Origin of the sequence: Streptomyces sp. NPDC098789, assembly GCF_044759975.1 — a bacterium.
Taxonomy (GTDB): Bacteria; Actinomycetota; Actinomycetes; order Streptomycetales; family Streptomycetaceae; genus Streptomyces.
Window position 1 is genome coordinate 1 of record NZ_JBIWAJ010000008.1, and the last position, 42,181, is coordinate 42,181.

A 42,181-nucleotide genomic window follows, 5' to 3' on the forward strand; every position below is an offset into this window, starting at 1 on the left:
GGACCAAGGAGGCAGGCGCCACACGAGCTGGCTACGCCGCTGAGCTCTCCCGCCGACAAGCATTCCGCAAGTCCCAATAGCCGCACTTACCGATACGCGCGCCGTCAGCAGCGGGAGGGCGCGCCGGTCGTCGAGCCCGGTCAGGGCGACCAGGATGTGATCGATGAGGGAGGGCGAGTAGGCATCGGCCGCCCGGTGGTGACGCAGGAAGGCCGCGAGCCGGTCGGCGTGCCCGTCGAGCACGCCCGGCCCGGCCTCCGAGAGCAGGTTCCCGGCCGCGGCGGCGACCATGATCTGGTCCTCCAACGCGAAGACGACCTGGTCCCACAGCTCCTGCGGCGGCCGGCGCCGCCTCGTCAGGACCACGGCGATCTTCTGCATCCGCCTCCACCGCAGGTCCGCGGTCACCGCGAGCCGCCCCGGCCCGGGCCCTTGCCCCTGCAAGATCCTTCTCCACCCCATGGGGGGCACTCTAGGGCGTGACGCCGTCGGGGATCTTGGCGATGACGGTCGGTGCCCTCGACGTCTCAGTCTCCAAGATCCCCGACCTCGCCACCCGCGATCAGCTCCGGGTCTCCTCGCGGCGTCCAATGGCGGCCGCATCGGGTACGAGGAGCAGCTTGCCGGTGGTACGCCGAGCCTCCAGGTCGCTGTGGGCCTGGGCGGCGTCGGACAATGCGTAGCGGCCCGTTACGGTGACCTCAAGTGCCTTGGAGCGCACCCACTCGAACACATCGGCGGCCCGTCGGAGCAGTTCGGACCGATCGGCGATGAAGTCCCCGAGGCTGGGCCGGATCAGGGTCAGCGAACCGCCGTGGGCGAGCCGAATCGGATCGAACGGAGGCACGGCACCACTTGCCGCGCCGAAGAGCACGAGATGGCCGCGGGTTCGCAGGCTGGCGAGGCTCGCATCGAAGGTGTGCGCGCCGACGCCGTCGAAGACGACCGGCAGTCCCTGACCGCCGCTGAGCCGCCTCACCTCGGCCGCGAGATCGTCGACTGCGGAGGAAAGGATCACCTCGGCGGCCCCGGCACGCTTCGCCAGCTCGGCCTTCGCGGTGGTCGACGTGGTGCCGATCACCCTGCCGCCGAGATGGGTGATGAGCTGGGTCAGAAGCAGCCCCATGCCACCAGCAGCCGCATGCACGAGCACCGTGTCGCCCCCCTGAACCGGGTAGGCGTCCTTGACGAGATAGTGCGCGGTCATGCCTTGGAGGAGCACGGCGGCGGCTGTCTCGAAGTCGATGTCGTCGGGCAGCGGCACCAGCCGGGAGGAGTCCACCACGGCCCGCTCGGCATACGTGCCGGGAATCTCCACCCAACCGACCCGGTCCCCGACCGCGACGTCAGCGACGCCGGGTCCGACTTCGACGACCGTGCCGGCGCCCTCAGCGCCCGGGGTGAAGGGCAGCGGGAGGCTGTACCGGCCTTCGCGGTGGTAGACGTCGAGGAAGTTGACCCCGGATGCGGCGACCTCCACCAGCGCCTCGCCCGGACCCGGCCGCGGCTGGTCCACCTCGGCCTCCCGCAGCACCTCGGGACCGCCCACTTCGTACACCTGAATCGCTCGCATGACGCTCCAAAATCGGTTCTTCCCCGACCAACCCCGTTGATGGCGATCCGATTCCCGGCAAGCGGACCGGCCCGCCGCCCCCGCCGGAGTGCGGCAGCAGGTTCCGAGGCCAGGACGTGGGTTGAGTCGGTGCGCTGCCGGCCGCGCTCCCGGACCAGGCCGACGGCCCGGATCTTCTCCAGCACGAGGTCGAGGAGCTTGTCGACCCGGCCCTCCACGGCCAGGCGCTCGCGGAAGTCGGCCAGGACACTGTGGCGGAAGCCGGAATCCTCCAGCTTCCGTGCCCATCGCATGCTTGAAGTCGATGCGGTGGCGCACTGACTCGGCCGCCTGCCGGTCGGACAGCTCCAGCAGGACATCCCCGACAGCGTCACGCCCTAGGTCAGCCCGGTGGCCCTGCCCAGGGGGAGGTCAGGGGGAGCGGTCAGGGGATCCGGGAAGAGACGATCTAGCGGCCGCGCGGCTTGCCGCGCTTGGCGCCGCCCTTGCCGCCGCCCTTCGCACCGCCGCCGGAGGCGCCGCGCGGGTTCTTGCCGGCGGTCGGCTTGCCGCCGCCGGGCTTGCGGCGGGCCGCCGCGGGGTCGGGGCGCTTGGCCTTCTTCGGCTGCGGCGGGGTCGGCGTGCGCCCCCGCGAGCTGTTGACCGTGCGCCCGCGCACGATCCCGATGAACTCCTCCACCAGTTCGGGTGCCTCGTCCGCCTCCGGCCACGACAGGGCGACGCGCGACTCCGGCGCCCCCGTCAGCGTGCGGTAGGTGAGGTCCTTGCGGTGGTGCAGGCGCGCGAGCGACTGCGGCACGACGAGCACGCCGATCCCCGCCGCCACCAGCTCGATCGCGTCCTCCGTCGTCTCGGGGCGGGCGATCGCGGGCTTGCCCGGCAGCTGCTCCCAGTCGAGGGTGTCGTCGAGGGGGTGCAGCACGATCTCCTCGGCCAGATCGCCCGTGGCGACCTCTTCGACCGCCGCGATCAGGTGGTCCTTGGGGATCACGACCACGGTGGTCTCGGTGTAGAGGGGGATCGCGCTGAGGTCCGTACGGTCGATCGGCAGCCGCACGAAGCCCGCGTCGGCGCCGCCGTCGCGGAGCAGGGCGGGCGCCTCGCCGGGGGTCACCTGGACCAGCGTCAGCGGGACGTCGGGCAGCCGCTCGTTCCAGATCCGCACCCACTTGGTGGGCGTCACTCCCGGGACGTACGCGAGCCGGAACGAAGGGGGTGTTTCCGAGCCTGTCACCCGGCCAGGTTACCGGTCGTGGTCGGAGGTAGCGCACACGCTCGATACCCTTGACCCATGACGTCGCACCAGAACGCCCAGACCATGAAGCCCGCGACCGCGGCGAAGAAGCTGGGTGTGTACCTCGAGGCCACACCCGCCGAGTTCCAGGAGGGTGTCGTCTCGCGGGCCGAGCTGAGTGCCCTCCAGGCCGAGCCGCCCCAGTGGCTCCAGGACCTGCGCCTCAACGGTCCGCACCCGCGCCCCGTCGTCGCGTCCAAGCTCGGCGTCTCCATCGCCGGTCTCGCGCGCGGGGGCGTCACGGACGCCCTGACCACCGAGCAGATCGAGGCCATCAAGGCCGAGCTGCCCGAGTGGCTCCAGAAGGAGCGCACCACGCAGGCCGATGTCCGCAAGGAGACGGTCCGCATCAAGGAGCGCAACGCGGAGCGCGCCGCGAAGGCCGCCGACCAGAACTCCTGATCTCAGGGATTTCACCACCGGTGCCCCGGACCCGCGGCCCTGCCGCCGGGTCCGGGGCACCCGTGCGTGGTGGTGCGGGTCCGGCGAGCCCGCGACACCGCGACGCGGGGGCGTCGGTGTCAGCGCGGCTGGTTGAAGCGGAGCATGTTGCCCGCCGGGTCGCGGAAGGCGCAGTCGCGGACGCCGTACGGCTGGTCGGTCGGCTCCTGGAGCACCTCGGCGCCCGCCGCCCGGATCCGCTCGAAGGTCGCGTCGACGTCGTCGGTCGTGAAGATCACGCCGCGGAGCATGCCCTTGGCCAGCAGTTCCGCCATGGCCTGCCGGTCGGCCGGCGAGGCGTCGGGGTCGGCGAGCGGCGGTTCGAGGACGACCTCCACGTCGGGCTGCTCGGGGGAGCCGACGGTGACCCAGCGCATCCCCTCGAAGCCGACGTCGTTGCGCACCTCCAGGCCGAGGGCGTCGCGGTAGAAGGCGAGTGCCTTGTCGTGGTCGTCGACCGCGATGAAGCACTGCGAGAGCTTGATGGTCATGACTGCGACGCTACGACGTGCGGCCGGATTCCGCCCCCGCGTCCGGCGCCGGTCGCGGTGGCCCGCTCCGGGAGGGGCGCGTGAGGATCTTGGCCACGCAGGCGGGGATCGCGGCGCCCTCGTCGTGGTTGCGGGCCCGGTAGGCGCTGGGGCTCTCGCCGACCAGTTCGGTGAAGCGGGAGCTGAAGGACCCCAGCGAGGTACAGCCGACCGCGAAGCAGACCTCGGTCACGCTGAGGTCGCCCCGGCGCAGCAGCGCCTTGGCCCGCTCGACGCGGCGGGTCATCAGATGGCCGTACGGCGTCTCGCCGAAGGCCGCGCGGAAGCTGCGCGAGAAGTGCCCGGGGGACATCAGCGCGATGGCCGCGAGCGCGGGTACGTCCAGGGGCTCGGCGTAGTCGCGGTCCATCGCGTCCCGGGCGCGGCGCAGCCGTACGAGGTCCTCGATCGTCACGGGCCCAGCATCGCACGGGTGTCCGTCGCCACGGGGCCGATGTCCCCTTCGAGCAGCGTCTGCTCGATCGGGGGCCGGTCCCACAGGGCCAGGATCTCGTTGGCGACGTCCACGACGGGCAGGTGCTCCTCGTCCCGCACGGTGACGGCCGCGGCCTTCAGGGTGCGCGGGACGGCTCCGGCGTCCAGCAGGAGGCGCCATTCCCGTACGCCGACCGCCAGGAACTCCAGCGCGGGCAGGCCCGTGACCTCCAGCGGGTCCGCCAGGGTGCCGGGCGCCGCCGTGAGCGTGCGCAGGCGCGGCAGTCCGAGGACCGGGGCGAGGGCGAACGGCGCGCCGCCGCCGTCCGGGACCTCGATGGTCAGGACCTCCAGGGCGGGGTGCGCGGCCTCCTCGACGCTGCCGAGGCCGCCGGAGCGGACCTTCGCCGTGATCCCGGGCAGCTGCGCGGCGCGGCCGCTCGGCTCCTCCCGTAGCCGGCCCAGCACGAAGTCGGTGAGGGAATCGGCCACCAGCTCGGCGCCGAGGCTCTGCTCGTGACCGACCAGGATGACCTGCCCGTAGTGGCCGCCCGGGCCGGGCGTGAGGTCGATCGCGTACTCGTCGCCGCCGTTGCTCCCGAAGCCGATCCAGCCCGGCGAACCGGCCAGGGGCTGCACCGCGGCGTCGGGTCCGGCGCCGATCGCCCGCCCGGCGCCGATGTCCCAGCCGCCGTGGCGCTCCGCCGCGTCGACGGCCCGCAGGTCCGCCGGGCCGCTCAGCTCGCAGCCGACCGCTTCGCCCGCGAGGTCGGCGCCCTCGAAGTCGTCGAACCAGTCCACCCGGGCCACCCGGTAGAGCGCCTTCAGCTCCTCGGACAGGGTGACGCCCAACCGTGCCTCGGCGGCGTCGATCTCCTCCCGCGTCGCGCCCACGGCGTCGGGCAACCGCTCGCGCAGCGTCCGCTCCAGCAGCGCCGGATCAGCCGAGGGCGCCGGAACCGCCCCGGACGCCGGGTCGGGACGGCGCAGCCAGGGAGCGGGGAGGGAGCCCTCGACCAGGACGAGGACGCCCAGGTCGGCGTAGCCGACGGGCGCTTGCACGACGGGGCTCGGCCAGACCACGGCGAGCGAGGTCCGCCCGTCCGGCCGGACCTCCGCGCGGAAGGCGACCTCCTGGACGCGGCCGCGCGCCAGCGCCCGCTGGAGGTCCTCCACCGCGCTCCGCGCCGTCGCCGACATCCCGCCGCGGTGGGCCAGGCTGCATCCGTGCTGCCCGATGCGTCCCGCCACCCGGGCCACCTGCCCGCGCGGGCGCCGCTCGTCCCCGGTCAGCATGAGCCGCAGTACGGGCTCCCAGGTCACGAACGCGGACACTGACGACAAGGGGGGTCTGTGATCCATCATGACCAGACCGTACGCAGGGGTCGGTGGGTCATCGGGGGCGGGGCAGTGATCGAAGTCGGGCAGCAGGGCGCTTTCAGCGTGAACAGCGTGGGAGTGGAGCGTCGGCCGTTCCCCGCGCCCCACTGGATCGGAGCCCCGGGCGGGGCCGTCGACCCCACCGGCACCGAGCGGCTGATCGCCATCGACCTGGCCGCCCTGCCCGCCCCCTGGCGCCTGGGCGAACCCTTTCCAGGGCGGGTCGACTTCACCGCGACCCTCGATGTACGCCGGGGCACCTGGCGGCTGCGGTGAAAATCGCTGTCCGATCATCGGAGCGCGGTGATAGACATCCGGCGTGGAAAAGAATCTTGAATTCCCGGCCCTGTTGCGACTGATCGACGAACGGTCGACCGCCTTCCGGGCCGCGGTCGCCGCCGCGCCCAGCCTCGACGTGCGGGTACCGACCTGTCCCGAGTGGACGCTGTTCGATCTGGTGCAGCACCTGGGCGGGGGAGACCGCTTCTGGGCCGCCATCGTCGGCGCGGGGCCCGCCGACGGTCCGCCGGCCGAGGCCGTGGCCGCGCGCGCCGCTCTGGAGCTGCCGCGGGAGCGCGAGGCCCTGCTGGCCTGGCTGGCGGCGGGGACGCAGCTTCTGTTGAGCGCCCTGCGCGAGGCGGGACCTGACGCCGGCTGCTGGGCGTGGTGGAGCGGCCTGCAGACGCCGCGGAGCTCGGGCGGAGTCGCCCGGCACCGGGTCCAGGAGAGCGCGGTGCACACCTACGACGCCCAGCTCGCCGCGGGCGCCCCGCGGCCGCTGCCGACCGAGCTCGCCCTCGACGGCGTCGAGGAGTTCCTGTTCACCTGCGTCGCGTCGCCCAGCGCCTGGCCGCACGAGCCCACGACCTTCGACTTCCACGCCGCCGAGGGCCGCTCCTGGCGCCTCACGGTCGACGGCGAGGGCGCACGCTCCGTCCGCATCCCGGCGCCCACCGCGGCGACCGGCGAGGACCCGGACGCGGCCGGCGCCGCCGTCCACGGCACGGCCGGCGAGTTGATCCTCTACTTCTACGAACGCGTCCCGGCCCGCTCCCTGCGCATCGACGGGGACGCGGGACTGCTCGACCTGCTCCGTGCCTGGGAGCCGGAGATATAGGCCCAGGCGACGTGGTGGTGGGGCTCCGGGGGATCCGGAGCCCCTTTCGCGCGTGCCCCTCCGCGCCCGTACGGGGAGGCGGGGGACGACCGGGGCTTTGCATAAACGTGCATTGAAACGTATAGTCATGCCATCGACGAGGAGGGTCCGATGGTGGTTCGTGTTGCGGTGGCCGGAGCGAGCGGGTACGCGGGCGGGGAACTGCTGCGCCTGCTCCTGGCCCACCCCGAGGTCGAGATCGGCGCGCTGACCGGCAACTCCAACGCCGGAGCGCTCCTGGGCTCGCTCCAGCCGCACCTCGTACCTCTGGCCGGGCGCACCCTGGAGGCGACCACCCCCGAGGTGCTCGCCGGCCGCGACGCCGCGCACGACGTGGTCTTCCTCGCCCTGCCGCACGGCCAGTCGGCCGCCGTCGCCGCCCAGCTCGGCGAGGACGTCCTCGTCGTCGACATGGGCGCCGACCACCGGCTGCGGTCCGCCGCCGATTGGGACGCATTCTACGGGGCTCCGCACGCCGGTACCTGGCCGTACGGCCTCCCCGAACTGCCGGGCGGCCGCGCCGCACTGGCGGGGTCCCGGCGCGTCGCGGTTCCGGGTTGCTACCCGACCGCCGTCTCCCTGGCCCTCTTCCCGGCCTACCAGGACGGACTCGCCGAGCCCGAGGCCGTGATCGTCGCCGCCACCGGCACCTCCGGCGCGGGCAAGGCCCTCAAGCCCCACCTGCTGGGCTCCGAGGTGATGGGTTCCATGAGCCCCTACGGCGTGGGCGGCGGCCACCGGCACACCCCCGAGATGGTCCAGAACCTCTCGGCCGTCGCCGGGACCCGCGTCTCGGTGTCCTTCACCCCGACCCTCGCCCCGATGGCCCGGGGCATCCTGGCCACCTGTTCGGCCAAGGCCGTGGCCGGAACCACCGCCGAATCGGTGCGCGCCGCCTACGAGAAGGCCTACGCCGACGAGCCGTTCGTCCACCTCCTCCCCGAGGGGCAGTGGCCCGCGACGGCATCCGTCCACGGTTCCAACGCCGTTCAGGTCCAGGTCGCGTACGACGCGTCCGCGAGGCGGATCATCGCGATCAGCGCCATCGACAACCTGACCAAGGGCACCGCCGGTGGCGCGGTGCAGAGCATGAACATCGCCCTCGGGCTCCACGAGAGCCTGGGTCTTTCCACGATCGGAGTCGCACCGTGAGCGTCACGGCAGCACAGGGGTTCAGCGCGGCGGGCATCGCCGCCGGGATCAAGGCGAACGGCAACCCGGACCTGGCCCTCGTGGTCAACCACGGCCCGCGCCTGACCGCGGCGGGCGTCTTCACCTCCAACCGCGTCAAGGCCGCCCCCGTCCACTGGTCCGAGCAGGTCCTGCGCGGCGGCACCGTCAGCGCCGTGGTCCTCAACTCCGGCGGCGCCAACGCCTGCACCGGCCCCCGGGGCTTCCAGGACACGCACGCCACCGCCGAGAAGGTCGCCACCGTCCTCGGCGGCGGGCACAACGCCGGCGAGATCGCGGTGGCCTCCACCGGGCTGATCGGCGTGCTCCTGCCCATGGACAAGCTGCTGCCCGGCATCGAGAGCGCCGCCGACGCCCTCACCGCCGACGGTGGTGAGGCCGCGGCCGTCGCCATCAAGACCACCGACACCGTCCACAAGACCGCCACCGTCAGCCACGCCGCGGGCTGGACCGTCGGCGGCATGGCCAAGGGCGCGGGCATGCTCGCCCCGGGCCTGGCCACCATGCTCGTCGTCCTCACCACCGACGCCGACCTGGACAGCGCCACCCTCGACAAGGCACTGCGGGACGCGACCCGCACCACCTTCGACCGGGTCGACTCCGACGGCTGCATGTCCACCAACGACACCGTGCTGCTGCTCGCCTCCGGCGCCTCCGGCGTGGACCCGGCCTACGACGAGTTCGCCGAGGCCGTACGGACCGTCTGCGACGACCTGGCCCGCCAGCTCATCGGCGACGCCGAGGGCGCCAGCAAGGACATCCGGATCGAGGTCGTGAACGCGGCCAGCGAGGACGACGCCGTCGAGGTGGGCCGGTCCATCGCCCGGAACAACCTGCTCAAGTGCGCCATCCACGGCGAGGACCCGAACTGGGGCCGGGTGCTCTCCGCGATCGGCACCACCAAGGCCGCCTTCGACCCGGACCGGCTGAACGTCGCCATCAACGGGATCTGGGTCTGCAAGAACGGCTGCGTCGGCGAGGACCGCGACCTGGTCTCGATGAAGGGCCGCGAGGTCCGGATCACCGCCGACCTGGCCACCGGCAGCGAGTCGGCGGTCATCTGGGCCAACGACCTGACCGCCGACTACGTCCACGAGAACAGCGCGTACTCCTCATGAGCGCCGGTGCCGGAAGTGCCCGCAAGCACACCGCCCTGCCCAAGGCCGAGATCCTCATCGAGGCACTGCCCTGGCTGACCCGCCACAACGGCAAGATCGTCGTCATCAAGTTCGGCGGCAACGCCATGGTCGACGAGGACCTCAAGGCCGCCTTCGCCCAGGACGTGGTCTTCCTGCGCCAGGCCGGCCTGCGGCCGGTCGTCGTGCACGGCGGCGGCCCGCAGATCAACGCCCAGCTCGACCGGCACGGCCTGGTCAGCGAGTTCAAGGCGGGCCTGCGCGTCACCACCCCGGAGGCGATGGACGTCGTCCGGATGGTGCTCGCCGGACAGGTCCAGCGCCAGCTCGTCGGCCTGCTCAACCAGCACGGACCGCTCGCCGTCGGCATGACCGGCGAGGACGCCCACACCATCACCGCCGTCCAGCACCGGCCCGAGATCGACGGCGAGAGCGTCGACATCGGCCGGGTCGGCGAGATCACGGCCATCGACACCGGTGCGATCGAGGCACTGCTGGCGGACGGCCGGATCCCGGTCATCTCCTCCATCGCGCGCAGCGCCGACGACGACCACGTCTACAACGTCAACGCCGACACCGCGGCCGCGGCGCTCGCGGCCGCCCTCGGCGCCGAGACCCTGATGGTCCTCACCGACGTCGAGGGCCTGTACGCGGACTGGCCCAGCAGCGACGAGGTCATCAGCCGGCTCACCGTCAGCGAGTTGGAGAAGTTGCTCCCCGAGCTGTCGAGCGGCATGGTGCCCAAGATGGAGGGCTGCCTGCACGCCGTCCGCGGCGGGGTCGGCACCGCCCGCGTGATCGACGGGCGGGTCCAGCACTCGATCCTGCTGGAGATCTTCACCGACGAGGGCATCGGCACCATGGTCGTGCCCGACGCAGAGGGAGGGGAATCCGCGTGAGCGGGAACAGTTCGAACGAGGAGTACGGAGCGCGCTGGAAGGCGGCGCTCACCGACAACTACGGCACCCCCGCGCTCGCGCTCGTGCGCGGCGCCGGGGCCCAGGTCTGGGACGCGGACGGCAAGCAGTACACCGACTTCGTCGGCGGCATCGCGGTCAACGCCCTGGGCCACGCCCACCCGGCGATCGTCGGGGCGGTCTCCGCGCAGATCGCCTCGCTCGGCCACGTCTCCAACCTCTACGCCTCCGAGCCGGTCATCGCGCTCGGCGAACGGCTGCTCCAGCTCTTCGGCCGTCCCGGCAAGGTCTTCTTCTGCAACTCCGGCGCCGAAGCGGTCGAGGCGGCCTTCAAGGTCGGCCGGCTGACCGGACGCACGCACATGGTCGCCACCACCGGCGGTTTCCACGGCCGCACCATGGGCGCCCTCGCCCTGACCGGCCAGCCCGCCAAGCAGACCCCCTTCCTGCCGCTGCCCGGCGAGGTCACCCACGTCCCCTACGGCGACGTGGAGGCCCTGCGGGCCGCCGTCACCGAGGACACCGCCCTCGTCCTGATCGAGCCGATCCAGGGCGAGAACGGCGTGGTCGTGCCGCCGGCCGGGTACCTGACCGCCGCCCGCGAGATCACCCGCGCCACCGGCACGCTGCTCGCCCTCGACGAGGTGCAGACCGGCATCGGCCGCTGCGGGCAGTGGTTCGAGCACCAGGCGCACGACGGGGTCGAACCCGACCTCGTCACGCTCGCGAAGGGGCTCGGCGGCGGTCTGCCGATCGGCGCCCTCGCCGCCTTCGGCCCGGCCGCCGACCTGCTCCGGCCCGGCCAGCACGGCACCACCTTCGGCGGGAACCCGGTCGCCTGCGCCGCCGGGCTCGCCGTCATCGACACCATCGCCGCCGACGGACTCCTGGGCCGGATCAAGGAGCGGAGCGAGCAACTGCGCTCCGGAATCGAGGGCGCCGGCGACGGCGGGCGCCACCCGTTGGTATCCCATGTCCGCGGCGCCGGCCTCCTGCTGGGTATCGTGCTGACCGAGCCCCTCGCACCGAAGGTGCAGAAGGCGGCTCAGGATGCCGGCTTCCTGGTCAACGCGCCCGCCCCCGACGTCGTACGGCTGATGCCGCCGTTCGTCCTCACCGAGGCGGAGGCGGACGCGTTCCTCCGGGCCCTGCCCGGCATCCTCGACGCGGCCCACGGGGACGGATCCGGAGAATGAGACGACGATGAGTCAGGCGCAGGAACACGAGGCGAGCGGCCAGTCCGTTCCGCAGACCCGAACCGCCCGCCACCGCCGGATCGTGGACATCCTCAACCGGCAGCCGGTCCGCTCCCAGAGCCAGCTGGCGAAGCTGCTCGCCGACGACGGGCTGAGCGTCACCCAGGCGACGCTCTCCCGGGACCTCGACGAGCTGGGCGCGGTGAAGATCCGCAACACCAACGGCGAGTTGATCTACGCGGTACCGAGCGAGGGCGGCTTCCGCACCCCGCAGGCCCCGCTGGGCGAGTCGGCGAAGGAGGAGCGCATGCGGCGCCTCTCCGGTGAACTGCTGATCTCGGCGGAGGCCTCCGCGAACCTCGTGGTCCTGCGCACCCCGCCCGGCGCCGCCCAGTTCCTCGCCTCGGCGATCGACCAGGCCGAACTCCAGGCGATCCTCGGCACGATCGCGGGTGACGACACCCTGATGCTGATCAGCCGTGATCCCGCGGGCGGTCAGGCACTGGCCGATCACCTCCTGCGTCTGGCGCAGAAGGAGGGCTGAGGGCGACCCTGGGGGGATGAGCCAACACCCCCTCTGGGCAGCGGTGTTCGAGGCCGCTGCCGTCGCCCTTGCCTGTTACGCCGTGCTCGGAGCGCGCTGGCGCCTGCGGGACCGGTCCGACCGGTCCGCGGCCGCGCTACTGGCCACCGCGCCGCCCGATCCGTACCACGCGGTGGCCGTCGCTGGGCGGGCCGAGGACGTCCACCGTCCGGCGGTCGCCCGGCTGCTGCTCGACGGCTCCGTGGAGGTGGACGGGACGGGCCGGTTGATCGTCGCCGCCGGGGGGCCGCAGCACGGGCCGGCGGCGGACCCGGCGCCGGCGCACCCGCTGCCCGCCGCCGTCCTGGCCGCGCTCGTCCGCCGCTCCCGCCCCACCAGCACGGCGGAGCTGTCCGGGGACCGGGAGCTGCGCGCGGCCCGCGGGGCCTTCCTGGCCGCCGAGGACGCGAAGTACCCGCACCTGGCCGAGGTCCGGGACCACGACCGGCTCGCCGACCTCGCGATCCTGCTCATCATGGCGCTGGTCGCCTGGTACAGCTTCCAACTGGTCGTGCTCTCGCGGCCGGACACGCTGCGCGGGATCGTGCTGATGGGCACCTTCGTCCTCGCGGTGGCGGTCGGGGCCTGCGGCGCGCTGCTCGCCGCCATGGCCATGGTGCGGGTGTGGCCGAAGCGGCGCGATCCCTTCCGTACGTACTGCGCCGCGCTGCCCCCGCACCCGGACCTCCTTGCCCTGGACCCGGAGCTGCTGGCCCGCGTGGACCACCGGGAGCCGCGCCCGGTGGAGTACGACACCTGGGTGGACAGCGGCGGCGCTTTCTGACGCCCGGCCGGGGTGCGTCCGTACCGGGGGCGTCAGTACCGGGTCACGTCCAGCGGCCCCGACTCCGTGCCCACCGCGATGTGCGGCCGGCGTTCGGGCCGGGCCCAGCGCAGGATCGCGCGCATGGACTCCTCGGGCACCGACACGCATCCCGCCGTCGCGCCCTTGCCGTTGACGTGCAGGAAGATGCCCGCGCCGCGCCCGTGCACCGGCCGGTCGTAGTTGAAGCCGATGACCAGGGCGTGGGCGTACTGCTTCGCGTAGCCGACCAGGTGCTCCGCCTCGCCGGGCGCGCAGTCGGCGGGCAGGGGTTCCACCCACCGGTTGTAGTGGAAGGAGGCGTTGTCCTGACACCACCAGGAGCCCTCGCGGACGGGCCGGTAGGTGTACGCCGTCCCCACGGGCGCCGGCCGGATCCCGAAGGCGTACGGCAGGTCGTACAGCCCGGTGGGCGTGGTGTCGGTGCCCTGGACCCGGGTGGCGCCCTCGGCGAGGCCCCGCGCGCCGAACCGGGCGGGCGCCCGGCCCATCGGCACCCAGCGCCCGGACCGGCGCTCCCACCAGGTCAGGCGGCCGGTGGTCGCACCGGCCGAGGGGGCGACGGCGGTGATCAGCTGGCTGCCGCCACCGGTGTCGGCGAGCCGGTCGGGCAGCGTGGATCCCCACGGCGGTCCCGACGCGGCGAGCAGGGAGGTGACGAACAGTGAGCCGAGGGCGAGGGCGGTTCGCAGCACACGTCAGACGGTACGCGGCGGGAGCGGCAACGGCAGTGCGGGCAGGCCGTCGATGCTCGTCGCGATGAATTCCTTCTTCTCGCAGTACTGCGAGAACTCCTCGTCCGTCTTGCGGCCGAAGTACTCCGCGTGGAGGGTGCGCTCGCCCTGGTACTCCATGAAGGGGACGGCGTAGCCGCACACGTCGGTGATCCGCTTGGTCCGTACGAGGATGACCGCGCGGGCCGAGGGCCCGTCGGCCGCGCCGAACAGGGCGATCAGCTCGCCCCACCGGGGGTCGTCGCGGAAGACCGCCTCGCCCTCGCCGTGCACGCGGACGATGTTGGGCGGCCCGGAGAAGGCGCACCACATGAGGGTGATCCGGCCGTTCTCGCGGACGTGGGCGATGGTCTCGGCGCCGCTGCCGCCGAAGTCCAGGTAGGCGAGGGTGTGTTCGTCGATGACGACGAGGGTGCCCGCGCGGCCCTTGGGGGAGAGGTTGACATGGCCGTCGCCCGCCAGTGGCGCGGTCGCGGTGAAGAACATCGGCTGGGCCTCGATGAAGGCGCGCAGCCGTCCGTCTATGTGTTCGTGCAGCTTTCCCATGGGGTCAGTATCCCGTCCCGTCGATCATCGGCCCGAGGCAGTCCGAGGCGTGAACGCATCAGGTGCATGACGTGCTCGCTGAAGAGCCCGGAGCAGCGCTCCAGCAGGGCGCCCACCTCCGGATCGCCGGCGGGCAGGGCCGGCGGGGCGTACGGCGACCACATGGCCCGGACGTGCTGCTCGGCCCGCCGGCGCAGGCTCGGGTGGAGGTCGTCCAACAGGAGCACGTCGGCCCGCAGCCCGGCCACGCCGCCCCGCGCGTGCAACAGCCGGTGAGCTGCCCGCCGCTGCGCGAAGGGCCGAGCGGGGGAGAGCAACTCGACGAGCGGGGCCTCGGGCAGCCGGTCGGCGCTCGGCAGCAGCGCGAGGGCCGCCTCGCGCACGACGGCCCCCGCCGGATCCGTCAGCAGCGGGAACAGGAGGGCGGTGTCCGTCGCGTCGAGCAGCCGCAGCCCGGCCACCGCGCCGGCCCGCACGGCCGGTCGGGGGTGCGTCAGCAGCCCGCGCAGCAGCGGCGCGTCCGCACGCGACCCGCATTCGGCGAGCCCGAGCACGGCGCCGCCGCTCACGGTGTGGGGTTCGGCGCACAGTTCCAGGTAGCGGGTCCGGGGGTCGCCGCCGTCCTGGCCGACCAACCAGCGGGCGCAGGCCCGTACGACGCCCGTGCGGTCGGCGAGGTGGGCCGCGGCCTCGGACGCGCGGCCCGCGCGGCGCAGGGCGGTGACCCCGGCGGCCCGCACCTGGCCCGAGCGCGAGCCGAGCAGCAGGTCGACCACGGCGCCGGCGTCCGGTCCCGGCGCCCCCGCGGCCAGCGCGGCGAGCGCCCCGTCGGTCCACAGCCGGCACAGCGCCGGGTCGCCCTCGCGCGCGGCCCGCCCGGCCAGCTCCCGCGCGTCCGGACGCCCGGAGGTCAGCAGCAGCCGCCCGGCGAAGCGGCGCGCGGCCGGGTCGCGCCCGCCCAGCAGCGCCTCCAGCACCGCGGCGGGGGCTTCGTCCAGGGCCGCCTGGAACAGGTCGCGGGCCCACTCGCCCCGCCCGCGCGCCCCGAGCCGCAGCACCAGCGGGGTGAGCTCGACCAGCGTCCGGGCCGGGGAGTCGGCCAGGGCCCCCGCGAGCAGCGCGCGGGCGCGGGTCCGTACCGGCCCGACCCAGTCCGCGCAGCGGATCACCACGAGCGGCAGCGGCGAGGGACCCCGCCAGGTCCCCCGCGCGAGCTGTCGCACCGCCTCCTCGCGCACCCGGCCCTCGGGGTGGCACAGCGCGGTGTGCGGCCGGGAGCGCAGCAGCGCGGGCAGCGCGTCGTCCCGGTGATGGAGGCCCCGCACCCCCTCGTCGAGCGCGATCCAGGCGGCCGGGTCGGCGGGGTCGAGCACCTCCGTGAGCGCCGCGCCCCGCGCGAGGAGCTCGGCGGCCTCGCAGCCGTCCCGGTACGTCCAGCGGCGGCGCGCGGGTCCGGACCGCGGCGCGGGCGGGGAAGCGTGGTGCGGCGCGCTCTGCGCGGGGTCCTTCATGCCCCGAGCCTAGGCGGGACGACCCCGCTGAGCAGCGGGTTTCACGGCTCGTTGACGAAACATACGGAGTAGTGCATAGTTATGCCTGTCGTCAGATGCACCCTGTAAGGAGAAACCCGTGACCGAGCGCGTCGTACTCGCCTACTCGGGCGGCCTGGACACCTCCGTCGCCATCGGCTGGATCGCCGAGGAGACGGGCGCCGAGGTCATCGCCGTCGCCGTGGACGTCGGCCAGGGCGGCGAGGACCTGGACGTCATCCGCAAGCGCGCGCTCGCCTGCGGCGCCGTCGAGGCCGAGGTCGCGGACGCCAAGGACGAGTTCGCCAACGAGTACTGCCTCCCGGCGATCAAGGCCAACGCCCTCTACATGGACCGCTACCCGCTGGTCTCCGCCCTCTCGCGGCCGACCATCGTCAAGCACCTCGTCGCCGCCGCCCAGAAGCACAACGCGACGATCGTGGCCCACGGCTGCACCGGCAAGGGCAACGACCAGGTCCGCTTCGAGGCCGGCATCGCCGCCCTCGGCCCCGACCTCAAGTGCATCGCCCCGGTCCGTGACTACGCGATGACCCGTGACAAGGCGATCGCCTTCGCCGAGAAGGCCGACCTCCCGATCGCGACCACCAAGAAGTCCCCGTACTCCATCGACCAGAACGTCTTCGGGCGCGCCGTCGAGACGGGCTTCCTGGAGGACATCTGGAACGCGCCGATCGAGGACATCTACGAGTACACCTCGAACCCGGCGATCCCGCGTGAGGCCGACGAGGTCGTCATCTCCTTCAAGGAGGGCGTCCCGGTCGCCATCGACGGCAAGCCCGTCTCGGTGCTCCAGGCCATCCAGCAGCTCAACGAGCGGGCCGGCGCCCAGGGCATCGGCCGGATCGACATCGTCGAGGACCGCCTCGTCGGCATCAAGTCCCGCGAGGTCTACGAGGCCCCGGGTGCGATCGCGCTGATCACCGCCCACCAGGAGCTGGAGAACGTCACCGTCGAGCGCGAGCTGGCCCGCTACAAGCGGCAGGTCGAGCAGCGCTGGGGCGAGATGGTCTACGACGGCCTGTGGTTCTCCCCGCTCAAGCGCGCCCTGGACGGCTTCATCAACGAGGCCAACCAGCACGTCACCGGTGACATCCGGATGACCCTGCACGCGGGCCGCGCCGTGGTCACCGGCCGCAAGTCCGAGGAGTCGCTGTACGACTTCAACCTCGCGACCTACGACTCGGGCGACACCTTCGACCAGTCCAAGGCCCAGGGCTTCATCGAGATCTTCGGTCTGTCCTCGAAGATCGCCGCGCGCCGCGACCTCGCCTGAGGCCCGCTCGTTACGCGTAGCGCACGCGCAGTGCTTTGACGGCCTCCCCGGTACCTCCGCGACGGGGAGGCCGTCGTACACCCACCTCTTGAGGAGCAGTAGCTGTGAGCAGCAACAACGGTGACGTCCGGCTCTGGGGCGGCCGGTTCGCCGACGGGCCCGCCGAGGCCCTGGCGAAGCTGTCCGCGTCGGTCCACTTCGACTGGCGCCTCGCGCCCTACGACATCGCCGGTTCGCGCGCCCACGCCCGCGTCCTGCACAAGGCGGGCCTGCTCACGGCCGACGAACTCCAGCGCATGTCGGACGGGCTGGACCGGCTCGCGGCCGACGTCGAGTCCGGCGCCCTCGTGGGCACCATCGCCGACGAGGACGTGCACACCGCGCTGGAGCGCGGCCTGCTGGAGCTGCTCGGCCCCGACCTCGGCGGCAAGCTGCGGGCGGGCCGCTCGCGCAACGACCAGGTCGCCACGCTCTTCCGGATGTACCTGCGCGACCACGCCCGGATCATCGGCTCCCTGATCGCGGACCTCCAGGACGCCCTCGTCGGTCTCGCCGAGACGCACGCCGACGTGGCGATGCCCGGCCGGACCCACCTCCAGCACGCCCAGCCGGTGCTCTTCGCCCACCACGTGCTGGCGCACGTCCAGTCCCTCTCCCGGGACGCGGAGCGGCTGCGGCAGTGGGACACCCGGACCGCGGTCTCCCCGTACGGCTCGGGCGCCCTCGCCGGTTCCTCGCTCGGCCTGGACCCGGAGCAGGTGGCCGCCGACCTCGGCTTCGAGCGGGGTTCGGTCGGCAACTCGATCGACGGGACGGCCTCGCGGGACTTCGTCGCGGAGTTCGCCTTCATCACGGCGATGATCGGGATCAACCTGTCCCGGATCGCCGAGGAGATCATCATCTGGAACACGAAGGAGTTCTCCTTCGTCACCCTGCACGACGCCTTCTCCACCGGCTCCTCGATCATGCCGCAGAAGAAGAACCCGGACATCGCGGAGCTGGCGCGGGGCAAGTCGGGCCGGATGATCGGCAACCTGACCGGTCTCATGGCCACCCTGAAGGCGCTTCCCCTGGCCTACAACCGGGACCTCCAGGAGGACAAGGAGCCGGTCTTCGACTCCTGCGACACCCTTGAGGTCCTGCTGCCCGCCTTCACCGGCATGATGGCGACGCTCACCGTCCACCGGGCGCGGATGGAAGAGCTGGCCCCGGCCGGCTTCTCGCTCGCCACCGACATCGCCGAGTGGCTGGTCCGCCAGGGCGTGCCCTTCCGGGTCGCGCACGAGGTCGCGGGCGAGTGCGTCAAGGAGTGCGAGGGCCTCGGCATCGAGCTGGACGAGCTGAGCGACGAGCAGTTCGCGAAGATCTCCGAGCACCTCACCCCCGAGGTCCGCACGGTCCTCAACGTGCCCGGCGCCCTGGCCTCCCGCAGCGGCCGCGGCGGCACCGCGCCGAGCGCCGTCGCCGTCCAGCTGAACGAACTGAAGGCGGACCTGGTCATCCAGCACGCCTGGGCGAACCACAAGAACTGACCACAAGAACTGACCACAAGAACTGACCGCAAGGACCGACGCGCACCCGTCCCGAGGGGGCGGCCGGGGCACCCGCCCCGGCCGCCCCCTCGGGCGTTCCCGGTCTACGCCGCCCAGGCGGCCAGCCGGTCGAAGTCGTCCTGGGCCAGCCCGATCCGTTCGTCGATCCGCAGCAGCAGGGACCGCGCCGGATGGCGCTGGTCGACGTACTCCCGGTCCGTCGGCGTGATGTCGTCGTCGACCCACGCGAAGGGCCGGTCCCCGGCGTACTCCAGGACGTACTGGGTCTTCCAGAAGGTCCCGCTCGGCGCTCTCCCGTGCATCTGCGGCCAGTCGATGAAGGGCAGCCTCGGCAGCCCGAGGTGCGGGCCTATCCAGTCGTTGGCCTCGTCCTTCCAGGTCGTCGCCCAGACCAGCTCGTACGCGCCCGCCAGCGCCCGCAGCCGCGCGCCGTGCCCCGGGTGCAGCCAGACCCGCAGGGGCTTGGCGCGCTCCGTCAGCGACCAGCCGGTGGGGCGCATGCGGTGGGTGGTGTACCCCTCGGGGCGGCGCTGGGGCTTGGCCGCGTAGGGGTTCAGCGGGCCGTCGACGTCGATCAACAACAGGGGCTTCTTCGTCATCGAGACAGGATTCCTTCCGTGCCCCGCGCGGGGCACTCGAATATTGTGTGAGACATCAACGTCTCATTCGGGTTATGCTTGTCTCATGGCCATGGATCGTGACCAGGTGCTGCGCGCTGCGGCGGCCCTGCTCTCCCGCAAATCGACCGCGACGATGGACGAGGTCGCCCGCGCGGCCGGCATCGGCCGCGCGACCCTGCACCGGCACTTCGCCGGGCGCGACGCCCTCGTACGGGCCCTCGAAGAGCTCGGCATCCGCCAGTTCGAGATCGCCTTCGACGCGGCGCGCCTCGACGAGGGCAGTGCCGTCGACGCCCTCGGCCGCCTCGTCGCCGAGGCCGAGCCGAACGCGCTGCTGCTGGCCTTCCTCGTCACCGAGAACCAGCTCTTCGAGGGCGACCAGGTCAACGAGGGGTGGTCCCGGCTCGACGCCCGGGTCTCCGCGCTCTTCCGGCGCGGACAGCAGGAGGGCGACATCAGGATCGACCTGAGCCCCGCCTGGCTCACCGAGGCCCTGTACGGGCTGATCGGCACCTGCGCCTGGGCCGTCATGGACGGCCGGGTCGCGGCCAAGGACTTTCAGTACATGATCACCGAGTTGCTGCTCGGTGGCGCACGACGGAGTGTGGAGAAATGAGCAGAACCGAAGAGCTGAGCAGACGGCACGGGACGGAGGACGGCAGGAGCCCCGGGCGCTGGATCGCGCTCTCGGTCCTCGTGCTGGCCGTCCTGCTGGTCGCGGTCGACGCCACCGTACTCGGTCTCGCCACCCCCTCCCTGAGCGAAGACCTCAAGCCGTCCGGCACCCAGCTGCTGTGGATCGGCGACGTCTATTCCTTCGTCATCGCCGGTCTGCTCGTCTCCATGGGCTCCCTCGGCGACCGCATCGGCCGCAAGAAACTGCTGCTGGTGGGCGCCACCGCCTTCGGCCTCGTCTCGGTCCTGAACGCCTACGCGACCAGCCCCGAGATGATGATCGTGGCCCGCGCGCTGCTCGGCGTCGCCGGCGCGACGCTGATGCCGTCCACCCTCGCGCTGATCCGCAACATCTTCCACGACCCCAAGGAGCGCAGCCTCGCCATCGGCATCTGGGGCGCCACCGCCTCGGCCGGCGCGGCCGTCGGCCCCGTGGTCGGCGGAGCCCTGCTCCAGCACTTCTGGTGGGGCTCGGTCTTCCTCATCAACCTGCCCGTGATGATCGTCCTGGTCGTCGTCGGCATCAAGCTGCTGCCCGAGTCGAAGAACCCGGCGAAGGGTCCCTGGGACCTGATCAGCGTCGGTCTCTCGCTCGTCGGCATCATCGGCATCGTCTACGCCGTCAAGCAGGTCGCCACGCACGGCCTCTCCTGGGAGGTCTGGGCGGCCGCGGTCCTCGGCGTCGCCATGCTCTACGCCTTCGTCCGCCGCCAGCACACCCTGGTCGCGCCCCTGCTCGACATGAAGCTCTTCAAGCACCGCGGCTTCTCCGGCGCGGTCCTCGCCGACCTGCTGACCGTCTTCGGCCTCTCCGGGCTGGTCTTCTTCCTCTCCCAGTTCCTCCAGCTCGTCCAGGGCCGCGAGCCGCTGGAAGCGGGCCTGGCCGAACTGCCCGCCGCCGTCGGCGCGGTGGTCACCGGTCTGCTCGCGGGCCGCTACGCCCGCAAGTACTCCGTACGCGTCCTCGTGAGCGGCGGCCTCGCCGCGATCGGCCTGGCGCTGGGCGCCCTCACCGTCATCAGCAAGGAGACCGGCTACCCGCTGCTCGGCGCCGCGCTGCTCGTCGTCGGCCTCGGCGCCGGCTTCTCCTTCACCGTCACCGCCGACGTGATCCTCTCCAGCGTGCCCAAGGAGCAGGCCGGTTCCGCCTCCGCGGTCTCCGAGACGGCCTACGAGCTCGGCGCGGCCCTCGGCATCGCCCTGCTCGGCTCCATCGTCACCGGGGTCTACCAGAGCTTCACGGCCCCCTCCACGGTCTCCCCGGCGGTCGCCGACGCCGCGCACGAATCCCTGGGCGGAGCCGTCGAGGCGGCCAAGGGGCTGGACCCGCACACCGCCGAGGTGATGGTGGGCGCGGCCCAGAACGCCTTCGTGGACGGACTGCGGCTCGCCTCCGGCGTCGGCGCGGTCGTCCTGCTCGCCACGGCCGTGGCCGCGTGGTTCCTGCTCAAGGGGCAGGAGCTCCAGGACGGCATCGAGCACTGACCCTCGGGGCCGTCCCCCGCACGCCCCAAAGGGTGGTGTCGCGCGCGGAGTTGACATGGCGATCACGCGCGCGGCACCATCCCCGCGATGGAGCTCACCGATCTGACCCCGGCCGAACGCCGCGTCTGGGACGCCTTCCCGCGCGGCGAACGCGTCGACGTCCGCGCGGCCCCCGACGAGGACGCCGCCGACGGCGCGGCCTGGGGCCCCGAGCGGACCGTACGGGCCGAGGTGCTGGGCGCCCTGCTGCTCGGCGGGACCGCGGCCGAGGGCCAGGTCGCCGGGCTCAACCTCAAGGGCTTCCGCATCACCGGCAAGCTCAACCTGAAGTACGCCGTCGTCGAGCACGCGATCCGGCTGCGCGGCTGCTGGTTCGAACGCAAACCCCTGCTGTACGGGGCCCGGTTGCGCGCGTTCGTACTGAGCGACTCCGCCCTGCCGGGCCTGACCGCCGCCACCGTCACGGTCGACGTGGTCCTGCGGCTGTCCTGCTGCCGGATCACCGGACCGGTCCGCCTCGCCGGTGCCCGGATCGCCGGCGGCCTCTTCCTCACCCGCGCCGTCATCGGCACCCCGCCGGCTCCCGCGGGGGAACCGCCCGCCGCGGTCGACGAGCCCCCCGAGCCCCCGCTCCAGTTCAACCACGCCGACATCGGCACCGACGTCATCGCCACCGGCCTCACCGTCCACGGGCAGACGCGCATCAACGGAGCCACCGTCGGCGGCCAGATCAACCTCGTCGACGCCCGCCTGCTCAACCCCGGCGGCGACGCCCTGTACGCCGAGACCCTGACGGTGGGCACCGACATCCGCGCCCGCGGACTGCGCGCCGAGGGCCGGGTCAACCTCACCGGCTCCCGCATACCGGGCCAGCTCGGCCTCAGCCGCGCCCGGCTCGTCAACCCCGGCGGCACCGCCCTGCGGGCCTCCAGCTGCGCGATCGGCGAGGTGTGGCTGCGCTCCTGCGACACCATCCAGGGCACGGTGAACCTGCGCCGCTCCCAGTTCGACATGCTCCACGTCGAGCCCGGCGGCTGGCCCGACACCGTCCGCCTCGACGGGCTGGCCTACGGGTCGCTGCGCCCGCACCTGCCCGCCGAGCAGCGGCTGCCGGCGCTGGAGCGCGAGGAGGCGGGCTACCTCCCCTTCGCCTACGAGCAGTTGGCCGCCTCCTACCGCACCGCGGGGGACGAGGTGGCCGCCCGCACCGTCCAGCTCGCCAAGCTCCGCCGACACCGGCGCACCCTGCCCCGGCACGCCCGGATGTGGGGGCTGCTCCAGGACGTCACCGTGGGGTACGGCTTCCGGCCGCTGCGCGCGGCGGGCTGGCTCGTGGCCCTGCTGTGCACCGGGGCCCTCGCCTACGGGCTGCGGCCGCCGGCCCCGCTCAAACCGGACGAGGCGCCCGAGTTCAACCCGGTCTTCTACACCCTCGACCTGATGCTGCCCATCATCGGCTTCGGGCAGGAGGAGGCCTTCGGTCCGCGCGGGTGGTACCAGTGGCTGTCGTACCTGTTGATCGTGACGGGGTGGGTGCTGGCGACGACCACCGCGGCCGGCGTCAGCCGGTCACTGAGCCGCCAGTAGCGCCCGGGGCCCCGCGCGGGCTCAGGCCGCCTTGGCCTTGGTCGCGTACATGTCGACGTACTCCTGGCCCGAGAGCCGCATGACCTCGGCCATCACCGAGTCGGTGACCGCGCGCAGCACGTACCGGTCGCGGTCCATGCCCTCGTAGCGGGAGAACTCCATCGGCTCGCCGAAGCGGATGGTGACCCGGCCCGGGCGGGGCATGCCCTTGCCGCCCGGCTGGAGCTTGTCCGTACCGATCATCGCGAACGGGATCACCGGGGCGCCGGTCATCAGGGTGAGCCGGGCGATGCCCGTGCGGCCGCGGTAGAGGCGGCCGTCGGGGGAGCGGGTGCCCTCGGGGTAGATGCCGAAGACCTTGCCCTCTTCGAGGATCCTGCGACCGGTCATCAAGGCCGCGACCCCGCCGTTGGCGCCGTCGCGGTCCACCGGGACCATCCCGGAGCCGGTGAAGAACCAGGCCATCGCCCGACCCTTGAGGCCCTTGCCCGTGACGTACTCGTCCTTGCCGATGAAGTGCACCTGGCGGTCGCACACCAGTGGCAGGATCATCGAATCGATGAAGGTCAGGTGGTTGCCCGCGAGGATGACCGGCCCCGTACCCGGAATGTTCTCGGCGCCCTCGACACGGGTGCGGAACATCATCCGCATGACCGGTCCGACAGTGGCTTTGATGAGCGCAATACGGGACAACGTGGGCCCTCCGGCATCGAATGCGTCTTCAGCACCGTGCGTGCTCAGTGCAGGTGAGGACGATACTCGCGGGTCCGCTCTGATCGCACATCGGGTTCACGAGGTCGATACGCAAAGTTGACGCACGTTTCCGCCATGTTTTCCGCCCGTCCCTCCCCGCATCGCCCGCGCGCCACCGCGCACTGCCTACGATCGGTCCGCCGATCGGGGACGTGCGGCCCGGTGATCCCGGGAGCAAAGGCCCTGGTCGGTGCGTGATCCGGCCGGTCCGATCCGGCCGGTGCGATCAGGTCGCACCGGAGGGCTCCGGGCGGTCCGAAGGGGATGAGGGACGGACATGGCGCAGGGCGGGGCAGGCAGGCGCGCGGTGCTGGGGGCGGCCGTACTGGCGGCGGGCGGCGGGGCGCTCGGGCTCGGCGCGGGCCCGGCGGCGGCCGCCGGCGCGGCGGGTGAGGCGCAGCCGTCCGACGCGCGGGCGTACGGAGGGGGCTACCGGGAGCTGCCCTACCCCACGGTCATCGGACACCGGGGGGCCAGCGGCTACCGGCCCGAACACACCCTCGGCTCCTACCAGCTGGCCCTCGACCTGGGCGCGGACGTCATCGAGCAGGACCTGGTCCCCACCCGCGACGGCCACCTCGTCTGCCGGCACGAGAACGAGATCGGCGGCACCACCGACGTCGCCGACCACCCCGCGTTCGCCTCCCGGCGCACCACGAAGTCGGTCGACGGCGTCTCCGTCACGGGCTGGTTCACGGAGGACTTCACCCTGGCCGAGCTGAAGACCCTGCGCGCGAAGGAGCGCATCCCCGCCGTCCGCCAGCGCAACACGCTGTACGACGGCCGCTGGGAGGTGCCCACCTTCGAAGAGGTGCTGCGCTGGGCCGACCGCGAGGGCAAGCGGCGCGGCAAGCGGGTCTGGCTGCACGTGGAGACCAAGCACCCCAGCTACTTCCGCGCGCTGGGCCTCGCGCTGGAGGAGCCGCTCGCGAAACTGCTCCGCCGCTACGGCCGCGACCGGCGCGATTCGGCCGTTTTCCTCCAGTCCTTCGAACCCTCCAGCATCCAGCGGCTCGCCAAGCTGGTCTCGGCGCCCCGCGTGGTGCTGCTCGGCGCCGCGAACACCCGCCCCTGGGACTTCGAGCTGGCCAAGGACCCGCGCACCGTCGCCGACCTGGTCAAGCCCGAGGGCCTGAAGTGGATCGCCGGCTACGCGCAGGCCATCGGCCCGACCCTGGACCTGATCGTGCCGCGCGACGCCGCCGGCAAGCTCGGCACGCCGACCACCCTGGTGCGCGACGCCCACGCGCGCGGGCTGATCCTGCACCCCTACACCGCGCGCAACGAGAACGCCTTCCTGCCCGCCGACTTCCGCAAGGGCACCGACCCGAACGCCTACGGCGACTCCTTCGGCGCCTTCCGCGCCTACTTCGCCCTCGGGATCGACGGGATCTTCTCGGACAACGCCGACACCGCGCTGCTCGCCGCCGAGGACTTCCGGCCGGGGCGCCGCCCGCGCTGACCCGGGCGCCGCCCGCCGAGAAGCGTCAACGGCTGAGCGGAAGGACTCGTACGGGTGTGCCGCGTCCGGTGGGGAAACCACCGGGCGCGGTCTTCGCGTCCCGCCCGGCATGGACCTGCTCAAGGAACTCGGACCCCTGCTCTCGGCGGAGGCCGCCGCCGAAGCACCGCTCGCCGGGATGGACCCCGCCGATCTGGAACAGGCCGTGTGGGTGCGGCTGCTGGAGCGGGACCGGCAGGGGCCGGCTCCGGCCGAACCCGCCCGCTGGCTGCGCCGGGCGGTGCGCGCCGAGGCCCGCGTCGCCCGCCGCCGCGCCCAGCGCGAAGTCCCCTACGCCGGTCCGGCCGGCTGCGCCGACGAGGCGTCCGAACACGGGCCCGAGGGCGAGGTGCTGCACCGGGAGCAGGACCGCGCCGTCCGCTCGGCGGTCGCCCGGCTGCCCGGACGCTGCCCGGAGCTCATGACTGCTTTTCTTTCGCCCAGAGACCTCACCTACCGTGAAATCGCAGGAGAGTTGGGTATCTCACAAGGAAGTTTGGGGCCGGTACGTTCCCGTTGCCTGGGATGTCTGCGCAGAATGCTGGCTGCAGAGGTTGAGGCTCCTGGCCTGCGGGGAAGGGAGCGGTAGACCAACGGGCCACCAGGTGAGCGGGAGGCATGCGCACATGGGCATGAGCGTGATCATTTCGGCAGCGACGGCCGACGACGCGGAGCAGATCTTCAAGCTGCAGTACCTGTGCTTCCAGCGCGAGGCCGAGCTGTATGGCAACTACTCCATCCAGCCCCTCACCCAGTCCCTCGATTCCCTCAAGGGCGAGCTGGCCAAGGACATCGTGCTGGTCGCCCGACTCGGCGACGAGGTGGTCGGCGCGGTGCGCGGCAGCACCGAGGAGGACGGCGCCGGCAAGATCGGCAAGCTGTGCGTCCACCCCCGGCTCCAGGGCCACGGGCTCGGCGCCCGCCTGCTGCGCGGCGTGGAGGAGGCGCTGGCCGACGGCTCCAAGACCTCCCGCTTCCGCCTGTTCACCGGCCGCAAGAGCGAGTCCAACCTGCGGATGTACCGCAAGGCTGGCTACGTCGCCGTCGGCGGCCGGACCGCTTCGGACGGCATCGAGCTGGTCATGCTGGAGAAGGAAGCCACGGACTACGCCGTCAGCGCCTGATCCGTCCGCTTCGCGCGCAGCCAGAGCATCCCGGTGATCGGCAGGATCACCGGGATGAACAGGTAGCCCATCCCGAACTGCGACCACACCGTCGAGTCGGGGAAGGAATCGGGCCGCACCAGGGTCCAGGTCCCGACCGTGAGCACGCCGGTCAGTTCGGCGGCGCAGCACAGGCGGGCCGCCTTGCGGGCCGTCTCCCCGCCGCGCACCAGCGAGTAGGTGATGAAGGCGTAGACGAGGGCGGCCACCCCGCTCAGCGCGTACGCCAGCGGGGCCCGGTCGAACTCGGTGGAGATCTGGTAGGCCGAGCGCGAGACCGCGCCGACGGTGATCACCCCGTACAGCCAGACGAGCAGCACTCCCGGCCCGGAGACGAGCTTGGTGCGCCCCGCCTCCGCGGGCCCCGTGCCGTCCGTCGACGGCTGTGCGCCCTCGGTCGTGTCAGCGTCCGTGTCAGGCACCGGTGCCACCCCAGATGTCGTAGAGCCGTACTTCGAGCACCGCGAGGACGACCGCGCCCGCGGCCACCGTCACCGAACCCCATTTGCTGCGCTCGGTGAGCGAGAGGAACCCGGCGGCCGGAACCGCGGCGAAGGAGCCGACGAGGTACGCCACGAAGAGCACCGATCCGTCGTGCGGCTCCGCGCCCTGAGCGAGCTTGACCAGGCCGACCACCAGTTGGGCCAGGACCAGCAGGGTGACCAGGGCCATCCCGGCGAAGTGCCAGTCCTTGGTCGGCTGGTCCCGCCAGGCGGCGAATCCGCACCAGGCGGCGAGGGCGAGTGCGGCCACGCCGATGGCGACCGTCAGGGCGTCGAGCATGCAGCGAGGGTATTACGGGTCCAAAGACCCGATGCGCGCACCCCTGCGCCGGGGCTTTCCTGGAAGGCATGACGCTGCATGCCGACGCCCTGCTCTTCGACAACGACGGAACCCTCCTCTCCTCGATGGAATCGGTCTACCGCTGCTGGGCCCGCTGGGCCGGGGAGTACGGGATCACCGAGGCCGATTTCGCCGCCGTGGAACTGCACGGCCGCCCGGCCGCCGAGATCATCGCCGACCTGCTGCCCGAGGAGGTCCGGGCCGCGGCCCTGGCCCGGATCGAGCGGCTGGAGGTGGAGGATGTCGCGGGCGGCGTCGTGGCGCTGCCCGGCACCAAGGAGCTGCTGTCCGCCCTGCCCGCCGGCCGCTGGGCCGTGGTGACCTCGGCCACCCGCCCGCTCGCCGAGGCGCGGCTGCGCGAGGTGGGCATCGACTTCCCCGAGCTGGTGGCCGCCGACGACATCACCCGCGGCAAGCCCGACCCCGAACCCTTCCTGCTCGCCGCCGCCCGCCTCGGCGTGGATCCGGCCCGCTGCGTGGTCTTCGAGGACGCCCCGGCGGGTCTGGCCGCCGGGCGCGCGGCCGGGATGCGGACCGTGGCCTTGACCACAACCCACCGGGCCGACGAGCTGGTCGCCGACGTGGTGGTCAGGGACCTGTCGGCCGTGTCGGTGCAGGTCACCGCCGACGGCCTGGTGATTGACACGAACGGCTGACCGCACCGCCCCACCGTGTCGCGATGTCCGGATGGCGGTCGAAATCCGTCCGCTATCCGGACAACGTTGATCGGTGAAGGGATACGTCTGGTTTACTGGGTCCATGACCACGACGAGCAGCCGCACCCTTGCGACCGAGGCGACGATGACGCCCGGTGCTCGTTGTATGTGTCGAATGCGCGCCTTCTGAGGGCCCCCCTTCCTGAGCCTCGCGCCCCGAAGCGAGATCGGCCGAGTCCGTCCGGACCGTGCCGGCTGTAGAGCCCCCCGCGCTGTAGAGCCATCGACATCACCCGGACCGCTCCTGCCAACCGCCCGGCGTCGAACCGCCGATTCATCCTGGTTCGTCCCGCATCGCGTCCCCAGATGATTGCCCCGTGCCCGGTCTGCCATGCCGTGCACTCGACAGCGACGGAATTCCTGTGATCACCACATCGGGCCTCACGAAGGTCTACCAGTCCCGTGGCCGCGAGGTCACCGCCCTGGACGGCGTCGACCTCCACGTCCGCGAGGGCGAGGTCTACGGAGTCATCGGCCAGAGCGGCGCCGGCAAGTCCTCCCTGATCCGCTGCGTGAACCTGCTGGAGCGCCCCACCACCGGCACCGTGAGCGTCGACGGCGTCGACCTCACCGCGCTGGCCGGCCGCGGCCGCCGCGCCGGCAAGGAGCTCCGCGAGGCCCGCAGCCGCATCGGCATGGTCTTCCAGCACTTCAACCTGCTGTCCTCGCGCACCGTGCAGGGCAACATCGAGCTGCCCCTGGAGATCCTCGGGGTCTCCGGCCGCGAGCGCTCCCGCAAGGCGCTGGAACTCCTCGACCTCGTCGGCCTCGCCGACAAGGCCAAGGCCTACCCCGGCCAGCTCTCCGGCGGCCAGAAGCAGCGCGTCGGCATAGCCCGCGCCCTGGCCGGCGACCCCAAGGTGCTGCTCTCCGACGAGGCCACCAGCGCCCTCGACCCCGAGACCACCCGCTCGATCCTCCAGCTGCTGCGCGACCTCAACCAGCAGCTCGGCCTGACCGTCCTGCTCATCACGCACGAGATGGACGTGGTCAAGGCGGTCTGCGACTCCGCGGCCCTGATGAAGCGCGGCCGGATCATCGAGTCCGGCACCGTCTCCGAGCTGCTGGCCACCCCCGGCTCCGAACTCGCCGACGAACTCTTCCCGGTCAGCGGCGCCGCCACCGGCATCGACCGCACCGTGGTCGACGTCACCTTCCACGGCGAGGCCGCCGCCCAGCCGGTCATCTCCCAGCTGGCGCGCACCTACAACATCGACATATCGATCCTCGGCGCCGCCATGGACACCGTCGGGGGCCGCCAGGTCGGCCGGATGCGCATCGAACTCCCCGGCCGCTACGAGGAGAACGTCGTCCCCGTCGGCTTCCTGCGCGAGCGCGGCCTCCAGGTCGACGTGGTCGACCCCGACACCGACACCGACAACGACGCGGACGGCGCCACCGCAGCCCCCGCACTCGCCGGTACCGTCCCGGCCCAGCTGGTCAAGGATGGCGCCAAGTGACCTGGTCCGAGATGCAGCCCCTGCTCACCCAGGGCACGTACGACACCCTCTACATGGTCCTGTGGTCCACCCTGGTGACCGTCCTCGGCGGGCTGCCCATCGGCATCCTGCTCGTCCTCACCGACACGGGCGGCCTGCTGCAGAACCGGGTGGTCAACAAGGTCCTCGGGGCGATCGTGAACGTCGGCCGCTCGATGCCGTTCATCATCCTGCTGATCTTCCTGATCCCGGTGACCACCGCCGTCGTCGGCACCTTCATCGGCCCCACCGCGATGATCGTCCCGCTCGCCATCGGCGCCATCCCCTTCTTCGCCCGGCTCGTCGAGACCGCCGTCCGAGGCGTGGACCACGGGCTGGTCGAGGCCGTCGAGTCGATGGGCGGGGGCGTCCCCACCCTCGTCGGCAAGGTGCTCCTGCCGCAGGCCCTGCCCTCGCTGATCGCCGCCGTCACCACCACCGTGATCACCCTCGTCGGCTACTCCGCCATGGCGGGCGCGGTCGGCGGCGAAGGTCTCGGCTCCAAGGCCATCACCTACGGCTTCCAGCGCTTCGAGACCGGCTTCATGGTCGCCACGGTGGTCGTACTGATCGTCCTCGTCACGGTGATCCAGCTGCTCGGCGACGGCGTGGTCCGCCTGCTCGCCCGCCGCGGCCGGACAGCCTGACGGGGCACGGCGCCCACACAGACTTCCCTCCCTCACACAGCCCGCACTCGTCGTGCTCGGGCGTTGTCCGCACCACCCAGGAAAGAGGCACTCTTCGTGCGCAGCTCCATCAAGTCCACCGCTCTCGCCGCCACCACCGCGGCCCTCGCCCTCGGCCTCACCGCCTGCGGCACCTCCTCGGACCCGTCCTCCACCAAGGCGGACGGCGGCAAGACCGACGAGAGCAAGCCCCTCGTCATCGCGGCCTCCCCGAGCCCGCACGCCGACATCCTGAACTTCGTCAAGGACAAGCTGGCGGCCAAGGACGGCCTCAAGATCGAGGTCAAGGAGTTCACCGACTACGTCCTGCCCAACACGGCCACCGAGCAGGGCCAGGTCGACGCGAACTTCTTCCAGCACAAGCCGTACCTGGACGACTTCAACAAGAAGAACAACACCCACATCGTCCCGGTGGTCAACGTCCACCTGGAGCCGCTGGGCCTCTACTCCAAGAAGGTCAAGTCCCTCGCGGACATCAAGGCCGGCCAGACCGTCGCCGTCCCGAACGACCCGACCAACGAGGGCCGCGCGCTCCAGCTGCTCGCCGCCAACAAGCTCATCACCCTCAAGGACGGCGTAGGCACCGCCGCGAAGCTGGCCGACATCACCGACAAGAAGGGCCTGGAGTTCAAGGAGCTGGAGGCCGCCACGGTCCCGCGCGCCCTGAACGACGTGGACGCCGCCATCATCAACGGCAACTACGCCATCGAGGCGAAGCTCGTCCCCGCCAAGGACGCCCTGGTCCTGGAGAAGGCCGAGGGCAACCCCTACGCCAACCTCCTCGCGGTGAAGGACGGCAAGCAGAGCGACCCCCGGATCCAGAAGCTCGCCAAGCTCCTGAACTCCGACGAGGTCAAGAAGTTCATCGAGGAGAAGTACCAGGGCTCGGTCATCCCGGCCTTCGGCACCCCGGCCTCCTGACCCACCGGTAACGCAGCCCCGGCCCCGCACGCCCTCCCCGGGCGGGCGGGGCCGCGCCGCTGCGCGCGCACGGCCGCCGCCTGCCCGCATCCGGGCAGCCCGGCCCTGCACACCACCGGACCGATACTGCATGCTGTGGCTCTACGGCCACGGTCTCAGGCATGGAGCTGCGCATGACAACCACCTTCCCGGACGTCTCCATCAGCACGGACCGGCTGGTGCTGCGCCCCTTCGAGGAAGAGGACGTCAGCGCGCTCACCGAGATGATGAACGACGAACTCATCACCGCCTGGACCGAGGCCCCGCACCCCTACAGCGGAGCCGACGCCCGCCGTTGGGCCACGGGCGGAGCCCACCGCGAGCGCACCGACGGCCGCGGCATCGTCTTCGCCGTGACCGAGTTCCTCACCCACCGCCTGGTCGGCACCGTCCACGTCCGCCACACCGACTGGCGCTGTCTCAGCGCCGAGGTGGGCTACGCCACCGCCCCCTGGGCCCGCGGCGAGGGCTACGCCTGCGAATCCGTGCTCGCCGTCGCCCAATGGCTCTTCCGCGACCACGGCTTCGAGCGCCTCGAACTGCGCACGGCCGCCGACAACACCGCCTCCCAGCAGGTCGCCCAGAAGATCGGCTGCATCAGCGAGGGCGTCCTGCGCAACGCCTGGATAGTGCGCACCCAGACGCCCGACGGCAGATGGGCCGACACCCGCACCGACCTGCTGGTCTGGGGCCTGGTCCCGGAGGACCTCGACGATCTCGACGTCCTCGACGGCTACGGCGAGTTCCACGCCGTGCCCGAACCGCCCACCGACCGGCGCACCGACCAGCACCCGCCGGCCGACGCCGACGCCCACGGCCGCCAGACCCCGCACCAGCCGCCGCACCAACCCCAGTCCCCGCACCAGCCGCACGCCGGACGCCACCCCCACCCGCACGACCGCACCGCCCGGTCCGACCGGCCCTGACCCGGCCGTCCGCCGACGCCGGACGCCCCGATCAGCAGGTAGTCTCACGGTGCCCGCCCTCGCGGCAGGGCCGCCCCGCACCACCACCCACACCAGGGAGACCGACGACGATGGCCGACCGGGTCACGGTGATCGGCTGGGACGGCTCGCCCCTGACCGCGGCCGCCCGATCAGCGCTCTCCGCAGCCACGCTGGTGGCCGGAGCCGGCCACCACCTCGCGCTCCCCGAGATTCCGCCCGCCGCCGAACGCATCCGGCTCGGCAGCCTCGGCCTCGCCGCCCGTCGCATCGCGGGCCACCGCGGCACCGCCGTCGTCCTCGCCGACGGCGACCCCGGCTTCTTCGGCGTCGTACGGGCCCTGCGCGCCCCCGAACACGGCCTGGAGGTGGAAGTGGTCCCGGCCGTCTCCTCCGTGGCCGCGGCCTTCGCCCGCGCCGGCATGCCCTGGGACGACGCCCAGGTCGTCGTGGCCCAACGCCGCACCCTGCGCCGCGCGGTCAACGTCTGCCGGGCGCACACCAAGGTCGCCGTCCTCACCTCGCCCGGCGCCGGTCCCGCCGAACTCGCCCTGCTGCTCGAAGGGGTCCACCGGACCTTCGTCATCTGCGAGGAACTGGGCACCGACAAGGAACGGGTCACCGTACTGACCTCCGACCGGGCCGCCGACCACAGTTGGCGCGACCCCAACGTCGTGATCGTCGTCGGCGGCGGCGGGCCCGTCTCCGCCGACCCCGGCTGGCTCATGGGCCAGCCCACCGCCGTCGCCGTGGCCGCCGCGGGCGCCCGCGGCTGGGCCCGCCCCGACCCGCACCACCCCGAGCACGGCCCCGGGGTGCCCGGCGGGGAGGGGGAGTCGGCGCTGCTGCGCGCCGCCCAACTGGCCCGGCTCGGCCCGCGCACCGGCGACCTCCTCTGGGACATCGGCGCCGGAACCGGCGCGCTCGCCGTGGACGCGGCCGCCTTCGGCGCGGCCGTCATCGCGGTCGACGCCGACCCCCGCGCCTGCGAGCGGATCGAAGTCGCCGCCCGCCACCGCGGCGTGCTCCTCCAGGCCGTCGCGGGCCGCGCACCCCACGTACTGGAGAACCTCCCCGAGCCCGACGTCATCCGGATCGGCGGCGGGGGAGTCCCGGTCGTCCAGGCCTGCGCCGACCGCCGTCCGGAACGGATCGTCACCCACGCCTCCACCCGCGACGAAGCGGAGGCGATCGGCCGCGCCCTGACCGAAGGCGGGTACGCGGTGGAATGCGCGCTGCTCCAGTCCGTGGGCATGGACACCCGGACCTGGCGCGAGCAGGAGCGCTCCGTCGTCTTCCTCATCGCGGCCGAACGCCCGTCGAGCCGCTAGAACGCCCCGTGCCACCCGTGCCCTGACCCGGGCGGACCTGCGAATTGGCCCGGGGTAGGCTGGCCGATCGTCGTACTGCCCCGTCACTCCGGGCACATCGGCACCAATGGACCACCCGACGTGGCGCAGTCCACAGCAGACCGTGGCAGTTATGGCCGCCGTGGTGGCGAACGGGCGCGACAATGCTTAGTGGTTGTCGGCGGTGGCGCGCCCGAGGGGCTCGTGCCGCACGGCAGCCACGCTCGTTGGTCATACGGGCGCCGGGCGATCGAAGCAGCAACACCGATGGGCGAGGGGTAAGCATGACTGACACCGGCCAGGTTCCGGGCGAGGGCGTCCCGGACAACGCGGGCATGGTGGATCAGCACGGCATCCCCGCGCCGGTCCCGGCACCGCTCCGGACACCGCTCCAGGCGACGGGCGGGTACGCGTTCCAGGACCTGGTGGACAACCCGGCCGAGGACGACGAGCTCCTGCTGATGCCCAGCGGCCAGGGGGCGTGGAGCGACCCGCAGGTGGTGCCCCCGGCCCCCGTCTTCCCCGTCGAGGGCGGCTTCTACGAGCCCGCGCCCGCCTTCGTCGACCCCGGCTTCGCGGAGCCCGGCTACACCGACACCGGTTCCTACACGCACGGCGCGCACGAGGCGGGCGGCCGTGACACCGGCGCCCTCGACCTCGGCGGCCTGCTGCCGCCGCCGGCCGCGCCCGTGACCCCCGTCCGGCGCCCGCTGCACATGGGCCCGCCGGTCCCCGACGCCTCGGGCGGCGTCGTACGCTCCCTCGCCGACCGCGGCCCGGCCGCGCCGGTGCCGCCGGTGGCCCCCGTCGCGCCCGCGCCCGCCCCCGCCCCCGTGCCCGTCGCCGTGAGCGCCCCGGTCGAGCCCGTGGCGCCGGCGCAGGCCGAGGCGCCGCTCGCGGTGGTCGCCCCGGCGCCGGTCGCACAGGTCCCCGTGGACGTTCCGGTGCAGGCTCCGGCGGAGGTGGAGGTCCCCGAGGCCGCCGCCGCTGCTCCGGCGCCGGCCGAGGTACAGGTCGAGGCACAGGCGGAGGCGCCGATCGAGGCGCCGGTGGAGGTGGCGGTCGACGCCGCCGAACCCACGCCGCAGGCTCCGGTCGAGGAGGCGCCGGTGGTCGTGGCGCAGGCCGTGGCCGAGGCCCCGGCGCCCGCCCCCGCGGAGGTGCCCGCCGAGGTACCGGCGGCCGCGCCCGCCGCCCTCCCGGCCGAGGCTCCCGTCGAGGTCGAGGTCGAGGTCGAGGTCGTGGCCGTGGCCGTGGCCGACACGCAGGTGCAGGCGCCGGCGCCGGTCTTCCAGACCGCTCCGGCGACCAGCGGCGGCCTGGAGTACCTGGACGTCCCGGCCGTGGAGACCGGTGCGCTGCCCGGCCCGCAGCTCGGTGAGATCCCGCTCCAGGCGGGCGCCCCCTGGTCGGCGGAGCCCGTCGTGGCGGCGGCTCCCGAGCCGGTGGCCGCTCCGGCCCCGGTCGTCGAGCCGGTCGCCCCGGCCGCTCCCGTCGCCCCGGAGCCCGTCGCCGCGCCCGTCGCGGAGGCCCCCGTGGTCCTCGCGGAGCCGGTCCCGGTCGTGGTTCCCGCGGAGCAGGCGGCGCCGCCCGTCGCCCCCGAGGTCGTGGTCGTGGCTGCGGCCACCCCCGAGCCCGAGCCGGTCCCGGCCCCCGTGGCCGAAGCCGTTGCCGAGGTGCTCCCCGAGGCTGCGCCGGCGCCGATCGTCGAGGTCCCGGTCGCGCCCGAGCCCGTGACCGAGCCGGTGGCCGTGGCCGTGGCCGAGTCCGCGGTGGAACCGGCCGAGCCCGCCGACGCCCCGGAGGCCGTCGAAGCCGTCGAGGCCATCGAGGTCACGGAGGTCGTCGAGCCCGCCGAGCGCGGCGCCGCCGCACCCGGCTACGCCGACGCCGAGCGCGAAGCGATCCTGCGCGTCATGCGCGAGCGCCGCGACATCCGCAACGGCTTCCGCACCGACCCGATCCCGCACGAGGTGCTGCTCCGCGTCCTGGAGGCCGCCCACACGGCGCCCAGCGTCGGGCACTCCCAGCCGTGGGACTTCGTCGTCATCCGCTCCGCCGAGACCCGCCGGACGATGCACGAACTGGCCCAGCGCCAGCGCGAGGCGTACGCCAAGTCGCTGCCCAAGGGCCGGGCGAAGCAGTTCAAGGAACTGAAGATCGAGTCGATCCTCGACACCCCGGTGAACATCGTCGTCACCGCCGACCCCACCCGCGGCGGCCGCCACACCCTCGGGCGGCACACCCAGCCGCAGATGGCCCCGTACTCCTCCGCGCTCGCCGTCGAGAACCTCTGGCTCGCCGCCCGCGCCGAAGGCCTCGGCGTCGGCTGGGTCAGCTTCTTCGACGAGCGCGAGATGGTCCGCGCCCTCGGCCTGCCCGAGCACCTGGAGGTCGTGGCCTACCTGTGCGTCGGGTACGTCGACGAGTTCCCCGAGGAGCCCGAGCTGATGCAGGCCGGGTGGTCCAAGCGGCGCCCGCTGTCCTGGGTGGTCCACGAGGAGACGTACGGTCGCCGCGCGCTGCCCGGCGAGGAGCCGCACGACCTGCTCTCCGAGACGGTCGCGAGCATCCGCCCGCTCGACGCGAAGGCGCTCGGCGAGGCCTGGGAGCGGCAGAAGCGCATGACCAAGCCCGCCGGGGCCCTGGGCATGCTCGAAATCATCTCCGCCCAGCTCAGCGGCCTCTCGCGGGTCTGCCCCCCGCCGATCCCGGAGCCCGCCGCGGTCGCGATCTTCGCCGGTGATCACGGTGTGCACGCCCAGGGCGTCACCCCCTGGCCGCAGGAGGTCACCACGCAGATGGTCGCCAACTTCCTGGGCGGCGGGGCGGTCTGCAACGCCTTCGCCAACCAGGTGGGCGCCGAGGTCTGCGTGATCGACGTGGGCGTCGCGGGAGATCTCCCCGCCACCCCCGGACTGCTGCCGCGCAAGGTCCGCCCCGGCACCGCCGACCTGTCGGTCGGGCCCGCGATGAGCCGCGAGGAGGCCGTGGCCGCCATCGAGGTGGGCATCGAGACCGCCCGCGACCTCGTCGCGGCGGGCAACAAGGCGCTGCTCACCGGTGAGATGGGCATCGCGAACACCACCGTGTCCGCCGCCCTCATCTCGGTCTTCACCGGCGTCGATCCGGCGGAGGTCACCGGGCGCGGCACCGGCATCAACGACGAGACGCACACCCGCAAGGTCGAGGTCGTCCGCCGGGCGCTCGAACTGCACCAGCCGGACCCGTCCGACCCGGTGGGCGTGCTCGCCGCGATCGGCGGGCTGGAACACGCGGCGATCGTCGGGCTACTGCTCGGCGGGGCCTCCCTGCGGACGCCGGTCATCCTGGACGGGGTGAGCGCGGGTGCGGCGGCCCTGGTGGCGCGGGCGATCGCGCCGGAGTCCCTGTCCGCGTGCATCGCGGGTCACCGCAGTGCGGAGCCGGGTCACGTGGCCGCCCTGAACACCCTCGGGCTGCGCCCGCTCGTCGACCTGGACCTCCGCCTCGGCGAGGGCACGGGGGCGCTCCTGGCCCTCCCCCTGGTCCAGAGCGCCGCCCGAGCCATGCACGAGGTAGCCACCTTCGACTCAGCCGGCGTCACCGAAAAATAACCCCGACCGGGCGTGCCCCCACCCCAACCTCACCATCTGCGCCGTGCCCCGACCTCAGCCTCACCGGCTGCGCCGTGCCCCGACCTCAGCCTCACCGGCTGGGGCGGGCCTCGGTCTCAGCCTCACCGGCTGCGCCGGGCCCCGACCTCAGCCTCACCGGCTGGGGCGGGTCTCGATCTCAGCCTCACCGGCTGCGCCGGGCCCCGACCTCAGCCCCGCCGGCCGGGGCGGGTTCTGATCTCAGCCTCGCTGGTCCGACCCGGGTCCCGATCTCAGCCTTGCTGGCCGGGGCGGGCTCCGATCTCAGCCCGGTTGGCTGGGGCGGCTCCGATCTCAGCCTTCCGGGCTGGGCCGGGCCCGATTTCAGCCTCGCCGGCGTTTGAGGCGCCCCCGGAGGGACAGCGACCGCGTCCCACCTCGGCCCCATAGCCGTCCGCGTCCCAGCCCCGGCTGGCCAGCCGGTGTCCAAGCCGGGTGCGGGTCCGTCTGCCCTCCGGGGGCGCCTCAAACGCCGGCGAGGCTGAATCGGGGCCCGCCCTGGCCAGCGAGGCTGAATCGGGGCCCGCCCTGGCCAGGAAGGCTGAGATCGGGGCCCGCCCGGCCAGCAAGGCTGAATCGGGGCCCGGTCGGACCGGCGAGGCTGAATCGGGTCGGACCGGCGAGGCTGAATCGGGGCCCGCCCCGGCCAGCAAGGCTGGAAAGCTGGGTCGGCCCCCTGGAGCCGAGCCGGGTCCAGGGGGGGCGGAGCCTCGGACTCCCCCCGGCCACCGCCGGGAGGGGCACCGGGCGAGGCCGCGGCACCCCCACTCACCCGCAGCCGGATCGGGGCCCGGGAGGGCGAGCCCCCGGACAACGGCCCCCGGCCCCCCGGCCCCCGGACCGGCACCCGCCCGCCCCGGCCCGTAACGTTGACCACGCGATTCGCGCCACCGCCGCCGCGAGATCCGCCCGCACCGGAACCCCCCGTACGAGGAGCCCCGCATGGCCGCACACCCCGCCTACCCCGTAGGCCTCCGTCTGGCGGGCCGCCGCGTCGTCGTCATCGGCGGCGGCCAGGTCGCGCAGCGCCGGCTCCCCGCGCTCGTCGCGGCCGGCGCCGACGTGCTGCTGATCTCCCCCTCGGCCACCCCCTCCGTGGACGTCATGGCCGAGACCGGCGAGATCCGTTGGGAGCGCCGCCGCTACCAGGACGGCGACCTCGCCAACACCTGGTACGCGCTGATCGCCACCCGCGACAGGGCGGCCAACGACGCCGCCTCCGCCGAGGCCGAGCGCGAGCGGGTCTGGTGCGTGCGCGCCGACGACGCCGAAGCGGCCACCGCCTGGACCCCGGCCACCGGCCGCAGCGAGGGCGTCACCGTCGCCGTACTGACCGGCAACGACCCGCGCCGCTCCGCCGCCGTGCGCGACGCGATCATCGAGGGGCTGCGCGACGGCAGCCTCGCCGCTCCGGCGCAGGGCCGCGAGAAGCGCAACCCCGGCGTGGCCCTGGTCGGAGGCGGCCCCGGCGACCCGGACCTCATCACCGTCCGCGGCCGCCGGCTGCTCGCCGAGGCCGACGTGGTCATCGCCGACCGGCTCGGCCCGCGCGGCCTGCTCGACGAACTGGCCCCGCACGTCGAGGTCATCGACGCCGCGAAGATCCCGTACGGCCGCTTCATGGCCCAGGAGGCCATCAACAACGCGCTGATCGAGCACGCGAAGGCCGGCAAGTCGGTGGTCCGGCTCAAGGGCGGGGACCCGTACGTCTTCGGCCGCGGCATGGAGGAGCTCCAGGCGCTGGCCGAGGCGGGCATCCCCTGCACCGTCGTCCCCGGCATCTCCAGCTCGATCTCGGTGCCCGGCGCGGCCGGCATCCCGGTGACGCACCGCGGGGTGGCCCACGAGTTCACGGTCGTCAGCGGCCACGTCGGACCGGACGACCCCCGTTCGCTCGTCGACTGGGCCTCGCTCGCCAAGCTGACCGGCACCCTGGTGATCCTCATGGGCGTCGACAAGATCGGCCTGATCGCCGAGGCGCTGGTCCGCCACGGCCGCTCTGCGGACACCCCGGTCGCCGTGGTCCAGGAGGGCACGACCGCCGCCCAGCGCCGGGTGGACGCCACCCTCGCCACGGTCGGCGAGACGGTCCGGACCCAGGAGGTCCGCCCGCCCGCGGTGATCGTCATCGGCGACGTCGTGAACGTGGGCCCGGCCGCCTGACCACGGCGCCCCCCGCGCCCCCGGGCGCTGTGTCCCTCCACGTCGTCTCCGCACGCCCCCTACGACCAAGCCGTTGGCACCACACCCAGGACAAGGCAGTATCACCCTGTGGCTGATCTCATCACCGTCGAAGACCCCGACGACCCGCGCCTGAGCGACTACACGGGCCTGACCGACGTCGAACTGCGCCGACGTCGCGAGCCCGCCGAAGGACTCTTCATCGCGGAAGGCGAGAAGGTCATCCGGCGGGCCAAGGACGCCGGGTTCGAGATGCGCTCCATGTTGCTCTCCGCGAAGTGGGTCGACGTCATGCGCGACGTCATCGACGAACTTCCGGCGCCGGTCTACGCCGTCAGCCCCGAGCTGGCCGAGCGGGTCACCGGCTACCACGTGCACCGCGGCGCGCTCGCCTCCATGCAGCGCAAGCCGCTGCCGACCGCCGAGGAGCTGCTGGGCGGCGGGCCCGGCGGCCGCCGGATCGCGATCTTCGAGGGCTTCGTCGACCACGCGAACCTCGGCGCGGCCTTCCGCAGCGCCGCGGCCCTCGGCATCAGCGCGATCCTGCTGTCCCCGGACTGCGCGGACCCGCTGTACCGGCGGGCCATCAAGGTCTCGATGGGGTCCGTCTTCTCCGTCCCGTACGGCCGGCTGACGGACTGGCCCGCCGACCTCGAACAGGTCCGCGAAGCCGGGTACCGGATCCTCGCCATGACGCCGAGCGAGAAGGCCACCCCGCTGGACCAGGTCCCGGCGGAGCGCTTCGAGCAGTCCGCGATCATGCTCGGTTCGGAGGGCCACGGCCTCTCCACCTACGCCCTGCGCGCCGCGGACGAGTGGGTGCGCATCCCCATGTCCGAGGGGATCGACTCGCTGAACGTGGCGGCGGCCTCCGCCGTCGCCTTCTACGCGACCCGACCCCGGGGCTGACCCGAACGGTCCCCGCGCCGGGCCCACCGGGCCGGCGCGGGGGGCCCGCTCAAAGCCTCTGGGCGACCGCGATCCCCACCGCCACGATCAACGTGACCAGCACGAACACGATCAGCCGCTGCCGCATCAACCGCGGGTCCGGCCGGGAGGGCCGGCGGCCCGTGCCCGTCGTGCGCGGACCCTGGCGGCCACCGGCCGTCCGCCCGGCCGTGCGTCCCGCCGTGCGCCCGTCCGTCCGTCCGGCCGTGGGCCGGGAGCTCGGGCCGCCGGGCTCGCGGGGGCCCGAGGGGCGCGGGTGCGCCCCCTCGTGGGCGCCGTGCGAGCCGCTCGCGGACGGACCGCCCGGACCTCCCTGACCGCCCTGGGGCCGCAGCGCCGGGGTGCCCGCCGTGCGCCGCTCCGTGTGCTGTTCGGCGTACTCGTCCGCGAGCCGGCCCGTGGGCCGCTCGGCGCCCCGGGCGCGCTGGGCCGGCGGCCGCCCGTCCGTGATCCCCTGGGCCTCCCGCGCCGCGATCTCCTTGAGCCGCATCGACAGCTGGAGGGTGCTGGGCCGGTCCTCCGGGTCCTTGGCCAGGCACGCCTGTACGAGCGGTGCGAGGGCATCCGGTACGCCGAGCAGGTGCGCCTCCTCGTGCACCACGCGGTAGAGCATCACCTCGGAACTGCCGTGCCCGAAGGGCGAGTCGGCGGTCGCCGCGTAGGCGAGGGTGGCGCCCAGGGCGAAGACGTCGGTGGCGGGCGTGACGGCGGCGCCGCGCACCTGCTCCGGGGCGAGGAAGCCGGGGGAGCCGACGGCCGTGCCCACGTGCGTGAGCGTGCTGGCGCCGGTCGCCCAGGCGATCCCGAAGTCGATGATCCGGGGGCCCTTGGGCGACAGCAGGATGTTCGACGGCTTGAGGTCGCGGTGGACCACTCCCGCCTCGTGGACGGCGACCAGACCCTCGGAGAGCGCGGCGCCGATCGCGGCGATCTGGGCGGCGGTGAGCGGGCCCTCTTCGGCCACCTTGTCGTGCAGGGAGGGCCCGGGGACGTACTGCGTGGCGAACCACGGCCGCTCGGCCTCCAGGTCCGCGGCCACCAACCGGGCCGTGCAGCCGCCGCGGATCCGCCGCGCGGCGGACACCTCGCGGGCGAAGCGCGAGCGGAACTCCTGGTCCTCGGCGAGGTCCGGCCGGATCACCTTGAGCGCGACGCGCTGACCGCGCCGGTCCGAGCCGAGGTAGACCACGCCCATGCCGCCCGCACCGAGCCGCCGGTGCAGCCTGAACGAACCGACGACACGCGGGTCCTCCCGCCGGAGCCGCATCATCGCCATGTCCACCCCGCTGACCGGTCGTCCTGTTGACGTGGCACAGCTTACGGACCATCCGGCATGTCCGCTCAGAGGCCGCGCCCTCGCCGGGAGATTCGATCGTCAGTGCTGGGAAGGCCACTTGAGGGAGAATCAGGGGTACGAGCGGTAGGGGGCCGGGGTAACGGCCGTTCCCCCAAACGGCCCCCGGTCCAAGGGGATTGGCGCGCCCCCGGCCCGGACGCACCCGGAACCACCGGGTCTCGCGGGCCCGGCGTACGCGCGGCGCGCGACGGCGTGCGGGCGGCGGTGGGCGTGAGGGAAGTCACCACGGGTGACGGCTCCCGCACGGACCCCGACCACGCTCCTGGGGGATGCCCCCTACAACGGGGGAGCGGTCTCCACCCAGGGGAGTACGAGGAGATCGCCGCCGTCATCCTCCTGGAGGCCCGGCATGGATACGAGGGCATGAGGCCAGGGGCGCCCGCCCCGCCTAGTGTTGAAGACAAGCGGCGGGTGGCGCACTCGTCCCCCGAGGTCACTGGCCCGCCGCTGTCAACTACAGGGAGAGGGCCATGGCGGACGTCGCACGGCAGGGACGCAGGGCATTCGCGTTCAACGGCCACGAGTCCGGCACGCGGCATCCACTGGTCGCCGCGGCGATGGTGCTCCCCCTGGCCGCCGTCCTGGTCTTCCTCTTCGGGGGATGGGACCAGGTGGTGGCGCAAGCGTCGTCCGTGGGCGCGATGCTGGGGCGCTGAGCGGCGCTCCAGGCCCGGGAGAGCGGCCCGGGCCGGACATCGGCCTTCAGCCCCGTGGGGACGGGGGTGCGGCGGACGGCAGGAGAAGGGTGCTGCCGGTGCGACGTCTGACGTCGTACCGGCAGCACCCTCTTCCGGTTTCCGGCCCGGGCACCCAACCCGTCGCGCACCGCGTCGCGCCACCCATCACGCAACGCGAAAGCCCCGACCGAATGAACGGCCGGGGCTTTCCTGTGGTGCGCGATACTGGGATTGAACCAGTGACCTCTTCCGTGTCAGGGAAGCGCTCTCCCGCTGAGCTAATCGCGCGGGCACCACGGCAGTGAAGCCGCA

The 42,181-nt window shown here is 73.1% G+C and carries 40 protein-coding genes, 1 tRNA gene and 1 pseudogene; 27 read left to right on the forward strand and 15 right to left on the reverse strand.

Annotated features, from left to right (window positions below; genetic code table 11):
• The 3 genes from ACIQWR_RS17970 to ACIQWR_RS17980 all read right to left on the reverse strand — a co-directional run.
• On the reverse strand, positions 1–381 hold a 381-nt coding region (locus tag ACIQWR_RS17970), incomplete at its 3' end, for a hypothetical protein (protein WP_404010156.1).
• 181 nt (positions 382–562) lie between these two features.
• Complete coding sequence (locus ACIQWR_RS17975) at positions 563–1,573, reverse strand: quinone oxidoreductase family protein (protein WP_404010159.1); 1,011 nt, start codon at positions 1,571–1,573, stop codon at positions 563–565.
• 448 nt (positions 1,574–2,021) lie between these two features.
• Positions 2,022–2,807 (reverse strand): LysR family substrate-binding domain-containing protein, encoded by a 786-nt coding sequence (locus ACIQWR_RS17980; protein WP_399262088.1) that lies wholly within the window; start codon positions 2,805–2,807, stop codon positions 2,022–2,024.
• Positions 2,808–2,864: 57 nt separating this feature from the next.
• On the opposite strand from ACIQWR_RS17980, the gene ACIQWR_RS17985 reads away from it, so the two are divergent.
• Positions 2,865–3,269 (forward strand): DUF5997 family protein, encoded by a 405-nt coding sequence (locus ACIQWR_RS17985; protein ID WP_404010164.1) that lies wholly within the window; start codon positions 2,865–2,867, stop codon positions 3,267–3,269.
• A 119-nt stretch (positions 3,270–3,388) separates the two neighbouring features.
• Here ACIQWR_RS17985 and ACIQWR_RS17990 read toward each other — a convergent pair whose 3' ends face one another.
• The 3 genes from ACIQWR_RS17990 to ACIQWR_RS18000 are packed head-to-tail and all read right to left on the reverse strand — an operon-like array spanning position 3,389 to position 5,608.
• A complete protein-coding gene (locus tag ACIQWR_RS17990) occupies positions 3,389–3,799 on the reverse strand; it encodes a VOC family protein (protein WP_404010167.1) in 411 nt (136 codons plus the stop codon).
• Between the two features lie 10 nt (positions 3,800–3,809).
• Complete coding sequence (locus ACIQWR_RS17995) at positions 3,810–4,253, reverse strand: helix-turn-helix domain-containing protein (RefSeq protein ID WP_404010170.1); 444 nt, start codon at positions 4,251–4,253, stop codon at positions 3,810–3,812.
• Complete coding sequence (locus ACIQWR_RS18000; RefSeq protein ID WP_404010841.1) at positions 4,250–5,608, reverse strand: SMI1/KNR4 family protein; 1,359 nt, start codon at positions 5,606–5,608, stop codon at positions 4,250–4,252. Before ACIQWR_RS18000 ends, ACIQWR_RS17995 begins: the two co-directional genes overlap by 4 nt.
• A gap of 108 nt (positions 5,609–5,716) precedes the next feature.
• Between ACIQWR_RS18000 and ACIQWR_RS18005 the strand changes: the two genes are divergently transcribed.
• The 8 genes from ACIQWR_RS18005 (at position 5,717) to ACIQWR_RS18040 (ending at position 12,616) form a co-directional block, all read left to right on the forward strand.
• Positions 5,717–5,929: a hypothetical protein gene (locus ACIQWR_RS18005; RefSeq protein ID WP_404010173.1), complete on the forward strand. Its 213-nt coding sequence runs from the start codon at positions 5,717–5,719 to the stop codon at positions 5,927–5,929.
• A gap of 43 nt (positions 5,930–5,972) precedes the next feature.
• Positions 5,973–6,770, forward strand: a complete 798-nt coding sequence (locus ACIQWR_RS18010; RefSeq protein WP_404010176.1) for a maleylpyruvate isomerase family mycothiol-dependent enzyme — start codon at positions 5,973–5,975, stop codon at positions 6,768–6,770.
• 150 nt (positions 6,771–6,920) lie between these two features.
• On the forward strand, positions 6,921–7,961 hold the full coding sequence (argC, locus tag ACIQWR_RS18015; RefSeq protein WP_404010179.1) for an N-acetyl-gamma-glutamyl-phosphate reductase: 1,041 nt from the start codon (positions 6,921–6,923) through the stop codon (positions 7,959–7,961).
• Positions 7,958–9,118 carry a bifunctional glutamate N-acetyltransferase/amino-acid acetyltransferase ArgJ gene (gene argJ, locus ACIQWR_RS18020; protein ID WP_404010182.1) on the forward strand — a complete coding sequence of 387 codons (1,161 nt, stop codon included), beginning with the start codon at positions 7,958–7,960 and terminating at the stop codon, positions 9,116–9,118. Before argC ends, argJ begins: the two co-directional genes overlap by 4 nt.
• Positions 9,115–10,035 carry an acetylglutamate kinase gene (argB, locus tag ACIQWR_RS18025; RefSeq protein WP_404010184.1) on the forward strand — a complete coding sequence of 307 codons (921 nt, stop codon included), beginning with the start codon at positions 9,115–9,117 and terminating at the stop codon, positions 10,033–10,035. The genes argJ and argB overlap by 4 nt, the downstream gene beginning before the upstream one ends.
• The gene (locus tag ACIQWR_RS18030) at positions 10,032–11,249 is read left to right on the forward strand and encodes an acetylornithine transaminase (RefSeq protein WP_404010187.1); all 1,218 of its coding nucleotides are present in this window, start codon (positions 10,032–10,034) and stop codon (positions 11,247–11,249) included. The genes argB and ACIQWR_RS18030 overlap by 4 nt, the downstream gene beginning before the upstream one ends.
• A gap of 7 nt (positions 11,250–11,256) precedes the next feature.
• Positions 11,257–11,793, forward strand: a complete 537-nt coding sequence (locus tag ACIQWR_RS18035; protein WP_354382611.1) for an arginine repressor — start codon at positions 11,257–11,259, stop codon at positions 11,791–11,793.
• Between the two features lie 16 nt (positions 11,794–11,809).
• Complete coding sequence (locus ACIQWR_RS18040; RefSeq protein ID WP_404010191.1) at positions 11,810–12,616, forward strand: hypothetical protein; 807 nt, start codon at positions 11,810–11,812, stop codon at positions 12,614–12,616.
• A gap of 32 nt (positions 12,617–12,648) precedes the next feature.
• Here the strand turns inward: ACIQWR_RS18040 and ACIQWR_RS18045 are convergent, their stop codons facing one another.
• The 3 genes from ACIQWR_RS18045 to ACIQWR_RS18055 are packed head-to-tail and all read right to left on the reverse strand — an operon-like array spanning position 12,649 to position 15,446.
• Positions 12,649–13,320, reverse strand: a complete 672-nt coding sequence (locus ACIQWR_RS18045) for a L,D-transpeptidase (protein WP_404010843.1) — start codon at positions 13,318–13,320, stop codon at positions 12,649–12,651.
• 33 nt (positions 13,321–13,353) lie between these two features.
• A complete protein-coding gene (locus ACIQWR_RS18050; protein WP_404010194.1) occupies positions 13,354–13,935 on the reverse strand; it encodes a pyridoxamine 5'-phosphate oxidase family protein in 582 nt (193 codons plus the stop codon).
• Complete coding sequence (locus ACIQWR_RS18055; RefSeq protein ID WP_404010196.1) at positions 13,911–15,446, reverse strand: HEAT repeat domain-containing protein; 1,536 nt, start codon at positions 15,444–15,446, stop codon at positions 13,911–13,913. The genes ACIQWR_RS18050 and ACIQWR_RS18055 overlap by 25 nt, the downstream gene beginning before the upstream one ends.
• 118 nt (positions 15,447–15,564) lie before the next feature.
• On the opposite strand from ACIQWR_RS18055, the gene ACIQWR_RS18060 reads away from it, so the two are divergent.
• Positions 15,565–16,758 carry an argininosuccinate synthase gene (locus ACIQWR_RS18060; RefSeq protein WP_385785185.1) on the forward strand — a complete coding sequence of 398 codons (1,194 nt, stop codon included), beginning with the start codon at positions 15,565–15,567 and terminating at the stop codon, positions 16,756–16,758.
• 104 nt (positions 16,759–16,862) lie between these two features.
• Entirely contained in the window at positions 16,863–18,290 is a 1,428-nt protein-coding gene (gene argH / locus ACIQWR_RS18065; RefSeq protein ID WP_404010199.1) for an argininosuccinate lyase, read from the forward strand.
• A gap of 104 nt (positions 18,291–18,394) precedes the next feature.
• On the opposite strand, the gene ACIQWR_RS18070 is transcribed toward argH, so the two are convergent.
• Positions 18,395–18,910 (reverse strand): HAD domain-containing protein, encoded by a 516-nt coding sequence (locus tag ACIQWR_RS18070; protein WP_404010202.1) that lies wholly within the window; start codon positions 18,908–18,910, stop codon positions 18,395–18,397.
• 85 nt (positions 18,911–18,995) lie between these two features.
• Here ACIQWR_RS18070 and ACIQWR_RS18075 point away from each other — a divergent pair, with 85 nt between their 5' ends.
• From ACIQWR_RS18075 to ACIQWR_RS18085, 3 genes are all read left to right on the forward strand, one after another.
• The gene (locus ACIQWR_RS18075) at positions 18,996–19,547 is read left to right on the forward strand and encodes a TetR/AcrR family transcriptional regulator (protein ID WP_404010205.1); all 552 of its coding nucleotides are present in this window, start codon (positions 18,996–18,998) and stop codon (positions 19,545–19,547) included.
• Positions 19,544–21,091: an MFS transporter gene (locus ACIQWR_RS18080; protein WP_404010207.1), complete on the forward strand. Its 1,548-nt coding sequence runs from the start codon at positions 19,544–19,546 to the stop codon at positions 21,089–21,091. Before ACIQWR_RS18075 ends, ACIQWR_RS18080 begins: the two co-directional genes overlap by 4 nt.
• Positions 21,092–21,178: 87 nt before the next feature.
• On the forward strand, positions 21,179–22,678 hold the full coding sequence (locus ACIQWR_RS18085) for a membrane-associated oxidoreductase (protein ID WP_404010210.1): 1,500 nt from the start codon (positions 21,179–21,181) through the stop codon (positions 22,676–22,678).
• A 21-nt stretch (positions 22,679–22,699) separates the two neighbouring features.
• On the opposite strand, the gene ACIQWR_RS18090 is transcribed toward ACIQWR_RS18085, so the two are convergent.
• Positions 22,700–23,329: a lysophospholipid acyltransferase family protein gene (locus ACIQWR_RS18090; RefSeq protein ID WP_404010213.1), complete on the reverse strand. Its 630-nt coding sequence runs from the start codon at positions 23,327–23,329 to the stop codon at positions 22,700–22,702.
• A gap of 379 nt (positions 23,330–23,708) precedes the next feature.
• Here ACIQWR_RS18090 and ACIQWR_RS18095 point away from each other — a divergent pair, with 379 nt between their 5' ends.
• From ACIQWR_RS18095 to ACIQWR_RS18105, 3 genes are all read left to right on the forward strand, one after another.
• Complete coding sequence (locus ACIQWR_RS18095) at positions 23,709–24,893, forward strand: glycerophosphodiester phosphodiesterase (RefSeq protein WP_404010216.1); 1,185 nt, start codon at positions 23,709–23,711, stop codon at positions 24,891–24,893.
• 109 nt (positions 24,894–25,002) lie between these two features.
• Complete coding sequence (locus ACIQWR_RS18100; RefSeq protein WP_404010219.1) at positions 25,003–25,521, forward strand: sigma-70 family RNA polymerase sigma factor; 519 nt, start codon at positions 25,003–25,005, stop codon at positions 25,519–25,521.
• 37 nt (positions 25,522–25,558) lie between these two features.
• Positions 25,559–26,056: a GNAT family N-acetyltransferase gene (locus ACIQWR_RS18105; protein ID WP_399262135.1), complete on the forward strand. Its 498-nt coding sequence runs from the start codon at positions 25,559–25,561 to the stop codon at positions 26,054–26,056.
• On the opposite strand, the gene ACIQWR_RS18110 is transcribed toward ACIQWR_RS18105, so the two are convergent.
• Positions 26,038–26,517: a hypothetical protein gene (locus ACIQWR_RS18110; protein ID WP_404010222.1), complete on the reverse strand. Its 480-nt coding sequence runs from the start codon at positions 26,515–26,517 to the stop codon at positions 26,038–26,040. The two genes, ACIQWR_RS18105 and ACIQWR_RS18110, sit on opposite strands and share 19 nt — an antisense overlap.
• The gene (locus tag ACIQWR_RS18115) at positions 26,510–26,878 is read right to left on the reverse strand and encodes a hypothetical protein (protein ID WP_404010224.1); all 369 of its coding nucleotides are present in this window, start codon (positions 26,876–26,878) and stop codon (positions 26,510–26,512) included. The genes ACIQWR_RS18110 and ACIQWR_RS18115 overlap by 8 nt, the downstream gene beginning before the upstream one ends.
• 68 nt (positions 26,879–26,946) lie before the next feature.
• Here ACIQWR_RS18115 and ACIQWR_RS18120 point away from each other — a divergent pair, with 68 nt between their 5' ends.
• The 9 genes and pseudogenes from ACIQWR_RS18120 (at position 26,947) to ACIQWR_RS18160 (ending at position 39,796) form a co-directional block, all read left to right on the forward strand.
• Positions 26,947–27,594, forward strand: a complete 648-nt coding sequence (locus ACIQWR_RS18120) for an HAD-IA family hydrolase (RefSeq protein ID WP_399262141.1) — start codon at positions 26,947–26,949, stop codon at positions 27,592–27,594.
• A gap of 422 nt (positions 27,595–28,016) precedes the next feature.
• Positions 28,017–29,114, forward strand: coding sequence for a methionine ABC transporter ATP-binding protein (locus tag ACIQWR_RS18125; protein ID WP_404010227.1), 1,098 nt, complete (start codon positions 28,017–28,019; stop codon positions 29,112–29,114).
• Positions 29,111–29,779 (forward strand): methionine ABC transporter permease, encoded by a 669-nt coding sequence (locus ACIQWR_RS18130; RefSeq protein WP_399262145.1) that lies wholly within the window; start codon positions 29,111–29,113, stop codon positions 29,777–29,779. Before ACIQWR_RS18125 ends, ACIQWR_RS18130 begins: the two co-directional genes overlap by 4 nt.
• 96 nt (positions 29,780–29,875) lie before the next feature.
• On the forward strand, positions 29,876–30,739 hold the full coding sequence (locus tag ACIQWR_RS18135; RefSeq protein WP_404010230.1) for a MetQ/NlpA family ABC transporter substrate-binding protein: 864 nt from the start codon (positions 29,876–29,878) through the stop codon (positions 30,737–30,739).
• 173 nt (positions 30,740–30,912) lie between these two features.
• Positions 30,913–31,491, forward strand: a pseudogene (locus ACIQWR_RS18140) (GNAT family N-acetyltransferase); the annotation flags it as partial.
• 323 nt (positions 31,492–31,814) lie between these two features.
• Positions 31,815–33,053, forward strand: a complete 1,239-nt coding sequence (gene cbiE / locus ACIQWR_RS18145) for a precorrin-6y C5,15-methyltransferase (decarboxylating) subunit CbiE (protein WP_404010233.1) — start codon at positions 31,815–31,817, stop codon at positions 33,051–33,053.
• Positions 33,054–33,355: 302 nt separating this feature from the next.
• Positions 33,356–36,667, forward strand: a complete 3,312-nt coding sequence (gene cobT, locus ACIQWR_RS18150) for a nicotinate-nucleotide--dimethylbenzimidazole phosphoribosyltransferase (protein WP_404010236.1) — start codon at positions 33,356–33,358, stop codon at positions 36,665–36,667.
• Between the two features lie 981 nt (positions 36,668–37,648).
• Complete coding sequence (gene cobA, locus ACIQWR_RS18155) at positions 37,649–38,869, forward strand: uroporphyrinogen-III C-methyltransferase (protein ID WP_404010239.1); 1,221 nt, start codon at positions 37,649–37,651, stop codon at positions 38,867–38,869.
• 108 nt (positions 38,870–38,977) lie between these two features.
• On the forward strand, positions 38,978–39,796 hold the full coding sequence (locus ACIQWR_RS18160; protein WP_354382589.1) for an RNA methyltransferase: 819 nt from the start codon (positions 38,978–38,980) through the stop codon (positions 39,794–39,796).
• Between the two features lie 49 nt (positions 39,797–39,845).
• Here ACIQWR_RS18160 and ACIQWR_RS18165 read toward each other — a convergent pair whose 3' ends face one another.
• A complete protein-coding gene (locus ACIQWR_RS18165; protein WP_404010243.1) occupies positions 39,846–41,111 on the reverse strand; it encodes a serine/threonine-protein kinase in 1,266 nt (421 codons plus the stop codon).
• A gap of 551 nt (positions 41,112–41,662) precedes the next feature.
• On the opposite strand from ACIQWR_RS18165, the gene ACIQWR_RS18170 reads away from it, so the two are divergent.
• The gene (locus ACIQWR_RS18170) at positions 41,663–41,848 is read left to right on the forward strand and encodes a hypothetical protein (protein WP_399262160.1); all 186 of its coding nucleotides are present in this window, start codon (positions 41,663–41,665) and stop codon (positions 41,846–41,848) included.
• A gap of 234 nt (positions 41,849–42,082) precedes the next feature.
• On the opposite strand, the gene ACIQWR_RS18175 is transcribed toward ACIQWR_RS18170, so the two are convergent.
• Positions 42,083–42,157, reverse strand: a tRNA-Val gene (locus ACIQWR_RS18175).
• Positions 42,158–42,181: the final 24 nt, after the last annotated feature.

Coding starts and splice junctions, on each gene's coding strand:
- ACIQWR_RS18090 (WP_404010213.1), bottom strand. CDS start 23,329: ATGCGGATGATGTTCCGCACCCGTGTCGAGGGCGCCGAGAACATTCCG.
- cbiE (WP_404010233.1), top strand. CDS start 31,815: ATGGCCGACCGGGTCACGGTGATCGGCTGGGACGGCTCGCCCCTGACC.
- ACIQWR_RS18035 (WP_354382611.1), top strand. CDS start 11,257: ATGAGTCAGGCGCAGGAACACGAGGCGAGCGGCCAGTCCGTTCCGCAG.
- ACIQWR_RS17975 (WP_404010159.1), bottom strand. CDS start 1,573: ATGCGAGCGATTCAGGTGTACGAAGTGGGCGGTCCCGAGGTGCTGCGG.
- ACIQWR_RS18120 (WP_399262141.1), top strand. CDS start 26,947: ATGACGCTGCATGCCGACGCCCTGCTCTTCGACAACGACGGAACCCTC.
- ACIQWR_RS18170 (WP_399262160.1), top strand. CDS start 41,663: ATGGCGGACGTCGCACGGCAGGGACGCAGGGCATTCGCGTTCAACGGC.
- cobT (WP_404010236.1), top strand. CDS start 33,356: ATGACTGACACCGGCCAGGTTCCGGGCGAGGGCGTCCCGGACAACGCG.
- ACIQWR_RS18105 (WP_399262135.1), top strand. CDS start 25,559: ATGGGCATGAGCGTGATCATTTCGGCAGCGACGGCCGACGACGCGGAG.
- ACIQWR_RS18075 (WP_404010205.1), top strand. CDS start 18,996: ATGGCCATGGATCGTGACCAGGTGCTGCGCGCTGCGGCGGCCCTGCTC.
- ACIQWR_RS18165 (WP_404010243.1), bottom strand. CDS start 41,111: ATGGCGATGATGCGGCTCCGGCGGGAGGACCCGCGTGTCGTCGGTTCG.
- argB (WP_404010184.1), top strand. CDS start 9,115: ATGAGCGCCGGTGCCGGAAGTGCCCGCAAGCACACCGCCCTGCCCAAG.
- cobA (WP_404010239.1), top strand. CDS start 37,649: ATGGCCGCACACCCCGCCTACCCCGTAGGCCTCCGTCTGGCGGGCCGC.
- ACIQWR_RS18055 (WP_404010196.1), bottom strand. CDS start 15,446: ATGAAGGACCCCGCGCAGAGCGCGCCGCACCACGCTTCCCCGCCCGCG.
- ACIQWR_RS18050 (WP_404010194.1), bottom strand. CDS start 13,935: ATGGGAAAGCTGCACGAACACATAGACGGACGGCTGCGCGCCTTCATC.
- ACIQWR_RS18040 (WP_404010191.1), top strand. CDS start 11,810: ATGAGCCAACACCCCCTCTGGGCAGCGGTGTTCGAGGCCGCTGCCGTC.
- argC (WP_404010179.1), top strand. CDS start 6,921: ATGGTGGTTCGTGTTGCGGTGGCCGGAGCGAGCGGGTACGCGGGCGGG.
- ACIQWR_RS18115 (WP_404010224.1), bottom strand. CDS start 26,878: ATGCTCGACGCCCTGACGGTCGCCATCGGCGTGGCCGCACTCGCCCTC.
- ACIQWR_RS18080 (WP_404010207.1), top strand. CDS start 19,544: ATGAGCAGAACCGAAGAGCTGAGCAGACGGCACGGGACGGAGGACGGC.
- ACIQWR_RS18070 (WP_404010202.1), bottom strand. CDS start 18,910: ATGACGAAGAAGCCCCTGTTGTTGATCGACGTCGACGGCCCGCTGAAC.
- ACIQWR_RS17990 (WP_404010167.1), bottom strand. CDS start 3,799: ATGACCATCAAGCTCTCGCAGTGCTTCATCGCGGTCGACGACCACGAC.
- ACIQWR_RS18085 (WP_404010210.1), top strand. CDS start 21,179: ATGGAGCTCACCGATCTGACCCCGGCCGAACGCCGCGTCTGGGACGCC.
- ACIQWR_RS17985 (WP_404010164.1), top strand. CDS start 2,865: ATGACGTCGCACCAGAACGCCCAGACCATGAAGCCCGCGACCGCGGCG.
- ACIQWR_RS18095 (WP_404010216.1), top strand. CDS start 23,709: ATGGCGCAGGGCGGGGCAGGCAGGCGCGCGGTGCTGGGGGCGGCCGTA.
- ACIQWR_RS18100 (WP_404010219.1), top strand. CDS start 25,003: ATGGACCTGCTCAAGGAACTCGGACCCCTGCTCTCGGCGGAGGCCGCC.